This is a genomic window from Brevibacillus sp. RS1.1, assembly GCF_013284365.1.
Classification (GTDB): domain Bacteria; phylum Bacillota; class Bacilli; order Brevibacillales; family Brevibacillaceae; genus Brevibacillus; species Brevibacillus brevis_D.
Genome location: NZ_JABSVA010000005.1, coordinates 229,234 through 286,371, shown reverse-complemented (window position 1 = coordinate 286,371; position 57,138 = coordinate 229,234). Strand labels below are relative to the sequence as shown.

Annotated in this window: 59 protein-coding genes and 1 pseudogene (2 of these 60 cut by a window edge); 45 read left to right on the top strand and 15 right to left on the bottom strand. The window is 46.5% G+C overall.

Features of this window, described 5'->3' with window-relative positions; all coding sequences use genetic code 11:
- Positions 1-418 carry the 5' portion of an RDD family protein gene (locus tag HP570_RS18585; RefSeq protein ID WP_064201517.1) on the bottom strand. It extends 74 nt beyond the left edge of the window, so the window shows 418 of its 492 coding nt (coding positions 1-418); the start codon lies at positions 416-418; its stop codon lies off the left edge, out of view.
- A gap of 29 nt (positions 419-447) precedes the next feature.
- The gene (sppA, locus tag HP570_RS18580; protein WP_173626699.1) at positions 448-1,413 is read right to left on the bottom strand and encodes a signal peptide peptidase SppA; all 966 of its coding nucleotides are present in this window, start codon (positions 1,411-1,413) and stop codon (positions 448-450) included.
- 207 nt (positions 1,414-1,620) lie between these two features.
- Between sppA and HP570_RS18575 the strand changes: the two genes are divergently transcribed.
- Complete coding sequence (locus HP570_RS18575) at positions 1,621-2,349, top strand: amino acid ABC transporter ATP-binding protein (protein ID WP_217364714.1); 729 nt, start codon at positions 1,621-1,623, stop codon at positions 2,347-2,349.
- Between the two features lie 57 nt (positions 2,350-2,406).
- On the opposite strand, the gene HP570_RS18570 is transcribed toward HP570_RS18575, so the two are convergent.
- Positions 2,407-3,108, bottom strand: coding sequence for a polysaccharide deacetylase family protein (locus HP570_RS18570; protein ID WP_173626698.1), 702 nt, complete (start codon positions 3,106-3,108; stop codon positions 2,407-2,409).
- Positions 3,109-3,249: 141 nt separating this feature from the next.
- Between HP570_RS18570 and HP570_RS18565 the strand changes: the two genes are divergently transcribed.
- From HP570_RS18565 to gcvH, 7 genes are all read left to right on the top strand, one after another.
- Positions 3,250-4,062: a DUF2797 domain-containing protein gene (locus HP570_RS18565; RefSeq protein WP_173626697.1), complete on the top strand. Its 813-nt coding sequence runs from the start codon at positions 3,250-3,252 to the stop codon at positions 4,060-4,062.
- A 46-nt stretch (positions 4,063-4,108) separates the two neighbouring features.
- Positions 4,109-4,300 carry a hypothetical protein gene (locus tag HP570_RS18560; RefSeq protein WP_015893104.1) on the top strand — a complete coding sequence of 64 codons (192 nt, stop codon included), beginning with the start codon at positions 4,109-4,111 and terminating at the stop codon, positions 4,298-4,300.
- Positions 4,301-4,383: 83 nt separating this feature from the next.
- On the top strand, positions 4,384-5,232 hold the full coding sequence (locus HP570_RS18555; RefSeq protein WP_173626696.1) for a hypothetical protein: 849 nt from the start codon (positions 4,384-4,386) through the stop codon (positions 5,230-5,232).
- Positions 5,233-5,290: 58 nt separating this feature from the next.
- The gene (locus HP570_RS18550; protein WP_041749627.1) at positions 5,291-5,656 is read left to right on the top strand and encodes an arsenate reductase family protein; all 366 of its coding nucleotides are present in this window, start codon (positions 5,291-5,293) and stop codon (positions 5,654-5,656) included.
- Positions 5,653-6,843: an aminotransferase class I/II-fold pyridoxal phosphate-dependent enzyme gene (locus HP570_RS18545; protein WP_173626695.1), complete on the top strand. Its 1,191-nt coding sequence runs from the start codon at positions 5,653-5,655 to the stop codon at positions 6,841-6,843. The genes HP570_RS18550 and HP570_RS18545 overlap by 4 nt, the downstream gene beginning before the upstream one ends.
- 33 nt (positions 6,844-6,876) lie before the next feature.
- Entirely contained in the window at positions 6,877-7,329 is a 453-nt protein-coding gene (locus HP570_RS18540; protein ID WP_173626694.1) for a redoxin domain-containing protein, read from the top strand.
- Positions 7,330-7,388: 59 nt separating this feature from the next.
- Positions 7,389-7,769 carry a glycine cleavage system protein GcvH gene (gene gcvH, locus HP570_RS18535; RefSeq protein ID WP_007726364.1) on the top strand — a complete coding sequence of 127 codons (381 nt, stop codon included), beginning with the start codon at positions 7,389-7,391 and terminating at the stop codon, positions 7,767-7,769.
- Positions 7,770-7,823: 54 nt separating this feature from the next.
- Here the strand turns inward: gcvH and HP570_RS18530 are convergent, their stop codons facing one another.
- Positions 7,824-9,878 carry a methyl-accepting chemotaxis protein gene (locus HP570_RS18530; RefSeq protein ID WP_173626693.1) on the bottom strand — a complete coding sequence of 685 codons (2,055 nt, stop codon included), beginning with the start codon at positions 9,876-9,878 and terminating at the stop codon, positions 7,824-7,826.
- A 306-nt stretch (positions 9,879-10,184) separates the two neighbouring features.
- Between HP570_RS18530 and HP570_RS18525 the strand changes: the two genes are divergently transcribed.
- The 10 genes from HP570_RS18525 to sufB all read left to right on the top strand — a co-directional run bounded on the left by HP570_RS18525 (position 10,185) and on the right by sufB (position 20,629).
- Positions 10,185-10,625 carry a hypothetical protein gene (locus tag HP570_RS18525; RefSeq protein WP_007726368.1) on the top strand — a complete coding sequence of 147 codons (441 nt, stop codon included), beginning with the start codon at positions 10,185-10,187 and terminating at the stop codon, positions 10,623-10,625.
- A 22-nt stretch (positions 10,626-10,647) separates the two neighbouring features.
- Positions 10,648-11,040, top strand: coding sequence for a VOC family protein (locus HP570_RS18520; protein ID WP_007726371.1), 393 nt, complete (start codon positions 10,648-10,650; stop codon positions 11,038-11,040).
- 448 nt (positions 11,041-11,488) lie between these two features.
- A complete protein-coding gene (locus tag HP570_RS18515) occupies positions 11,489-11,830 on the top strand; it encodes an SCP2 sterol-binding domain-containing protein (RefSeq protein ID WP_173626811.1) in 342 nt (113 codons plus the stop codon).
- Positions 11,831-11,888: 58 nt separating this feature from the next.
- Positions 11,889-13,031: a M20 peptidase aminoacylase family protein gene (locus HP570_RS18510; protein ID WP_041749625.1), complete on the top strand. Its 1,143-nt coding sequence runs from the start codon at positions 11,889-11,891 to the stop codon at positions 13,029-13,031.
- Positions 13,032-13,322: 291 nt separating this feature from the next.
- The gene (pckA, locus tag HP570_RS18505) at positions 13,323-14,906 is read left to right on the top strand and encodes a phosphoenolpyruvate carboxykinase (ATP) (protein ID WP_015893096.1); all 1,584 of its coding nucleotides are present in this window, start codon (positions 13,323-13,325) and stop codon (positions 14,904-14,906) included.
- Positions 14,907-15,433: 527 nt separating this feature from the next.
- Positions 15,434-16,222: a Fe-S cluster assembly ATPase SufC gene (sufC, locus tag HP570_RS18500; protein WP_015893095.1), complete on the top strand. Its 789-nt coding sequence runs from the start codon at positions 15,434-15,436 to the stop codon at positions 16,220-16,222.
- Between the two features lie 21 nt (positions 16,223-16,243).
- Entirely contained in the window at positions 16,244-17,542 is a 1,299-nt protein-coding gene (gene sufD, locus HP570_RS18495; protein ID WP_173626692.1) for a Fe-S cluster assembly protein SufD, read from the top strand.
- Entirely contained in the window at positions 17,542-18,768 is a 1,227-nt protein-coding gene (locus HP570_RS18490; RefSeq protein ID WP_173626691.1) for a cysteine desulfurase, read from the top strand. The genes sufD and HP570_RS18490 overlap by 1 nt, the downstream gene beginning before the upstream one ends.
- Positions 18,755-19,192 (top strand): Fe-S cluster assembly sulfur transfer protein SufU, encoded by a 438-nt coding sequence (gene sufU, locus HP570_RS18485; protein ID WP_007726380.1) that lies wholly within the window; start codon positions 18,755-18,757, stop codon positions 19,190-19,192. Before HP570_RS18490 ends, sufU begins: the two co-directional genes overlap by 14 nt.
- Positions 19,193-19,231: 39 nt before the next feature.
- The gene (sufB, locus tag HP570_RS18480) at positions 19,232-20,629 is read left to right on the top strand and encodes a Fe-S cluster assembly protein SufB (protein WP_015893091.1); all 1,398 of its coding nucleotides are present in this window, start codon (positions 19,232-19,234) and stop codon (positions 20,627-20,629) included.
- A gap of 433 nt (positions 20,630-21,062) precedes the next feature.
- Here sufB and HP570_RS18475 read toward each other — a convergent pair whose 3' ends face one another.
- The 3 genes from HP570_RS18475 to HP570_RS18465 all read right to left on the bottom strand — a co-directional run bounded on the left by HP570_RS18475 (position 21,063) and on the right by HP570_RS18465 (position 23,162).
- A complete protein-coding gene (locus tag HP570_RS18475) occupies positions 21,063-21,665 on the bottom strand; it encodes a hypothetical protein (protein ID WP_173626690.1) in 603 nt (200 codons plus the stop codon).
- Between the two features lie 35 nt (positions 21,666-21,700).
- A complete protein-coding gene (locus HP570_RS18470; protein ID WP_173626689.1) occupies positions 21,701-22,297 on the bottom strand; it encodes a matrixin family metalloprotease in 597 nt (198 codons plus the stop codon).
- A 547-nt stretch (positions 22,298-22,844) separates the two neighbouring features.
- Positions 22,845-23,162, bottom strand: coding sequence for a hypothetical protein (locus tag HP570_RS18465; protein ID WP_173604861.1), 318 nt, complete (start codon positions 23,160-23,162; stop codon positions 22,845-22,847).
- A gap of 298 nt (positions 23,163-23,460) precedes the next feature.
- Between HP570_RS18465 and HP570_RS18460 the strand changes: the two genes are divergently transcribed.
- From HP570_RS18460 to HP570_RS18435, 6 genes are all read left to right on the top strand, one after another.
- Positions 23,461-24,147 carry a response regulator transcription factor gene (locus tag HP570_RS18460; protein WP_173626688.1) on the top strand — a complete coding sequence of 229 codons (687 nt, stop codon included), beginning with the start codon at positions 23,461-23,463 and terminating at the stop codon, positions 24,145-24,147.
- Positions 24,140-25,141, top strand: a complete 1,002-nt coding sequence (locus HP570_RS18455) for a sensor histidine kinase (protein WP_173626687.1) — start codon at positions 24,140-24,142, stop codon at positions 25,139-25,141. The genes HP570_RS18460 and HP570_RS18455 overlap by 8 nt, the downstream gene beginning before the upstream one ends.
- 85 nt (positions 25,142-25,226) lie before the next feature.
- Positions 25,227-25,910, top strand: a complete 684-nt coding sequence (locus HP570_RS18450) for an ABC transporter ATP-binding protein (protein ID WP_016739677.1) — start codon at positions 25,227-25,229, stop codon at positions 25,908-25,910.
- Entirely contained in the window at positions 25,907-28,504 is a 2,598-nt protein-coding gene (locus HP570_RS18445) for an ABC transporter permease (RefSeq protein ID WP_173626686.1), read from the top strand. Before HP570_RS18450 ends, HP570_RS18445 begins: the two co-directional genes overlap by 4 nt.
- Positions 28,505-29,261: 757 nt before the next feature.
- Positions 29,262-29,798: a suppressor of fused domain protein gene (locus HP570_RS18440; RefSeq protein ID WP_173626685.1), complete on the top strand. Its 537-nt coding sequence runs from the start codon at positions 29,262-29,264 to the stop codon at positions 29,796-29,798.
- 16 nt (positions 29,799-29,814) lie between these two features.
- Positions 29,815-30,279, top strand: a complete 465-nt coding sequence (locus HP570_RS18435) for an NUDIX domain-containing protein (RefSeq protein ID WP_026133939.1) — start codon at positions 29,815-29,817, stop codon at positions 30,277-30,279.
- A 52-nt stretch (positions 30,280-30,331) separates the two neighbouring features.
- On the opposite strand, the gene HP570_RS18430 is transcribed toward HP570_RS18435, so the two are convergent.
- Positions 30,332-31,273, bottom strand: coding sequence for a DMT family transporter (locus HP570_RS18430; RefSeq protein WP_173626684.1), 942 nt, complete (start codon positions 31,271-31,273; stop codon positions 30,332-30,334).
- 152 nt (positions 31,274-31,425) lie between these two features.
- Here HP570_RS18430 and HP570_RS18425 point away from each other — a divergent pair, with 152 nt between their 5' ends.
- From HP570_RS18425 to HP570_RS18415, 3 genes are all read left to right on the top strand, one after another.
- The gene (locus tag HP570_RS18425) at positions 31,426-32,862 is read left to right on the top strand and encodes an aminotransferase-like domain-containing protein (RefSeq protein ID WP_173626683.1); all 1,437 of its coding nucleotides are present in this window, start codon (positions 31,426-31,428) and stop codon (positions 32,860-32,862) included.
- Between the two features lie 88 nt (positions 32,863-32,950).
- A complete protein-coding gene (locus tag HP570_RS18420) occupies positions 32,951-33,490 on the top strand; it encodes an NfeD family membrane protein (protein WP_173626682.1) in 540 nt (179 codons plus the stop codon).
- A complete protein-coding gene (locus tag HP570_RS18415) occupies positions 33,490-35,031 on the top strand; it encodes a flotillin lipid rafts scaffold protein FloT (RefSeq protein WP_173626810.1) in 1,542 nt (513 codons plus the stop codon). Before HP570_RS18420 ends, HP570_RS18415 begins: the two co-directional genes overlap by 1 nt.
- 60 nt (positions 35,032-35,091) lie before the next feature.
- Here HP570_RS18415 and HP570_RS18410 read toward each other — a convergent pair whose 3' ends face one another.
- Positions 35,092-35,844 (bottom strand): polysaccharide deacetylase family protein, encoded by a 753-nt coding sequence (locus tag HP570_RS18410; RefSeq protein ID WP_142497053.1) that lies wholly within the window; start codon positions 35,842-35,844, stop codon positions 35,092-35,094.
- Positions 35,845-36,031: 187 nt separating this feature from the next.
- Here HP570_RS18410 and HP570_RS18405 point away from each other — a divergent pair, with 187 nt between their 5' ends.
- On the top strand, positions 36,032-37,435 hold the full coding sequence (locus HP570_RS18405; protein ID WP_173626681.1) for an aspartate kinase: 1,404 nt from the start codon (positions 36,032-36,034) through the stop codon (positions 37,433-37,435).
- Here the strand turns inward: HP570_RS18405 and HP570_RS18400 are convergent.
- On the bottom strand, positions 37,366-37,872 hold the full coding sequence (locus HP570_RS18400) for a M67 family metallopeptidase (protein ID WP_142497055.1): 507 nt from the start codon (positions 37,870-37,872) through the stop codon (positions 37,366-37,368). The two genes, HP570_RS18405 and HP570_RS18400, sit on opposite strands and share 70 nt — an antisense overlap.
- A 52-nt stretch (positions 37,873-37,924) precedes the next feature.
- Between HP570_RS18400 and HP570_RS18395 the strand changes: the two genes are divergently transcribed.
- The 5 genes from HP570_RS18395 to HP570_RS18375 all read left to right on the top strand — a co-directional run bounded on the left by HP570_RS18395 (position 37,925) and on the right by HP570_RS18375 (position 41,807).
- The gene (locus HP570_RS18395) at positions 37,925-38,782 is read left to right on the top strand and encodes a DUF72 domain-containing protein (RefSeq protein WP_173626680.1); all 858 of its coding nucleotides are present in this window, start codon (positions 37,925-37,927) and stop codon (positions 38,780-38,782) included.
- Positions 38,783-38,802: 20 nt separating this feature from the next.
- The gene (locus HP570_RS18390; RefSeq protein WP_173626679.1) at positions 38,803-39,627 is read left to right on the top strand and encodes a sulfite exporter TauE/SafE family protein; all 825 of its coding nucleotides are present in this window, start codon (positions 38,803-38,805) and stop codon (positions 39,625-39,627) included.
- Positions 39,628-39,662: 35 nt separating this feature from the next.
- A complete protein-coding gene (locus HP570_RS18385) occupies positions 39,663-41,117 on the top strand; it encodes a bifunctional metallophosphatase/5'-nucleotidase (protein ID WP_173626678.1) in 1,455 nt (484 codons plus the stop codon).
- A gap of 47 nt (positions 41,118-41,164) precedes the next feature.
- Entirely contained in the window at positions 41,165-41,404 is a 240-nt protein-coding gene (locus HP570_RS18380; RefSeq protein ID WP_015893072.1) for a DUF6154 family protein, read from the top strand.
- Between the two features lie 100 nt (positions 41,405-41,504).
- Complete coding sequence (locus tag HP570_RS18375; protein WP_007715663.1) at positions 41,505-41,807, top strand: YunC family protein; 303 nt, start codon at positions 41,505-41,507, stop codon at positions 41,805-41,807.
- Between the two features lie 72 nt (positions 41,808-41,879).
- Here HP570_RS18375 and HP570_RS18370 read toward each other — a convergent pair whose 3' ends face one another.
- On the bottom strand, positions 41,880-42,893 hold the full coding sequence (locus HP570_RS18370; protein ID WP_173626677.1) for a DUF2804 domain-containing protein: 1,014 nt from the start codon (positions 42,891-42,893) through the stop codon (positions 41,880-41,882).
- Positions 42,894-43,053: 160 nt separating this feature from the next.
- Here HP570_RS18370 and HP570_RS18365 point away from each other — a divergent pair, with 160 nt between their 5' ends.
- Positions 43,054-44,148: an HD-GYP domain-containing protein gene (locus HP570_RS18365; RefSeq protein ID WP_173626676.1), complete on the top strand. Its 1,095-nt coding sequence runs from the start codon at positions 43,054-43,056 to the stop codon at positions 44,146-44,148.
- Here the strand turns inward: HP570_RS18365 and corA are convergent, their stop codons facing one another.
- Entirely contained in the window at positions 44,149-45,084 is a 936-nt protein-coding gene (gene corA, locus HP570_RS18360) for a magnesium/cobalt transporter CorA (protein WP_173626675.1), read from the bottom strand.
- A gap of 391 nt (positions 45,085-45,475) precedes the next feature.
- Here corA and HP570_RS18355 point away from each other — a divergent pair, with 391 nt between their 5' ends.
- A complete protein-coding gene (locus tag HP570_RS18355; RefSeq protein WP_173626674.1) occupies positions 45,476-46,267 on the top strand; it encodes a hypothetical protein in 792 nt (263 codons plus the stop codon).
- A 124-nt stretch (positions 46,268-46,391) separates the two neighbouring features.
- Entirely contained in the window at positions 46,392-47,708 is a 1,317-nt protein-coding gene (locus HP570_RS18350) for a globin-coupled sensor protein (RefSeq protein WP_173626673.1), read from the top strand.
- Positions 47,709-47,725: 17 nt separating this feature from the next.
- Here the strand turns inward: HP570_RS18350 and HP570_RS18345 are convergent, their stop codons facing one another.
- Entirely contained in the window at positions 47,726-48,205 is a 480-nt protein-coding gene (locus tag HP570_RS18345) for a cysteine dioxygenase (protein ID WP_015893064.1), read from the bottom strand.
- A gap of 362 nt (positions 48,206-48,567) precedes the next feature.
- Between HP570_RS18345 and HP570_RS18340 the strand changes: the two genes are divergently transcribed.
- The 8 genes and pseudogenes from HP570_RS18340 to HP570_RS18305 all read left to right on the top strand — a co-directional run.
- Positions 48,568-49,602, top strand: coding sequence for a S1C family serine protease (locus HP570_RS18340; protein WP_173626672.1), 1,035 nt, complete (start codon positions 48,568-48,570; stop codon positions 49,600-49,602).
- Between the two features lie 36 nt (positions 49,603-49,638).
- Positions 49,639-51,546 carry a copper amine oxidase N-terminal domain-containing protein gene (locus HP570_RS18335; RefSeq protein WP_173626671.1) on the top strand — a complete coding sequence of 636 codons (1,908 nt, stop codon included), beginning with the start codon at positions 49,639-49,641 and terminating at the stop codon, positions 51,544-51,546.
- Positions 51,547-51,821: 275 nt separating this feature from the next.
- The gene (locus tag HP570_RS18330) at positions 51,822-52,973 is read left to right on the top strand and encodes an MFS transporter (RefSeq protein ID WP_173626670.1); all 1,152 of its coding nucleotides are present in this window, start codon (positions 51,822-51,824) and stop codon (positions 52,971-52,973) included.
- 67 nt (positions 52,974-53,040) lie between these two features.
- Entirely contained in the window at positions 53,041-53,766 is a 726-nt protein-coding gene (gene yunB, locus HP570_RS18325) for a sporulation protein YunB (RefSeq protein ID WP_064201352.1), read from the top strand.
- Between the two features lie 263 nt (positions 53,767-54,029).
- Positions 54,030-54,695 (top strand): hypothetical protein, encoded by a 666-nt coding sequence (locus HP570_RS18320; RefSeq protein ID WP_173626669.1) that lies wholly within the window; start codon positions 54,030-54,032, stop codon positions 54,693-54,695.
- Positions 54,696-54,763: 68 nt separating this feature from the next.
- Complete coding sequence (locus tag HP570_RS18315; RefSeq protein WP_173626668.1) at positions 54,764-54,934, top strand: hypothetical protein; 171 nt, start codon at positions 54,764-54,766, stop codon at positions 54,932-54,934.
- The gene (locus HP570_RS18310; protein ID WP_173626667.1) at positions 54,934-55,578 is read left to right on the top strand and encodes a hypothetical protein; all 645 of its coding nucleotides are present in this window, start codon (positions 54,934-54,936) and stop codon (positions 55,576-55,578) included. Before HP570_RS18315 ends, HP570_RS18310 begins: the two co-directional genes overlap by 1 nt.
- A 207-nt stretch (positions 55,579-55,785) precedes the next feature.
- Positions 55,786-55,938: pseudogene (locus HP570_RS18305) on the top strand (LysR family transcriptional regulator); the annotation flags it as partial.
- A gap of 282 nt (positions 55,939-56,220) precedes the next feature.
- On the opposite strand, the gene HP570_RS18300 reads toward HP570_RS18305, so the two are convergent.
- The gene (locus HP570_RS18300; RefSeq protein WP_173626666.1) at positions 56,221-56,421 is read right to left on the bottom strand and encodes a hypothetical protein; all 201 of its coding nucleotides are present in this window, start codon (positions 56,419-56,421) and stop codon (positions 56,221-56,223) included.
- 119 nt (positions 56,422-56,540) lie between these two features.
- On the bottom strand, positions 56,541-56,681 hold the full coding sequence (locus HP570_RS18295; protein WP_173626665.1) for a hypothetical protein: 141 nt from the start codon (positions 56,679-56,681) through the stop codon (positions 56,541-56,543).
- A 150-nt stretch (positions 56,682-56,831) separates the two neighbouring features.
- On the opposite strand from HP570_RS18295, the gene HP570_RS18290 reads away from it, so the two are divergent.
- On the top strand, positions 56,832-57,138 hold the 5' end (the start) of the coding sequence (locus tag HP570_RS18290; protein WP_173626664.1) for an ABC transporter substrate-binding protein. It continues 689 nt past the right edge of the window; only the first 307 of its 996 coding nucleotides appear in the window; it begins with the start codon at positions 56,832-56,834; the stop codon falls past the right edge of the window.

Below are 57,138 nucleotides of genomic sequence, written 5' to 3'. Positions count from 1 at the left end.
CAACCCATAGATAGCCCAGTCCGAACACAAGTGAAGCAACGAATTTGCCGATGACTTCTCGTAAAAATACTTGTCCGCCTGTCAGATTGCCTCGCACCTGCTTGGCACTGATGACACGGATGCCTGTGATCAGCTTTCCCAAGGTTTGTCCGGTCCACCAAGTCAACAAGATCATATAGAGGAGATCAAACAAAACCTCTACCAAATCGATGAAGTGAAAAGAGGCGTAAGGAACAGAAAAAACACGCCGTAACGGATTGAAAACGAGGTAGCTAATCCCGATCAAGAACATCGAATCAAGGAGCGAGGCTACGACACGAATCCAGAAGCCTGCATACGAATGCTGTGGATGGGCTTCATGATAGGACTCATGGGATGCAGGATCATGTGCTTTTTCATCGTCGGGAAGCTGGTTCATGAGAAGCCACTCCTTTCCTTTTTAACAGGCTAAGGCATGAACTGATACAGGAGGCGAGGTGAGCTTTGGCGGTCCCATATTCGATTGAGACCAAGCGGATCAGGATTCGACCAGTACTGCTTCATGCTGAATAATAGCTTGCTGATGGAGAGCTGGTCTGCATAGCGGATGACCATAACTTCTTTTTCTCCAGACAAAGAGAGCGCGTAGCGTGTCGCTTCCTCCAAATCGCCGAATTCATCGATGAGTCCCAGGCGTTTTGCTTGCTCACCGGAATAGACACGGCCGTCAGCGATTTCCAGTACGCGTTGACGGGAGAGGTTGCGGCCCTTGACGATGACATCGACGAAATTGTTATAGCTTTCGTTGACGAGTGTTTGGAAAATGTGCCGTTCTGGGTCCGTCAGTGGCCGGGATGGACTGCCGATGTCTTTGAAGCGTCCGCTTTTGATCGCGTATTGATGCACACCCAGCTTGTTCGCAGCCTCACTATAGTTAAACAGATTGAAAATCACGCCCAGACTGCCAGTTAGTGTGTTGGGATTGGCAAAAATCGCATCGCCTGTCGTGGCCAAGTAATAGCCGCCAGAGGCTGCTGTGGAACCCATGCTGACAACGATGGGAAGATTACGAACCTGCTTGAGCCGTAGCAAGCGTCTGTGTAGTTCATCGGTAGCGACCACCTCTCCACCTGGACTATCAATGCGAAGGACCACGGCTTTCACCAGCTCATCCTCTTCAATTCGGCGTAGCTGTTCAGTCAATAGCTCCGTCATCGAAGGCACCCCAGCACTATTCTGTTGCCCCGAAATAGTGCCGTTCACAAACAGCTGCACAATTTTGCTGTTGCCATAACCGGATACCACATTTTCTTCCCAAGCGAACCCAGGATGGTCGACGAGATCTGTATAAGTCCCGTAAATACCTTCCACCAAAAGCCCTAATAGAAAAACGGCCAGTACGATTACAAGAGCGACCCATTTTTTTCGATGCATGAAAACCACCTCACACTTAGCATGAGCCGCCGGGAGCATAGTTACGCATGCGACAAGCACTGGAAAAAATGGGATGGAGTCGATCGTCTATGAGGCTTGCATTCACCCACCGAATAGTAAATTCATGCAATTTTTAGACTATTGCAGTAAAATGAAAGGGGATGAACCACAATCAAACTTGTTTTATCGCAATAGGGGGACAGACAAATGATTATACAGGTGTCGAATTTGACGAAGAACTACGGCGATCTGAAAGTGTTGAAGGGCATTACGACTCAGGTAGCAGAAAAGGAAGTAGTCTGTGTCATTGGTCCGTCAGGCTCAGGCAAAAGCACGTTTTTACGTTGCTTGAATCAGCTGGAGGAAATGAGCAGCGGAAAGATTGTCATCAACGGACATGATTTGTCAGACCCCAAGACCGATATAAATAAAGTAAGAGAAGAGGTTGGGATGGTCTTTCAGCGCTTTAATCTCTTTCCGCATAAAACGGTGCTGGAAAACGTCATGCTGGCCCCTGTAAAAGTAAAGAAGATGTCTCAGGAAGAAGCCCGCAAGCAAGGCTTGGCTCTCTTGCAGAAGGTAGGGCTTCAGGACAAGGCCGATGTGTATCCCGAGCGGCTTTCTGGGGGGCAGATGCAACGAGTAGCAATCGCAAGGGCGCTCGCGATGAATCCAAAGGTTATGCTGTTTGACGAGCCGACATCCGCCTTAGACCCAGAGCTGGTAGGAGAGGTCCTTGCCGTCATCAAAAATTTAGCCAAAGAAGGCATGACAATGGTGATCGTGACGCACGAAATGAATTTTGCCAAGGAAGTGGGCGACCGAATCATTTTTATGGATCAAGGTATCATTATGGCAGAAGGTCAACCCAGTGAGGTTTTTGGCAATAACATCAACGACCGCTTGCGTTCATTCTTGGGCAAGGTATTGGCGTGAAAAAGAAAGGCACCAGCGCTTCGTTTCTTATCATGAAAACGAGGCACTGGTGCCGTATTATTTTGCTGCATCCAACAATTGGCTGACCGTAACAAATCGATAACCTTGGGAACGCAAATCCGTGATAAGCTCCCGGAGAGCGGCGACTGTTTGCCGCTGGTTTAAGCCCCCGTCATGAAACAGGATGATATCCCCGGAGGAGACATTGCTCTTGACGCTTTTGGCAATGACATTAGCCGTACGTGCCAAAGACCAATCACGAGGATCAATCGACCAGTGAATGATGTCGTAGCCACTGGATTGAACCGCACTCATGACGTCATGTGTCAGGATGCCGTAGGGTGGACGGTAGTATTGCGCCAAAATGCCGGTCGTCTTCAAAATAGAGCGCTCTGCATGCTTGATTTCTTCGTACACTTCATGCTCGGTCAGCTTGTTTAGATCAAAATGGTGGTAGCCGTGGTTTCCGATTTCGTGCCCAGCCTTGTAAATCCACTGCATGACCTTTGGATGCTTGTCCACTTGGGAGCCAAGGACAAAAAACGTAGCCCGAACGTTGTACTGATGCAACACCTCAAGAATTTTGGGCGTATAGATAGCATCCGGCCCATCATCAAAAGTGAGAGCGACGACCTTTTTCTCTGTGTCGATTCTGTGGATTGGCTCATACGAAGGCAGTGTTTGCTGGGCAAAAGCAGGTAGGGTGCCGTAGCCAAGAAGGCAGACGAGTAGCAAGGCGTACCGTATGTAGTTGCGCATGAACAATCGCCTCCTTCTTTTGGGATGTGATTAGGTTCACCTCCTACCAGGGAAAACATGCTACCAAAAGAAAACAGCGGTCAGAGTAGGTGGCGGTTATGTTAAAATGGAAGAACCGTACATAGGAGAGGAGAGAGTTTGGTGGAACTCCGCGGTATTTTGCAAGGACTAACACACGAGTACCATGGAGGGGACAAGCCGGTAGACTACTATTTGAATATCGGTGAAGATCGCCTTCCGCTTAATGAATGGCTGGGCAGTGAATTGACGATTTCGTTTTTAGGCGAAAAAAATTGCATTGCTTGTGGCCGCAAAACAAACAAGACGTTTAACAGCGGGTATTGCTATCCCTGTTTTACCAAGCTGCCGGAAAATGACTTATGCATCGTCAAGCCACATGAATGTCATTTTGACTTGGGGACTTGCCGGGACGAGAGCTTCGGCGAAAGATATTGCATGATTCCGCATTTTGTCTATCTGGCAGTGTCGAGTGATATAAAGGTAGGATTGACTCGCAAGCATAATGAATTAAGACGCTGGGTGGATCAAGGCGCAATTCGCGCGATTCCGATTGCAGAGCTTCCTACTCGTCGGATGGCTGGGGAGCTTGAATTCCACTTGAGTCAGTTTTTGCCGGACAAGACCAACTGGCGCAAAATGCTCAAGGGAGATGTGAAGGAAATCGACTTGCTCGCCATGCGTGACGAAGTGTACGGTCATTTTCCTGAACAGTTTAAAGCGTTCCAATATCGCGAGGACGAATGGGTCGATATTGCTTATCCGATCTTGGAGTCACTGGATAAAATTAATTCCAAAACGCTTGATAAAGAAGAACAACTCGGCGGACGATTGATTGGTGTGAAAGCACAGTATTTGATTTTTGAAACGGGTGTATTCCAGGTAAGAAAGCACGCTGGCTACCAAGTCGAGATCAAAGCAAAAACGTCTGCATAATGACCTGCAAACTCCTCACACTAGGACATGTGAAGGAGGATGGCAGATGGATGAGCACATCGAGTACACCATGCCTTTAACCGGGACACTGGCTGAGGCCGTGGAAGACCAGGATGTCAAGCAACTAGGGGTGCCCTTCTCGCCGCTTTCGCAAATGTGGCAGGTAAATCCTGATGTTCAGACCAATGAAGAAGAGACTGCGGATCGCAGGAGCAATGAAAGCAACTTGCCGCAATAGCAGCTTACTTATGAACGACAGCCAGAAGAACGTGATGGCTGTCGTTTTTGTTTAGCACGGTGAATACGTGAGGAGGCAGACGTATGCGAGTCTGGTTGCATTCTTTTTTGGTAGCGATGGTGCTAATCGGTTGCATGTGGGGGATGTACGGAATCGGGGCAAAGCAGATCGGAAATATGAATACGAAAAAAGCAGCACTTGAAACGCCGGTTATTTCTACACAAGCGAGTCAGAAGTTGGTGGACCGTGACGCCGTTGTTGAAGCGTTTGATTGGACAGACGACAAGGGTGTAGGCCTCGAGTATAACGAAGCCGAACTGTTACAAATGCAAAAAGATCCGGACAACCATAACTACAAAAAAGTTCTCCGTCGTTTTGTACAGAGTGAGTTGAAAACGGAAATCGAGAGCTTTCAAACGATAGGCAGTCAATTAAATCCCAGGAGAATCCTTGTAGCGACGACAGACGGCATGCTGTACGAGGTGACGATGAAAAAAAGGAGTAAGCATCATCAAATGTGGACGGTAGAAGGGTACAACATGACAGCTGGGTATAGGACGGATGTGGAGCAAGAGCAAGACCTGCTGCCGAAAAATATGTATCCAACCTATCGTGTGATGGAGCTAGCCGAAGCTGATTTGCAAATCCAAGCGTGGGCGAAGCCGCTTATTCAAAACAGTCAGGGCCATACATTTAACACCGCTCTAAACGGCAAAACCTATCTCTTGATCAAAACATCCCAGAGCGAAACAGATTCGGTGGAGATTGAGGGAATTAGAATCTGGATGGAGGAAATGCTCGTCCATTATCAAACGTATGAATTTGGAGAAGGGGCAGATCGTTCCATACTTAATCATTACTTGCTGATTGAAGTGCCGGAAACTGCAGAATCTGGCGTGACGTTTTACAATACGGTAAACGTTGTCCGCTAGGTGTACTTCTTTTACAATGAAAGAAACGACGACATAAACCAAAAGCGAGGAAATGAGTATGACGATGAAAGCCTATCTATACAACAAATGTGATACATGCCGCAAAGCGAAAAAATGGCTCACGGATCAAAATATTGGCTTCGAAGAAATTCCGATTGTGGATGCACCGCCGTCCAAAGAAGAGCTACGCCAAATTTGGCAGACTAGCGGCCTCGATTTGCGCAAGTTTTTCAATGTGAGTGGTGTCCAATACCGCGAGCTGGGCTTGAAGGACAAGCTTCCTACGATGTCAGAGGATGAAATGCTCGAGCTGTTAGCTTCCAATGGCAAGCTGATCAAACGGCCGCTTATCGCAAGTGATCGCACTGTAACGCTTGGTTTCAAAGAAGAAGAACTAGAGAAGGCTTGGGGAGGGAAGGCATGATGCGCCAACCTTCCAAAAGACTGAACCATCTTTCCGCCGATATTTTTTCAGAAATGGATGCTCGCAAAAGGGAAGTTGCCAAAACAAGAACGGTATACGACTTGAGCATTGGTAGTCCTGATCAGCAGCCTGACGAGAAGCTTCTGCAAACGCTAATCCATGCTATCTGGCAACCAAACTCTTTTCGCTATCCGCTGAGCGAGGGGACTGCGGCCTTCCGAGAAGAGGTCGCCCGCTGGTATCAATATCGTTTTGGGGTGGAGCTGGCGCCGGATGGGGAGGTTCATTCCTTGATGGGTTCACAGGATGGTTTGGCTCACTTTGCTTTGGCATGGACCGATCCTGGTGATATCGTTCTTGTACCTGATCCTGGGTATCCGATCTACGAAGGCAGTGTTCATTTGGCGGGAGCGGTACCTTACCGGATGCCTCTGCGGGCAGAAAATGAATTTTTGCCAAAGCTGACAGACATTCCAGAGGAGATTGCGGCTCGTGCAACGTTTATGATTCTGAACTATCCGAATAATCCGGTTTCCGCGGTCGCTACCCTTGCCTTTTTTGAAGAGGTCGTGGCTTTTGCCAAGCGTTTTGACATTATCGTGGTTCATGATTTGGCCTATTCGGAGATGGTGTTTGACGGCTACCAAGCGCCGAGCTTTCTGCAAGTACCGGGAGCGAAGGAAGTGGGAATTGAATTTAATTCGTTTTCCAAGAGCTTCAACATGGCAGGCTGCCGGATTGCTTACGTTGTAGGAAATGCAGACATCATCAAGCCGCTTGCAATCGTTAAATCGAATATCGATTACGGCGTCTTTTTGCCTGTACAGCAAATGGCCATTGAGGCTTTGCGAAAGGATCGGGAATCGGGTGGGGAAAACACAGTCGCGCCCGTTTACCAGGAACGGCGTGATGTGCTGCTGGGGGCATTGGCAAAGGCAGGATGGAGTATTCCATCTCCCAAGGCGACCATGTTCGTCTGGGCAGCTGTACCGAACGGCTGGACGTCACGAGAGTTTGCCTTCGCTTTACTGGAGCAAGCCGGAGTCGTGGTCGTTCCGGGAAGTGCCTTCGGTGAAGAAGGAGAAGGGTATGTACGAATTGCCCTCGTCCAACCTCCTGAGGTCCTGTTAGAGGCGGTGGCAGCCATTGATCAATCCGGGATTCTTCGCATGAAAACAAGTGTGTAACGGTTGAAGTCAAAAAAGAGGGGATGAGCTTTCATGCGTTTGCGCGAAGAAATGCCTGACTTTCCTGGGATTACGGAGTGGATCAACGGGCAAGCAACCAAAGCTGATTTGGCTGGAAATCCTGTTTTGGTGCACATCTGGTCCGTCAGTTGTTACATGTGCAAGGAATCGATGCCAAGCATAAATGAATGGCGAGACCAATACGCTGCTAACGGTTTGAATGTCATTGGAATTCATACGCCTCATTCGGAAAAAGATACAGATATCGAGATGATCAAGAAGGCGATTGCAGAACAACATTTGACACACCCTATTGCAATCGATAATGATAGAAAGATAGCCGATGCATTCCAGAATGAATACGTCCCCGCTTTTTATTTGTTTGACCAGACTCTTCAGTTACGTCATTTTCAGGCAGGAGAGAAGGGTCTTCAACTGGTAAAAAAACGCTTGTTTAGAATTTTGGGGATCAAAGAGGAATCCTAGAATGTTCGTCTAATTATGTATGTGTAATGGATTGTACCCGATAGGAGGATATGTAAACGATGGAATTCCCGAAAAATCTACGTTACAGTGAAGAGCATGAGTGGGTGCGAGTAGAAGGAAACAAGGCGTACATCGGAATCACTTCTTTTGCTCAAGCAGAGCTGGGTGACATCGTGTTTGTCGAGTTGCCTGAGGTAGGCGCGACAATCCAACAGGATGAGCCGTTTGGCAGCGTGGAATCGGTAAAAACCGTTTCTGAACTGTACGCTCCTGTAACTGGTAAAGTAGTAGAAGTAAATGGCGAACTGGAAGACGCACCTGAACTGGTTAACTCTTCGCCATACGAGCAAGCATGGATGATCGTCGTCGAATTGTCTGATACAGCTGAGTTGGACAAGCTGATGGATGCAGACAAATACGAAGCGATGGTAAAAGAATAGGAAACAAAAAAGCCGGGGCTTTTGTGCTCCGGCTTTTCTTTGTGTATGGACGAACTACTCCAACTTGAATGTTCGTACTGCATCATTAAGCTCTTCTGCCATTTTCGCGAGCATCGTTGCAGCCGAAGAGATTTCCTCCATGGAAGCGGTTTGCTCTTCCGCTGCTGCTGCAACGGTTTGAGAGTTACCGGCTGATTGCTCTGCGATTTGTGTAATGTGTGTAATGGCGGATACAATCGACTGCATTTGCTGACTGATCTTGCTCATTTCCGTTGTCACTTCATTCATGCGGACAAGCAACTCCGACGTGGAGCCCGTAATTTGCTCAAATGCATTTCCTGTTGAGCGAACGAGAGTCATGCCTTCTCCCAAAATAGAAGCGCCATGATTCATTGCCGCAATTGCTGAGCCTGTATCCTGCTGAATCACCGTGACGATGTGACTGACCTGCTCGGCGGCTGAGCTCGACTGTTCCGCCAGCTTGCGCACCTCGTCGGCTACAACCGCAAAGCCTCGTCCTTGTTCTCCGGCGCGCGCTGCTTCGATAGCGGCGTTCAGAGCGAGGAGGTTGGTTTGATTGGCGATCGTCGTGATGAGTGAGATCATTTCTCCAATCTCTTGGGAGCGTTGGCCTAGCGAATTGACAATGGTGGAGGTCTTGGCCATCTGGCTATGGATTACATCCATGTGCTCGACCGTTTTGGTTGCCATCTGATTGCCATCTGTGGCTTGACGGTTCGCTTCTTGTGTAGAGAGATTTACATCCTCAATGCCTTTTTCCATCGTTTCGATGTGGACGGCAATCTCGTTGATAACCTCATAGCCTTGAACGGTCGCGTCCACTTGCTGCTCCGTACCGTAGGCAATTTCTTGAACGGATTGAGCGATCTGCTCTGTTGCTTTGCTCGTCTGTTCCGCACTTGCCATCAATTGTTCAGACGTAGCAGCAACCTGTTGAGCGTTGAAGCTGACTTGACCTAGCGTTTCGCGCAGGGTTGCCGTCATGGAGTTGAAGCGGTTTGCCATAACCCCCATCTCATCGGCTGTCTGAATATCCATGGAAGCGGTAAAATCGCCATTGGAGAGGCCATGCGCCAGCTGGTTGGCGCGATCGATTTGTTTGGTCAAGTATTTGCTGAAGTAATAAATGACAGCAATCATAATCAACAGACCGATCAGGCTCACCGTACAAAGCTCAAAGAACAAATCATAGAGTGGATCGGCAATTTCTTTTTCTGGCATCACAAGAGCAATTGTCCAGTTTGTATCTCCGAGCTCTTGAAAATAAACACGATTGGTGCCGTTTTCATCGGTAAACGTCTTCATTCCTGACTTCTCTTCTAGAAGAGAAGGACCAATTGCTGCCAAGGAGGCATTCTCGTCAGATTGAACGGAATGATTCATTAGCTTGTCTGCTTGAGGATGGGCGAGGTATCTCCCTTTTTGATCCACCAAAAAGGCCCAGCCTGTTTCGCCCACTTTTGTACTGGAGACGAGCTTTTCCACGTCACTGAGCGTAATATCGTCTGTGGCCACACCCAGAAGCTTTTTATCCGGCGTGTAAAAAGGAGCGACTACCGTCACCATGGAGACCTTGGAAACCTCGTCAAAGTACGGCTCGGAATAATCGGTTTCCTTCTTGGTTGAAATACCAACCTTGTACCAGTCTTGATTTGGATAGTTATAGGAATCACTACTGTACTCACCTGTAATGTTAACCTTGCCGTCTGTCTTAGCCCCGTAAGTAGCAACGAGTTTCTTGTTCGGGTCAAAAGCGTAAGGTTCCATGAAAATTCCCATTCCAACCGTCGTATCATTAATGAGAACAGTCTTGGCCAGCAGGGAATTTAACTGCTCCAGCGAATTTGTAATAGGACCCATTTCAATAAAGCGAGCCATACTCAACGTTACCTTGCTATGGGCTTCCAATTGCTTTTCTACATTACTGCCGACCATATCTAGTTGATTATTGAGTTTGTCTTCAATTTCCCGATTCAGTTGGTCGACAGAGAACCAGAAACCGATGCCCACGACAAGCAAAAGTGTCAAGATAATGACAGGCAGGGTAATGGTCAGGGTTCGAGCACGAAGACTTTTGAAACGAAGCATGAAACCGCTCTCCTTTTGAATTTTACTAAAATGATTATTATTCCTTATTATCGGATAGATTAAGACTAGCTTTTATGATGGATTTAGGCAAATGAGGGAAAATATTCATACTAATCAGAAAATGTTGCATGAATCTAAGCAAATCGAGTAAAATGGATAAACCAAATCTTACTTCGATTTATTTATTGGTAGCATTTGCGGGTGGAGTGTTAGTGGGCATATAAGCTACAATGCGGATACAGACAAAAGTTTCGACCAAAAAACGGACATGGACGTGTTCATTTGGTGAATAGGGAGGGAGACTATATGAGTTTTTGTTGTGGTGCTGGAATGGTAGGTTCCGTAGGCTCAGTCCGTCATTATAAAACGCTTGTACACAATGTCCCGATCATGTTTTGTCCTGTATGTGACAGAATTGAGGTTCATCCTGGTATTGAGGGAGAATACGAAATTTTAGTAGAATATGCTCAGGGAGATCAGGCTCCAGAAGTGGATTTTGCTGATTTTGTGAGTGTTGACAATACATCCGAGTTGTTTGAGAATTGTACCATGACGGATGAAGCAGCCAGCTTCGCCGAAGTGTTAAAGCAGCAGATCGATATTTCGCTGGATCTGCTCGGGATCGCCAAGGAGTTGCAGGATGACGATTGGCGGGAAGCATTGATGATTCGTTTGAGACGGTTAAGCGAGCGATTGAAGCAGTACAATAAAAGAAAAGCTAATGTCGCACAAGAGCGCATGACCTGAGTTGACGTGGGAGGCAGTGTGAATGTTTCATTTGAAAGCCGTTCACCACATCGCATTGAATTGTAGTGATGTTGTGAAGGTAGCTCGTTTTTTTAAGGACATTTTGGAAGTCCCTATCCCGGAAGAGAATATGACGGAAGGAGCACCTGTCTACTTTCAAATTGGCACATACACACGGATCGGTCTTCATCCTCATGGCGGGGAAGCTGGGAAAGGCGGCGTAGGGCAAGTCGATCATCTCGCCTTCTCTGTGCAAAGCCGTGCTGAGCTGGACTATCTGGTTGATAAGCTGGAAGCAGAGAATATTTGCTATCGTGGCCCCATTACACAGCCTACCAGCTATAATTTGTATTTTGAGACACCCGATGGTCACCACCTTGAGGTGCGACTCGATAAAGACGAGTTTGATGAGTAGTATTTGCGAAAAGCATCTGCGTAAAGCAGATGCTTTTTTACGTTTTAGAGGTACCAATGAACAGCAAAGCTGGTGAGAAGAAAAAGCACAGAGCTCGCAGACCTTGACAAAGCCTCCCCAGTCGGAACTTAAAAAAGGGGACCCGGTTGTCGAACACTTCTTCCCTGAGAAACTTCCGCCCGTAGGGAGGCTTTGGATCGACGGTCCCCTTTTTTAAGTGGAGACGGCCAGTGAATCCCCTTGCGGGCGTGTCAGAGTCGAAGAGAACTGTGCTTTTTCTTCTCCTCCACAATGTTGACTCAAAAGTTAATTCTCTAAAAAGTCTTTCTAACAATGTCGAGAAAAAGATGGCTCCCCTGACAACAGCCGACAGTGACTCTCACGCCTCGCCAAAGGATTCGACCAAACAGGCCACGAACCCAATTGAGAAGAGAGGGGTGGCGTGCAGATGATCGGAATGGGCAGACTGCTTTTTGAACTGGGTGAAAGACTGCAAGGAAAAGCACACCTGCAATTCATTACAGCAGGATGGGAGCGCAGGATCAGAATTGTAGTGGATGATTCACCATCACAGTGGCAATTGACGATAGCAAAAGGCGTTGCATCCTGGGATGTATGGACAGAAGAGCAGCCTGCCGATCTGATTATCAGGGGAGCGGAGAAACAAATGCGGATGCTGTTTGGCGGTGATGAGCTCGTCTATGTTCTAGCCAAAGAAAAGGTGCAAATCGCAGGGCCATTGCGCGACCAATTGAAGCTCGATGCCATTTTGCGACTGACCTGTCGGTGAACTGTCCAATGGGCATTGTGATATAATAGGAAGAAACGGTTTTCGAGGAGGCGCTTTGATGTCTACTGTTATGTCGTTACAACAGACGGTTGCCGCACGTAAAGATGCTATTGCCGAAACATTCCGTCATCTGCATGAGAATCCGGAGATTAGCTGGAAGGAAGTAGAAACGACTCGTTATTTGGCGGAGCGCATGCGCGCCTTGGGACTGCGTGTTACGACTTTTGACGATTGTACAGGTTTAGTGGCTGAATGGGGCGAAGGGAAGCCAGTTGTTGGCTTGCGCACAGATATCGATGCTCTGTGGCAGGAAGTGAACGGTGAGTGGCGTGCGAATCATTCCTGCGGCCATGATGCTCATATGACGTTGATCGTGGAAACGGTAGAAGCATTAGTTGCCGCTGGATATCAACCGCCGGGAACGTTAAAAATTTTGTTCCAACCAGCAGAAGAAAAAGGAACGGGAGCATTGAAGCTGGTGGAGAAGGGTGTCGTCGATGACATCGATTATTTGTACGGTGTTCACTTAAGACCGATTCAGGAGATGGCAAATGGAACCGCAGGACCCGCTATCTACAACGGTGCAGCCATGTTTCTCTACGGGGAAATCACAGGAGTCGCTGCGCACGGAGCGAGACCACATCTCGGGATCAATGCGATTGAAGTAGCGGGAGCGATTATTTCAGGGCTCGGTCAAGTACATATCAATCCGATGGTGCCTACCACCGTCAAAATGACGATGCTGCAAGCCGGGGGAGAGAGCTACAACATTATTCCGGACAAAGCACGTTTTGCCCTCGATCTGCGAGCGCAGACGAATCAAGCGATGGATGACCTGGTGAATCGAGTTCGTCAAATGATCGACGGAGTCGCGATGTCTTTTCAGGCACGCATAGAGGTAGAGGCCGGGTCGCGCATGGTAGCGGCAGAGGTCGATGAGCAAGCGAAGGCATTTATGGAGCAGGCGATTATAGATGTGCTCGGTCAAGAAAATTTGCGAGCGGCGCCTGTCAGTCCGGGAGCGGAGGATTTCCACTACTATACGGTGGAGCGTCCTCATATCAAGGCGACGATGCTGGCTCTCGGATGTGATTTGGTACCAGGGCTGCATCATCCGCTGATGCATTTTGACCGCTCGGCATTGGAAAAGGGTGTGGCGATTTTGTGTCAGACAGTTGTGAAAACGTTTGAAAATACGTAAATCTTTATGCCTTGTGAGAGCAACGCTAAGAGAGTAAACTCTTGGTGTTGCTCTTTTTGTGGGCAAATGTCTCTACGTACCTCACGAATAGTCGATAGACTGGTTGGTTTGTGGACAAAATACTGCTGTTGGGGAATAATACGCATGAGGAGGGTTATTCACACATTCTCCATGAGAGATTATAAAATTATGTAGCTTATTTAGCTAAATGTGATATACTAATTACAAATCGAGCGACAATTAGAAAGTCACAATAAATGATACACATTTTGGGAAGGAGATCGTTCACACATGGAAACCAATACGGTTCAAAAGCTTACTGACATTCTTGGAGCTACGAAAGTGTATCATAACTTGCCTGTAGCTAATCTTGTTGAGATGGCAGTAAAGCGTGGCGAAGGGATTTTGACCGACAAGGGGGCGCTCAATGCGCTAACAGGGAAGTTTACCGGCCGTTCGCCAAAGGACAAATTTGTGGTGGACGAAGCTTCCGTACACGATAAAATCAACTGGGGTCCGGTTAACCAACCGATCAGTACTGAAAAATTCCAAGCACTTCAACAAGACGTGCTCCAATACTTACAATCCAAAGATGAACTGTTTGTCTTCGATGGCTTTGCGGGGGCAGATACAACCTATCGCCTACCAATCCGCGTAGTGAACGAATTCGCATGGCATAACCTGTTTGCACGTCAGCTGTTCATCCGTCCGTCCGAAGAAGAACTGGCTGCGCACGAATCAGAATTCACGGTTATCTATGCACCTAATTTCAAGGCAAATCCTGCGGTACACGGAACGAACTCCGAGACTTTCATCGTATTGAGCTTTGAGCAAAAGACAGTGTTGATCGGTGGCACCGAGTATGCTGGCGAAATGAAAAAGTCGATCTTCAGCGTAATGAACATGCTGCTTCCAGAGCGCAACGTACTCCCGATGCACTGCTCTGCAAACGTAGGCAAAGACGGAGACGTTGCCCTGTTCTTCGGATTGTCCGGTACTGGAAAAACAACGCTGTCTGCTGACCCGGACCGTTTCTTGATCGGTGATGATGAGCATGGCTGGTCTGACAATGGTGTGTTCAATATCGAAGGCGGATGCTATGCAAAATGCGTCAAGCTGTCTGAAGAAGGCGAACCGCAAATCTGGAAAGCAATCCAGTTCGGTACCGTACTTGAAAATGTAGACGTAAACGAAGCGACTCGTGTAGCAGACTACGATAGCACCAAATATACAGAGAATACACGCGCTGCGTACCCAGTGGAAGCAATTCCGGGTGCTGTGATTCCAGGCGTGGGCGGGCAACCAAATGTTATCGTCTTTTTGACAGCCGATTCGTTCGGTGTATTGCCTCCAATCTCCAAGCTGAATAAAGAGCAAGCTATGTACCACTTCCTGTCTGGCTACACTAGCAAAATGGCAGGTACAGAGCGTGGCGTAACTGCTCCGCAAACAGAGTTTTCTACTTGCTTCGGTTCTCCATTCTTGCCACTGCATCCTGTCGTATATGCAGAAATGCTCGGTAAGAAGATTGACGAGCGCAAGGTTCAAGTATACCTGGTGAACACTGGTTGGACTGGTGGCCCGGTAGGTGTTGGACAACGTATGAAGCTGTCCTACACGCGTGCGATGGTAACAGCAGCATTGAACGGTGAGCTGGAAAAGGTAGACTATGTAGCAGATGAGATTTTCGGGGTGCAAGTGCCGACATCTTGCCCGAACGTTCCTGCTGAAGTTCTGCAACCACGCAATACATGGGCAAACAAGGAAGATTACGACAAGCAAGCAGCTGATCTGGCTGCACGCTTCATTGAGAACTTCGAGAAGAAATTCCCGAATGCAGCAGATATTGCAAATGCAGGTCCTAAAGTAAAGTAATCGAACAGGAAAGAAACGGGTAGACGATAAGGTCTATCCGTTTTTTCTTCGTGAAAACAGCAAAAACCGTCAGCGTATGACCGACGGTTTTGAGCTTATCCGTTACTTGTTGCCATCGAATACTTTCGAAGTATGGATTGGTACAACTTTTCCATTTGACTGACGGAAAAGAGTCAGGTAAGCTTCCGAAGGGACCCCTTCCATAGAGTGATAGCGATACATAAGTTTCTTGTTACTCTTTTTCAAAATGATCCTTCCATTTCGAGTTATCCATTGGTTTTTTTTACAAAAAGTACCTGCAGTTTAGACGGAAATGTATGTCCAAAAGTAACAAAGGGAAAAATGCTGCGGAGGCAAGAATATTTAGGAAGGATTTATGCGCAAAAACAGACTTTCTAAATATAATGATATAAAAAATACAGATATGTTTCATTCCTTGATTTATAATTATTCTTATTATAAGATAGTTATTGAGAATGGATTGAGAATTTACCAACTCACTTTTGACGTGTATGGAGGGAATTCAGATGACAGCAGTACCGCATTTGCAAATAAAAAACCTTCGCGCCAAGATCGAGGACAAAGAGATCCTCAAAGGCCTGAATTTGGAGATCAAGGGCGGCGAAGTGCACGCGATCATGGGACCAAATGGTACCGGTAAATCGACATTGGCATCCACGCTGATGGGTCACCCAAAATATGAGGTAACCGATGGCGAAGTGCTGATCAATGACGAAGACTTGTTGGAAATGGCAGTAGACGAGCGCGCACGTGCAGGTCTGTTCCTGGCGATGCAATACCCGTCCGAAATCAGCGGTGTAACCAACTCTGACTTCCTGCGTTCCGCAATCAACGCGCGCCGTGGTGAAGGAAACGAAATCTCCCTGATGAAATTCATCCGTGAGATGGACAAAAAGATGAACACGCTGGAAATGGATGAGTCTTTCTCCCACCGTTACCTGAACGAAGGTTTCTCTGGTGGTGAGAAAAAGCGTAACGAGATTCTGCAAATGATGCTCTTGGAGCCAGCTATCTGTATTTTGGATGAGATCGACTCCGGTTTGGACATCGACGCATTGAAAATCGTAGCGAACGGTGTAAACGAAATGCGCTCCGCAGACCGCGGATTCTTGATTATTACGCACTACCAGCGTTTGCTGAACTATGTAAAGCCTGACTTCGTACACGTCATGATGCAAGGTCGTATCGTGAAGTCCGGTGGTCCTGAGCTGGCTGAACGCCTGGAGGCAGAAGGCTACGATTGGATCAAGGAAGAGCTCGGCATCGAGGACGAAACCGTAAACGCCAACGTGTAGGATGAAGGAGGCAGCAGTGAAATGAGTGTGGATGTACAGCTACGCTTCGATTCCGAGGCGATCACCCAGTACTCCAAAGCTAATCAGGAGCCTGCCTGGTTCCTGGAAAAGCGCCTCGCTGGATTGAAGGCGGCGGGAGAGCTGGCGCTCCCTGCCTTGGAGAAAACGAAGATTGATAAATGGAATACCGTTGATTTCGATCCGTTCCAAACCACTACAAAGGTGGCAGCGGCGAATGAACTCAGCGATTTGGTAAAAGCACAAATCGATGTCGACAGCGTGAAAAACCTGTTGGTACAAAAAAATGCTTCTACCGTTTTTCAAGCAGTATCCGATGAGTTGAAGGCGCAAGGCGTGATCTTCACGACCTTTGCTGATGCTCTGCAAACACATGGCGATCTCGTGCAAAAGTATTTGCTGAACGTGATCGCACTTGATGAGCACAAGCTGACTGCGCTTCATACGGCAGTAGTGAATGGTGGCGTTTTCCTCTACGTTCCGAAAAACGTGGAAGTAGATGTTCCCCTGCAAGCTGTGTATGAAATCGCAGGCGACAACGCTCTGTTGGCTCCACATGTTTTGATCGTGGCAGAAGCGAACAGCAAAGTAACCTACGTGGATACTTATGTATCTGGCGAAGGCAAAAGCATGGTTGCGAACAGCCTAGTTGAAGTATATGTAGGCGCGGGCGCATCTGTGCAAGTAGCTTCTGTACGTTCACTTTCTGTAGACGTTCACGACTACAGCTTCCGTCGTGCAACTGTTGAGCGCGATGGAAAAATGGAATGGGTTTTGGGTGAGATGAACGATGGCAACACCGTTGCTAACAACACCACTATCCTCAAGGGAACTGCTTCGATTGCAGAGACCAAATCCATTTCAGTAGGTACTGGTTCCCAACGCCAAAACCTCACTTCCCAAGTTCAGCATATCGGCACGCACACAGAGTCTGACATGGTGAGCAAGGCTGTTATGACGGATGAAGCAGTGAGTATCCTAAACGGTATCACGAAAATCGAAAAAGGCGCTGAAAAGGCAAACGGCGTACAGGCGGAAAACATCCTGATGCTGAGCGATAAATCTCGCGGTGATGCCAACCCGATCCTGTTGATCGATGAGGATGACGTTAAAGCGGGTCACGCAGCTTCGGTAGGACGTTTTAGTGAAGAGTCTATCTTCTACTTGATGTCTCGTGGTATTTCCCGTCAAGGCGCAGAACGTCTGATCATTCTCGGCTTCCTGGAGCCAGTTGTTGCTGAGATTCCAGTAGAAGAAGTGAAAAACAGACTCCGTCAGGCGCTTGAAAGGAAGTTAGGCTAATGAACGCCAAGGAGCTTCGGAAATATTTTCCCATCCTACACCAAGAAGTAAACGGACATCCGCTCGTTTATTTGGATAATGGTGCAACCTCTCAAAAACCGATTCAGGTTATCGAGGCGATGGATAAATACTACAGGGAGTATAACTCCAATGTGCACCGTGGCGTGCACACCTTGGGTAACATAGCGACAGACGGGTACGAAGGCGCGCGTGAAAAAGTACGCGCCTTCATCAACGCCCGTGAAGCCGCAGAAATCGTCTTTACGCGTGGTACGACCTCTGCTTGTAATACGGTAGCGTACGGCTATGCTCGCATGTTCCTCAAGCCGGGAGATGAAATCGTGACCACATTGGTGGAGCATCACGCCAATTTCATTCCTTGGCAGCAGGCAGCCAAGGCGACCGGAGCGACCTTTAAGTTCATTCCGCTGGCAGAGGACGGAACCGTTACTCTGGAAGCGGTCAAGGAAACGGTTACGGACAATACCAAGATCGTTGCCATTCACCATGTTTCCAACGTATTGGGGGATACTACCCCAATCAAGGAAATTGCTCAAATCGCCCATCAGCATGGCGCACTTTTGTTTGTTGACGGCGCGCAGGGTGCTCCACACAAGAAAATCGACGTCCAGGATTTGGATTGCGATTTTTATACGTTTTCGGCGCACAAGATGGCTGGCCCGACAGGTGTAGGTGTCCTGTACGGCAAGCGTGAGGTGCTAGAGCGTGTGGAGCCGATGGAGTTCGGCGGAGAAATGATCGACTACGTGGATATGTACGATTCCACGTGGAAGGAGCTTCCTTGGAAATTTGAAGGAGGAACTCCGATCATCGCAGGAGCTATCGGATTGGGAGCAGCGATCGACTTTTTGGAAGAGATCGGTATGGACAATATCGAGCGTCATGAAAAACATCTCGTCAAGTACGCGATGGAACAAATGCGCGAGATAGAAGGTTTGAAGATTTACGGCCCACAGCAGGACCGCAGCTGTTTAATTACATTCAACCTGGATACAGTACATCCGCATGACCTGGCGACGGTGCTGGACAGTTACGGAATCGCAGTTCGTGCCGGTCATCACTGCGCACAACCGCTGATGCGTTGGCTGAATGTGACGGCTACCGCTCGGGCAAGCTTCTACCTGTACAACACAGAAGAAGAAGTAGATGTGCTGATCGCGGGCTTGAAGAAGACGAAGGAGTATTTCGGCAATGTCTTCTCTTGATGATTTATACCGCCGCGTCATTATGGATCACTACCAGAAACCGCGCAACCGCGGCAAGCTGGAAGAATCCGACGGACTCATTGTGAATTTGAATAACCCGACCTGTGGCGACAGCATCTCGCTCTCCTTGAAAGTGGAGGATGGCAAAGTGGTGGACGCGAAGTTTCTTGGTGAAGGCTGCTCAATCAGTATGTCATCTGCATCCATGATGACGGATGCTGTCAAAGGCAAGCCAGTAGCAGAAGCACTGGAGCTGTCGCAAAAATTCTCCGATATGATGCAAGGCAAAGAAATCGATGACTCGATTGATCTTGGTGATATCGAAGCTTTGTCTGGCGTAGCCAAGTTCCCAGCGCGAATCAAGTGTGCGACATTGGCTTGGAAAGCATTGGAGCAAGGTGTCAAACAGGCGGAGCAGGAATAGGGATAGGTAAGGGACATGAACACGAAGGAGTGAGCAACGATGGCTGTTAAGGGCCCAGAAATACAGGAGTATCAGTACGGCTTTCACGATAAGGACGTTTCTGTATTCCGTACCAAAAAGGGTTTGACTCGCGAGATCGTCGAAGAAATTTCGAAGATCAAGGATGAGCCAGCATGGATGCTGGAATTCCGTCTAAAAGCATTGGACATCTTCAACAGCATGCCGATGCCAAAATGGGGCGGCGATCTGGACGACCTCGATTTTGACAGCATCACCTACTACGTAAAGCCTTCTGAAAAGCAAGGCCGTAGCTGGGATGAGGTGCCAGAAGAAATCAAGGCAACCTTTGACAAGCTGGGTATTCCAGAAGCAGAGCAAAAGTTCCTCGCAGGTGTATCTGCCCAGTATGAATCTGAGGTAGTTTACCACAACATGCAGGAAGACCTGGAAAAACTGGGCGTTCTCTTCTGCGACATGGATTCTGCGGTGAAGCTTCACCCAGAAATCGTGAAAGAATACTTCGCGACAGTGATTCCTCCAGCAGACAACAAGTTTTCTGCACTGAACTCGGCAGTATGGTCCGGTGGTTCCTTCATTTACGTACCAAAAGGCGTAAAAGTAGAAACTCCACTGCAAGCATACTTCCGCATCAACTCCGAGAACATGGGTCAATTCGAGCGTACGCTGATCATCGCTGATGAAGATTCCTTTGTTCACTATGTAGAGGGCTGTACAGCTCCAATCTACAGCACGGATTCCTTGCACTCCGCTGTTGTAGAAATCATTGTAAAAGAACGCGCTCGCTGCCGTTACACCACGATCCAAAACTGGTCCAACAACGTATACAACCTCGTTACGAAACGTGCGGTTGCATACGCGGATGCGAACATGGAATGGATCGATGGTAACATCGGTTCCAAGCTGACGATGAAATACCCAGCTGTTATCATGAAAGGACCTCGCGCGAAAGGTACCGTTCTTTCCATTGCAGTAGCAGGAAAAGGACAGCACCAAGACGCGGGTGCGAAAATGATTCACCTGGCGCCAGATTGCACATCGACGATCATTTCCAAGTCGATTTCCCGTGATGGCGGAAAAGTAACCTACCGTGGTCTGTCGCAGTTTGGACGCAAGTCGGAAGGCTCCAAGTCCAACATCAAGTGCGATACGCTGATTCTGGATAAACTGTCCACGTCTGACACGATCCCGTACAACGAGATCATGAACGACAGCATCACGCTTGAGCACGAGGCGACTGTATCCAAGGTATCCGAGGATCAACTCTTCTACCTGATGAGCCGCGGTTTGTCAGAAGCAGAGGCAACTGAGATGATCGTAATGGGCTTCATCGAGCCATTCACAAAAGAATTGCCGATGGAGTACGCGGTAGAGATGAATCGTCTCATAAAATTCGAGATGGAAGGCTCCATCGGATAATTGTTTCGATAACGTGTAAAAACGTGTCTGATTCGTTCAGACACGTTTTTTTGTGCCCTTGCTTTATGAGGGAAAAGGCATAAGCCCTCTGACGGTATGGTCAAGACCTCGTAGACAGTTAGAAAGACCCCGGCCGCCTGTCAGTTTTAGTATTAGTTGAAGACGCCGCTCATTGTAAAAATGTATACAATCTTCAAATAGAGCTTCGGTAATCAAATGAGAAAAGAAGATCTCCATCGAGGCATTGTCTAAACAATTGCCCCGGCGTGACATGGTGATTTTGGCGCCAATATTTAATTTCATCGTGGATAGGGAGGAAGACTACATAAGTAGTTCAAAAAGAAAAAAGAATGACCTGTCGATAGTAACTTTTGTAAAAAGAGTAACTCTCTAGTTAGTTTTTCTCGACTAAAGAGTTACTCCTATTTAAAAGTTATAATTGTTGCAGTGGGTTTACGTCGTCTTTATGCGTTTCAATTATGTCGACCATCTTATTTAATTGGATTTTTTCCCTCTTATTGTCAACCTTATCATTCTTAACTTTAAATTTACCTTGGTAGGAACCCACTACTGCATAGTGATCGGTAGAGTTTGTTTTGTTAGCTGGTGAATCATCAACATTTAGAAATAGGAGGACTTTCTCGTTTTCAGTGAATTCTGGTGCGTTTTCCATATCCATAATTACTTTTTCCGTTTCTCCACCGTAAACGCGAACTACGACTTGGTCTAATTCTTCACCTTTATGCGTTTTGTTTACTTTTATTGTGATATCTCGATAAATTGCATCCGCATCCTCAATCACTTCTGGCTCATTTCCATCCTCTGTATTCCATTGTGGCTGTGAAATGTCATTAATATTACCCTCAATGATTAAGGAACTTGCTGCAGCCATTTCCTCAGGTGATAATTCGATTAACGTACCTTCAATACGAATTGTTGACTTGGTTGCATTATATGTGTCGTAAACCACATAACCAAGCCCAAAAGCTAAAATCATAGAAGAAGCGATTATTCCGCTTTTCATGTTCATTTTCATTATTTTTACCTCCTTGTTATTTTTAATCCTAGATGCTATTTAGAGTGGTTAATCACATATGCGTCTTTATCATATTTTGAGAGAGGAATTTTTACTTGATCCTTATTTAATGTTGCATACATAACAGCCGGCTTATCTGCTAAATGACCAATCCCAAGTGCATGTCCCATTTCGTGAGTCATGATGGTTCGTAGGTGGTATGTATTTGAATCAGGTTTAGATCCGGTTGAATAGGCAAAAGATTCGTTGACTACTATATCTGCTTCGATAACATAGTCAAAACCATTGATATAAGCTCTTGTTTCGGCAAGTATACCACCAGTAGTGCCAAGAGAGGCTGTATAAATTATGTTTATCTCATCATTTTTAGAAGAAGCAATATCTGTTCTTGCAGGGCTTTCCTTTAGATAATATACGGGATCATCAACATTGTTCCATTGGTTATCAGCTGTTATAATCGCAGTTCTCTCACTTTTAGTGATAGATTTATCCAATGTGTATTCATAATCCTTATTAGGGTCCCACTTTGCAAATGCAACATCAGCATTACTTGCTTTTGCAAAACCATAACCCAATGCAAAAAAAGCTCCTAAACACGATGTTAACAAGATTGATTTCTTAAACAATTTCATGGTAACTCTCCTTTTTAATATAATAGAGACAGCGCGATCTAAAATATACCAATATTACCAAATTATGTAAATGTTTGTTTATCGACTTTATCATACAATTTTTTACATATGCATTTGAAGGTTAACCTAATTGAAACAAAAGCTGATAAAGACAAGTGGCGCAATGAAGTAGTCGACAAGTTTTTCACCAAGGACGAACTCGCAAAATACATTGAAAAATTTGTGAAGGTGGAGTAAAAAAGAAAAGCCCTAGAACATAATTTCTAGACTCTCTAACGTACAGATTTTGTGCCGACTCCGGATGAAAAGTAATAAATTGTGTTGACGAGTCAACATCTCTGAGATAGCGCAAATCAATGTTTCCTTATTCGATAAGACGCTATAAAATTAATCAGTATTCAAAGTCGAGATGGAAGGTTCTATCGGATAATCGTTTCGATAACGTGTAAATACGTGTATGATTCGTTCAGACACGTATTTTTTTTGCCCTTGCTTTATGAGGAGAAATGGGTAAGTCCTCTGACGGTAATCCGCCAGAGGGCTATTTTTACGAGGACAAACCGAATTTCCATAATAAGATCATAAATAACCCCATCGGAATGACCCAAAGTAAAGGAATGGCATTGAGTGCGTAACTCGTTTTGAATTTCAACTTGTGATAGTAGTACCAGCTGCCCAACGCTGAGGCAAGTAGTACAAGCGGATACGATAGGATCGTATAGAACACCCCTGGCGCTCCCGTATCATATTCATCTTCAGGTAAAAGCACAATGGTAAAAAAAACGGAAATTGCCCAAGCCAATAAGAAAATGGCATAGATGCTTTGGCTAATAGAAAGGACGAGACAAGCTGTCTTGTTTTTCATAAGTGCCTGGTTCCTCCTAAAAAGTGGAATTACTAATAAACAAGACGAGAGGAGATAGAAAAAGTAACAATAACAATTGTTAGATATCAAGGTCACCCGTCCTCCCATTGAAAGGCGGGTTTTTTTGCTTGTTATCATTTTTTATGTTATTCCGTTCGTCCACCTTGCAAAGTACCTTACCAATTAAGTAAATTAAGCTAATACCAATCATGTTCGTAATAAACACCGATAATAATGACCGAGGAAATACGAGTGTTGCTGATCGCAATAGTTATAGCTGATAGAGGGAGGATGAACCATGAAGGTTTTAGTAGTAGAAGATGACAAGACCATTGCAGAGGGCTTGCACTATTCGCTTTCCAGTGAGGGCTATGAAGTAGTTCTTTGCGAAGGAAAACAAACTGCACTCGCAGCAATTAAACAGCAACGTTTTGATTTATATTTACTCGATCTGACTTTGCCGGATGGTAATGGCTATGAGATTTGCGAATATGTAAAAGAAAATCAGGATGCCCCTGTCATCTTCTTGACGGCGTGTGATGATGAAATCAATGTGGTTCGGGGGTTAGATATGGGAGCAGACGACTATATCACAAAGCCGTTTCGTATCCGGGAGCTAATTAGCCGAATGAAATCATCCCTTCGACATTACCAAAAAGAGCCCAACCTGTCTGACAAAGTGAGGATTGGAAATGTAGTCGTAAATACAAAGCTGGCTAAAGTGTACAAAGGAACCGAGGAAGTGATGCTGACTGCTTTAGAATACCGGTTACTGTTGGCATTCATAAATAATAGAGGGCAAGTTCTGTCCAGAAATCAGTTGTTAGAGGGTATTTGGGATCTAGATGGTAACTTTATCAATGACAATACTCTTTCGGTTTACATTAAGCGGCTTCGAGAAAAGTTGGAGGATGATAGCCAGAATCCCAAAGTGATAGAAACCGTTCGCGGTCTTGGCTATCGAATGAGTGGAAGTCATGCTTAAAAATAAAGAAATACAGAAGCTATGTATGTATAGCATGGTTATTTCCATCATGGGGATCGCAATTCTTTGGATGATCGACTGGAAAGCGGGGATTGTGGGAGTTGCTATGGTATTTCTGCTCCTTTTCACTTTTTTCGTGTTTACCCGCAAACGTTATCAGGACATCAGTAAGCTCGCTTATTATTTGGCTTCTGTCTATTCAGGCCAACCTACGATGGATATTAGGGATAACGTTGAGGGTGAATTGAGCATTTTGAAAAATGATATTTATAAAGTCACATTAACATTGTCCGAGCAGTCTACTCATCTGAAAAAGGAAAAACAGTACTTGGCAGATACTCTTTCGAACATCTCCCATCAACTAAAAACGCCACTTACCTCGATGTTTGTCATGGCTGATTTGTTAAACAACCCGAGTCTGCCAAAAGATAAGAGGGAGGAGTTCTTGGGCAAGATTATCAATCAGTTGAAGCGTATTGAATGGCTCGTGACTTCATTGCTCAAGCTTTCTAAAATCGAAGTGCAGAGCGTTATTTTCAAGAAGGAACTCGTATCTGTCAAAAAAATGATAAACAAGGCATTAGAACCGCTCCTTGTCCCGATGGAATTAAAAAATCAGGAGCTCTCTTTTTCCTGTAAAGAAGACCTTTTCGTGTATGGAGATGAAAACTGGACGGTAGAAGCCATTTTGAACGTAATGAAAAACGGGATTGAGCATACGCCAGTTGGGGGACGTATTGCCATTTCGTGTGAGGAAACACCCTTGTATACACAAATTGTCATTTCCGACAGTGGCGAGGGGATTAGCCCTGACGATGCTCCACACATTTTTGAACGATTTTATAAAGGGAAGAATGCGGGAGCGGATAGTATTGGAATAGGGCTAGCCATGTCTAAAACAATCCTGCAAAGTCAAAACGCCGATGTGTTTATGGAAAGCCAGATGGGTGTAGGCACAACATTCAAAATCAAATTTTACAAGCAAATCATTTAGATGACAAAATTGTAAGAATGAATGTCACCGACGAGACATGTTTGGCAGCTATTCTAAACGTAATAACTTATCTGGGAGGATCATGATGGAGATTTTGCGAGTAGAGAACCTGTCAAAAACGTACGGTGATGGCGAAACAGCTGTTACTGCACTGAACGATATCTCATTTTCCGTACAAAAGGGGGAGTTTGTGGCGATTATTGGGCCCTCTGGTTCAGGTAAGTCTACCCTTTTGCATATTTTGGGGGGCGTTGATACGCCCACATCCGGTAAAGTGATCGTTGACCAAACTGATATGTACGCGATGGATGAAACGGCATTGGCCATCTTCAGACGCAGACAGATTGGGCTTATCTATCAATTCTACAATTTGATCCCTGTCCTTACTGTGGAAGAAAATATTACCCTGCCATTGCTGTTGGACGGTAGAGAAGTAAATCAAGATATCTTTTCCGGTATCGTAGAGACTCTAGGCCTTCAACAGCGATTAAAGCATCTGCCAAACCAGCTTTCTGGGGGACAGCAGCAGCGTGCGTCTATTGGCCGTGCCTTGATTAGTAGTCCCGCCATTGTATTGGCTGACGAGCCTACGGGGAATCTGGACAGCAAAAACAGTGCTGAGATTGTGAAGCTCTTGAAAAAATTACACAAAGAACGGCATCAAACTCTGATTGTTATTACACATGACGAAAACATTGCCTTGCAAGCGGACCGTATCATTGGCATTTCGGATGGCAGGATTTCTAGAGATGAGGTGATCCGGCGATGAATATCGTAAATCAGCTCACCTTACGTTATATGAAGAAGAATAAGAGCCGTACCCTTGTGACAATCATTGGGGTTGTCATTTCTGTCGCAATGCTTACAGCAGTATTTTCGATTAGTAGTTCTTTCATGGATATGTTGCAAAGAAACGCGATTACCTACTCTGGTAAATGGCAGGCAGCTTTTCTCAATGTTACAGGAGAAGATGTTGCGGTTATTACAAATACGGAAGCCATTGAAAGATACGATATTGACCAGAAGCTCGGATTTGCACGACTTTCTAACTCTCCAAACAGCGTGAAGCCCTATTTGTATATTACGGGACACAGTAATCACGATGTCGTAGGGGTGAGCCTAATTGATGGGCGGTTGCCTCAGAATGAAAATGAACTGGCACTTTCATCGGAGTATCTTCGAATCGCAGGTGTAAGCTTGAAGGTTGGAGATGTAGTCACTTTAAATTTTGGTGATCGTAGCTTGAATGTAGATGGGCAGAGCGAGATGTTGGGCAAAAATGATGTCTACCAATCAAAGGAAGTCTTTACGCCTACAAAGACGAAAACATACACGATTACCGGGATTGTTCAAGCACCAGATAAAGAGCAGGAAGTAATGGCTGCATATCGTGCATTTAGCGGTCTTTCCGAAGGTGATTTAGAGGAGGGTTCTCCCTACACGGTAAGCGTTGAATATAAGGATTTTAAAGGTTTAGGGAATGACATTTACGAAACGAGTGACGCGATTGCTAGTAAGGTAAGCGGAGTAAATGATCAAGTTAAATCGAATGGAGTAAAAATCAAGTACAATCGGGACCTGTTGCTTTATTCCGGGATTTCGAACGATTCCCACTTTCTTAACACGATGTACCTGGCAGTTCTTTCCGTTGGAATTATCATTCTGATTGGATCTGTCTCACTCATCTACAACGCGTTTGCGATCTCGCTTTCAGAGCGTAGTCGCACTTTAGGGATGTTATCTAGCGTAGGGGCAACCAAACAACAAAAAAGGGCTTCCGTATTTTTTGAAGCTGCTGTGATCGGGGTCATAGCGATTCCAGCTGGGTTGTTTTTTGGGTCCATTGGCATTGGGGTTACTCTCCATTTGCTCAGTCCATTCATTCAAAAAATGCTTTTTGTTAGTGAACCGATACGATTGGTGATAGAGCCGTACAGTATGATTGCGGTCGTTTTGTTTTCCATTTTGACATTGCTCATTTCTGCATGGTTACCAGCAGTGAGGGCATCGAAAATTACACCGATAACTGCGATCCGCCAGACCAAGGATATCGAGATAAAAGGAAAAGATGTTCGTACATCCAATATGACCCGGAAGTTGTTTGGATTTGAAGCGGAACTAGGATTAAAAAATCTGAAAAGGAATAAACATCACTATCGCTCAACTGTCTTTTCTCTTGCGATCAGTGTAATCCTGTATCTAGCAGCTTCTTCTTTTTCGTTGTATATGGATAAGTCCTATAATATGGCACAAGCACCGCTACCATATGATTTGTCAGTAAACGCAAGGGGAGCCGATCTGGAAAGAGTAAGGTCATTAACAAATGAATTGATGTCCGTCAAGAACGCAACAACAAAAGTGAAGACCCAACTTATCGGTGCTGATCTAATCCTCAACGAAAACGAGGTTACCACAGACATCTCCAGTCGCCATACTCTTAATCCTGATGGGAAATACTTCATGTCTGCTGACATTGTTTCTCTTGATGAGGCCTCTTTTGCAGCGTACCTGCAATCCGCGGGGATTGATGCAAAGAAATTGGAAGGTGACGAGATTTCTGCCATACTTGTCAATCGGTTCACCTTGAAAGAAGAACATAATTTTACAGATATCTCTCAACTAACAGTCCAAGAGGGATCAGAACTACCTCTCACTTTGAATGAAGGAGCTAAAGTCCGAATTGCTTCTATCACGGATAAACATCCACCTTTTATGCTACGATACCAGGAATATGCTTTTACGGTTACATTTGTTGTTTCTGAACGAGACTTTGACAAGTTCCGAGAACGAGGTAACGCTATGCTGTCTGAGCAAGTTACCAGCGAAGTTCAATTTACAACAGAGCAGTCTGCGGCATTGGAAAATGAAATAAACCCGATTATTAACAAATATCCAGATGTACATGTCTATACGAACAATCTGATTGAGGAGCGTAAGGATGCAATGAATCGCGCCACAGTCACATCCGTATTCCTTTATGGGTTTGTGGTTCTCATCGGACTCATTTGTATGGCAAATATTATCAACACGATCTCGACAGGGATGGCCTTGAGAAAACGTGAATTTGCGATGTTGGCTTCTATTGGTATGACGCCAAAGGGCATGAAGAAAATGCTACGCTTCGAAGGATTCTTTTATGGAATGAAGTCGCTTATTTACGGTTTACCGATTAGTTTATGCGTAATGTTTTTCATCTACAAAAGCCTTAGCCGTAATTTTGAATTCGCTTTTACGGTGCCTTGGGCGGATCTTATCATTGCAGGAATAGGTGTGTTTTTTATTGTGGGGACGACGATCTTTTATGCAAATAGAAAATACAAAGAATACAGTATCGTTAACTCGTTGAAGAACGAAAACATTTGATCGAAGCATGCAAGTTCGAGATAGAAGGTTCCATCAGATAGTCATTTTGTAACGTGTAAATACGTGTCTGATTCGTTCAGATACGTATTTTTTATTACATAGTGGATCAAGCACAGCGAGGAAAAAATGAAAACCCGACCATGAGATCGGGCAAAAGAAATCCTTTTATGAAGCTATCCAATCGATGACAAACGCAATGGACATAACTGCGATGTAAGTGTATTCCTGAAACTTTTTATGACGCTATTACTATGGGAAAATCGCACCGTAGTTCATAGATTACTCATAGTGAGGGGATGGAGGGTCAAAGTAATAATCTAATCCGACAATCCCCCAAAAAATGATGAATGTGAACAGTACATACAGCCATCTTTTACGAAGTGACTGGGAATTTACGATAAAACCCCAACTAATCAGGGGGAGTGTTATCAATAGGATTGATACGAAGTCGGTCATGCGGAATTCACTCCTTCACGTTTTATTACGTAAATGGGGAATGTTGGTTACTCAATAAAAGGGGTGCACTCCAGGGATAACCGGGGGCTTTTTTGTGCGTGTTCAAACATGTACATTCACCCCGCACAATGATAAAATGTTCGTATATACAAGATAACGCTGCCTACCATCAACGAAGTATGCCTACGTATCCAGGCATGCTTTTTTCGGGCGAGCACAAACCTTTTACAAATGCGCTGTTGCTCTTCTATGAATAGGTAGTTGTAAAGGTTTTCATACTTACTGGAGCGGGGTTGCACATATGATAGTGGTAAAGCAATTAATGGATCATTGCCACCGCTTTTTTGGGAGTCAAGGCGATCTGTATCAATCCGAGGATGCGGATATCCTGGTTGCCGTCTATCCGGCTACGCGCAAGCGAGGATGGTGGACGTACGCCACACTTGAGCTGCACGAGATGGGGGCTACAGAGTACCTCGCCTATTCCTATCAGTTTGAGCAGAGAATGATCACACATTTGGCAAGAATAGCAGCCCAGGTAATTCGTCAGTGGGAGAGTCAATCTACTCGCTTGGAGTCTGGAAGCGTCTTTTCGCTTGGGGATACAATCGTGGAAAAATCGGTTTTGAATCATATGGTACTGACCCCTGCCTATTATGAAGAGGCTGGACTTGAATATTATACAAACGGCAAGGACGTAATCAGGTTCATGATGCTTCATGCCATCGCGGATTCTGAAGCAAAGTTTTTGGAACAATATGGACTTATAGCATTACAGGAATGGTTAGCGCACTCCGGTGTCGATTCCCTGAATGTTACGCGTACGCCTGCCATCTGAGAAGGGAGCGAGCGAAATGTCAGCGATTCGCTTGAGAGTCACCGTAGTAGTTGAACACGAAGGGAAAGTCCTCCTCATCCGTGAGCAGACACAACGAGGCATCTTTTACAACCTGCCAGGGGGAATCGTAGAATATTTAGAGGCGATTCCAGACGCGGCGAAAAGAGAAGTGATGGAAGAGACCGGACTCCTCGTGGAGATGGAGCGATTGATCTGGATAGACGATCGGATCGATCAGGAAGGGAACGGAAAGCATACAGTCGGAGTAGGAGTTCTGGCGAAGCTCGTCGGTGAAGAGACAAACCCAACGCCAGGTGGTATTGTCGATGAAGAGATCGAATGGGCTGGCTGGGTCACGCTAGACGAGTGGAAACAACTGCCGAACGACCACAAAACACGCCCGGATCAAGTCAAGCAAGTCTTGTCTGATCCCACTTATCAACCGATGTACTTGGGAAATATGCTGAGCCGAGCAGAATAAAAACAAGAGACACCGCCCTTTTCCTAGTGAAGAGGAGCGGTGTTTCTTTTTCTTACGCTTTTTGCTGTACGGAAGCTTTTCTTCCTTTTGCGACAGCCAACACGACAATGACAGCGGAGAGAACAGCGCCGGGTGTCAATGGCTCTGACAGGAGGAGCCAGGCTGCGATGATTGATAAAAAGGGTTGAAGGTATTGAATTTGACTGACCTTGGAGACGCCGCCGATTGCCAGGCCGTGATACCAGGCGAAAAAACCGAGGAACATACTAATAACGCTAATATAGCCAAAACCGAGCCAGACAGGCCAAGTCGCTTGTTTTAATTCAGTGAGCAGAGGACCTGTGAGCGGAACGACGAGAAACGGAAAGGCAAAGATCAACGACCAACTGATGACCTGCCAGCCACCCATTGTCTTGGAGAGCTCACCGCCGACAGCGTATCCGATAGCCGCACTGATGACCGCCCCGAGCAAGGCGAGATCCGCCCATTGGAGGGCACCAAAGCCAGAGCTGATCGCGTAGGCGATAATCGTCACACAGGCGATCACACTAGAAGTCCAATACTTCCGGGTGGGGCGTTCTCCTGAAAAAAATATTGCTGCGCCAGCTGTGGCCAATGGCAATAGTGCGATGATGACTGCGCCATGCGTAGCGGGTACTCTCTCCATCGCCCACGACGAGAAAAACGGGAAGCCTGCTACTACTCCGGCGGATACGAGAAACAGTTTCTTGGTCTCTTGCCAGGTAGGAAACGGAACTCGTTTTAGTAGGAGCACCAAAGCAGCCAGTACAGCCGCGAACAACGCTCGTCCCAGCCCTGCCGAGAGGGGAGAGAGTACGGTAACAACCAACTTCGTTACAGGCAAGGTCAAGCTGAAGCTAAGCACCCCGATGAAGCCATATAGCAAGCCCATTTTCTCTGTATGCAGCTGGTCAGGAGTGATTGGCTGCTCTTTTGGTAGGACTTGCTTCTCGATAGGAAGCTGTGTGCTCATCCGAATTCCATCCTTTGTCGATTAAAAGTTTGTGTTGTTTCATCTTAGAGGCGACCGAGTATAAAAGGTAGAGCCAATTGGCAGCAGGAGCAGTAAGCCAATTTGTCGAAAGGGAGGAAAATGAAAACAGGAAGTGTGGAGGACGGATCAGGATGGAATGGAAGCCGGACAAAGATGCGGGAGTTCCGATCTATATACAAATCGCCAAAGAGCTGGAACGACAGATTGTGCTAGGAGTGCTGTCCCCAGGTACATCTCTGCCGCCGGAAAGAGTGTTGGCACGACGCTTTGGCGTCAATCGTGGGACGGTATCGGCAGCGTACGAAGAATTGCGGGCAAAAGGTATTTTACAATCGTGGCAAGGGAGCGGGACTTGGGTCAGTCGTGATCTGTGGGGCGTCAAACAAATGCCAAACTGGTACACCTACACGAATGGCGGGGCATTCTTGCCAGCCTATCCACTCGCGAAACGCATTCAGGATGCATGCTTCGATACCTCGATCATCAATCTGGCAAAGGCAGAATTGGCAACGACGATGATCCCGTCTTTGATACCAACGACGCCGGGGGAAGAAAACGAGATCAGGCTTGAGCTGGGCTACGCGCATCCAAAGGGGGAGCCACGTCTGCGTGAGGCACTGGCTGTGCATCTGCAAGAAAACTACGGCATTCACGCTTCCCCCGACGAAATTTTGGTGACGTCAGGGGCGCAGCAGGCATTGCATCTCATTACACTATGTCTCTTGAATCCTGGAGATGCAATCGCAATGGAGGGACCCTCTTATTCGTATTCCTTGCCCTTATTCAGTTCAGCTGGCCTGCGTTTATTTCGCTTGCCGATGGATGAGAACGGAATTGTACCCGAGGCTGTCTACGAATTGCATCGGGAGCATCGCATTCGCATGGTTTTCGTGAACCCGACCTATCATAATCCAACCGGGACGATTTTAAGCAAGGCACGGCGATCCGAGCTGCTCAATATTTGTCAGGAGCTGCGCCTGCCACTCGTAGAGGACGACGCTTACGGGGCGCTTACACTGGCTGGAAGCCCTAAACCGCCCAAGCCGATTAAAGCCATCGATAAGACGGGGGCTGTTCTGTACGTCGGGAGTCTTTCGAAAACGATTGCGCCAGGCTTGCGAATTGGCTGGCTGGTGGGACCAAGATCTGTCGTAGAAAGACTAGCCGATGCCAAGCAGCAAATGGATTTTGGCACGAGCGGCGTCTCCCAGCAATTCGCCCGGCGATTTGTTGAGCGAAAGAGCTGGAACAATCAGCAGGAGCGGATGTCTCGTTACTTGTTGGAGCAACAACAAACGATGGTACGCGCTATGCACAAGCATCTCTCCGATTACGCGGTATGGAATGAGCCGGGTGGCAGCTATCATATTTGGTGTCGGTTGCTTGCTCCCAGGGACGAAAAAGAATTGCTGGATGATGCGATCAGAGAGGGCGTTGTTTTTACACCCGGCAGCGTCTATGGAGCGGAAGCGGGGTGGCTGCGCCTGACCTATTCGTGGGAGTGCCCGGCGAACATCGAGGAAGGAGTTCGACGCATCCAAAGAGTTCTTCAGCAGAAAAAGCGATAAGAAAAGGGATTAATTCCTTATTTATGAAACTATTTTCCACCTCACTCGTATGCACTATAGAGGCAATTTTAGAAAGGGGGGGACAGTCGTGGGCGTACTTGAAACCGTCTACATAGTCTGCCTTGTACTTGGCCTACTCTACACGCTCATCTCACTGTTGTTTGGCGATGCGCTCTCGGATTGGCTGGGACATCTGCATCTGCCTTTTGCACAGCCTATTTTGTTGGTCAGCGGCATGACTGCCTTTGGCGGAGCGGGGTATCTGTTATCTCGGTACACTTCTCTCGGTACGTTTGTCGTGTTGATGCTGGCAGCTGTCATTGGTATCGCTTTAGCTCTTGTTTCTTACTTCCTGTGGGTAAAGCCGATGAGCCATGCGGAAAATTCCACGAGCTATTCCATGAGTCAACTAGGAGGGAAGCTGGGCGAAGTCGGGACGACGATCCCGGCAGAAGGACTGGGAGAGGTACTGCTGCCGATGATTAGTGGAACCACGTACCATATGGCAGCGAGTCTTGAGGGCCAGGTTATCCCGCAAGGAGCCCGTGTCGTCGTAGTCGAGGTCCGTGACCATGTCTTGTATGTGATCCCCTTTTACACTGAATCTGGCGAAGGAGATGGGAAATGATGTTAGATCCTGGCGTTTTGACCATAGTAGGTGTTGTCGTCGCAGTCTTTCTCGTGTTGGGTATTGCTTTTTGGGCCCGTTACAAAACAGTGGGTGCAGATGAAGCCATGATCGTGACGGGTAGCTATCTCGGCTCGAAAAACGTACTCAGTGACGAATCCGGGCGCAAAATGAAGATCGTCCGCGGAGGCGGCGCATTTATCCTCCCTATTTTTCAACAAGCAAACTTTCTGAGTCTTCTGTCTCATAAGCTGGACGTATCGACTCCTGAGGTGTACACCGAGCAGGGCGTTCCTGTCATGGCAGATGGCGTTGCAATCATCAAGGTAGGCGGCTCGATTGAAGATATCGCGACCGCATCCGAGCAATTTATGGGCAAGAGTGACGAGGCGCTGCGCGGAGAAGCACAGGAGGTCCTCGAAGGCTATTTGCGGGCAATCCTCGGCAGTATGACGGTGGAGGAAATTTACAAAAACCGTGAGCGATTTGCACAAGAGGTGCAAGCTGTAGCAACAAAGGATTTGAAAAAAATGGGGCTGTCCGTTGTCAGCTTCACCATCAAGGATGTCCGGGACAAAAACGGCTACTTAGCTGCGCTTGGAATACCGCAAATCGCTGCAGTGAAGCGCGATGCGACCATCTCACAGGCAGATGCGGACAAAGAAGCGCGGATCAAGCAGGCACAGGCAGAGGAAGAGGCACGCAAGGCAGAGCTGCTGAAGGAAACGAACATTGCGGAAGCTGAAAAGGAAAAAGAGCTGAAGGTAGCGGCGTTTAAGCAAGAGCAGGACAAAGCGAAGGCGAGTGCGGACCAAGCCTACAAGCTGCAAGAAGCTGTCGCCAAGCAGCAGGTGACAGAAGAAGAGATGAAGGTCGATCTCGTCCGCAAGCAGAAGGAAATTGAGCTGGAGGAAAAAGAAATTCTTCGCCGCGAAAAGCAATATGATGCGGAAGTGAAGAAAAAGGCGGACGCTGACCGCTACTCAGTGGAACAGGCCGCAGAAGCGGAAAAAGCGAAGAAGCTGAGAGAAGCAGACGCGATCAAGTACCGCATTGAAGCTGAGGCAAAAGCAAATGCCGAGCAGAAGCGCCTGGAAGGCTTGGCGATTGCCGAGGCTGAAAGAGCCCGTGGTAGCGCTGAGGCAGAAGTCACGCGACTCAAGCTCGAAGCCGAAGCAGAAGGGAAAGAGAAGCTGGCTGAAGCATTTGAAAAATTCGGTCATGCGGCTGTTCTCGATATTATTGCGAAAATGCTCCCTGAGCTGGCTGAGAAAATTGCCGAGCCGATGAAGGCGATCGACAAAGTAACGATCGTGGATGCGGGAGGCGGTCAGGGAGATGGCGTCAATCGTCTGAGTGGGAATGTTACGAAGCTGATGGCCCAACTTCCTGAGATGCTGAAAGACGTATCCGGATTGGATATGAACAAAATGATCGCAGATTTTATGAAAAAGGATGATACCGTGCCTGCGAAGCAACAGCCTGTACCCGTAAAAGTTCAGGTAGAGACGGATTCTATTATGGAGAACGAAACGAAATAATCAAATCGATTAGAGAAGAAGTGCCCCTTAGTGCTAGGGGCACTTTTTCATTGGAAAAAATTAAGGATAGTCTACCTGCTTCGCACGTCCATATCCTCTCAACAATTCACTGACCGTGACGAATTTATACCCTCTATTTTTCAGTTCAGGCAATATTTGCTCGAGGGCTTGTACGGTCTGTCTTCGATTGCCTCCGTAATCATGAAATAGCACGATGTCTCCATTCCGAGCGTTGTTCAAAACCTTGTTGACGATTTTTTTTACACCGGGATCGCTCCAATCACGTGTATCTTGATGCCAGGACCACATGATCACGAGAAAACCGGCTTGCTTGGCTGTATCGACGACGGTCTCGTCATAATATCCCCCCGGAGGACGAAAGAGGGTGGGACGAACCCCTGTTGCCGAATAAATCGTCTCCTGCGTTTTTTGCACCTCTTCTAACAGTCGCTTCGCGGACAGCTTTCGAATATCTGGATGACTGTAAGTGTGATTGGCAATCTCATGTTGATCATTCGCGAGAGATTTGACAATTTCCGGGTACTCGCTCACACGATTGCCTACGACAAAAAAGGTGGATTTCGCTTGATACTGCTTCAAAAGCGCTGCGATCTGAGGAGTGTATACCTCATCCGGGCCATCGTCAAAGGTAAGGGCAATCACCTTGCTCTCTGTCGGCACTTCCCAAACGATATCTCCTCTTGTTTCGTAATACTCGCGATTTTTTCCCCGAATGGCATTGGCTGTCTCGTTGAAGGAAGGAGCCAGAATGACAGCTAGCAAAAGGGGGAAAAAGAGGATATGCTTTTTCATTCGTTCACCTCGTTGCAGAGACTTTCGTGCTAGGTGGCTGTACGTGATGAGGTACTCATCGTTACTATGCGACAAATCTTGATGAATATTCCTGTGTGTCTTTGTGGAAAAGACACTTGTTCTTTTTGTGTGGATAAATTAAGCTAGTAAGAACATAAGACGTGAGAGTTGGGTGGAGGAATCAATCATGAAGGTGGCAAAATTCGGGGGAACTTCTCTGGCGAATGCTGAGCAAATAAAAAAAGTATGCCAAATTGTTATGGCGGATCGGGATAGACGATTGATTGTTGTATCGGCACCTGGGAAACGGAACAAGGAAGACACGAAGGTTACTGATTTGTTAATTGCCTATGCGGAGCGATCTTTGGCTGGGGAACCGACAGAGGAAGCGAAACAAGCCATTTTCTTGCGCTATCGGGAGATCGTAGCAGATCTCGGGCTTTCTGCCGAGATCGGTCAAGCGATCGAAGCGGAGCTCGAGGAGGTTCTCGCAAACAAGGCGGGCTTGTCCGCGGAAAGATTCATGGATGCAGTCAAAGCTGCCGGAGAGGATACATGCGCCAAGGTTGTTGCTCGTTATTTGCAGAGCTTGGGTGAGGTGGCGACCTACATCAATCCAAAGGATGCAGGAATGCTGGTTACGGATGAAGCGAGCAATGCGCATATTCTCCCTGAAGCGTATGCCAAATTGGCGACATTGCGAGAGCGGGAGGGAATCGTCATTTTCCCTGGTTTCTTCGGTTATTCGCGCGCAGGTGATCTGGTTACTTTTTCAAGAGGTGGCTCGGATATTACGGGCTCGATTTTGGCTGCGGCAGTTGAGGCAGAAGTCTACGAGAATTTTACCGATGTGGACTCTGTTTATGTGGTCAATCCAAACCTCATTGCCAATCCGAAAAAAGTGACAGAGATTACGTACCGAGAGATGAGGGAGCTGTCCTATTCCGGTTTTAGTGTATTCCACGAGGAAGCGTTGATTCCCGCGTATCAAGCAGATATACCCGTATGCATCAAGAATACGAACAATCCGTCTGCACCTGGTACGATGATTGTGGCCGAGCGAGGAGCTGCTACAAACGGAGTGTCGGGGATTGCAAGTGACGGCGGCTTTTGCAGCATTTACGTCAGTAAGTATTTGATGAACCGCGAAATTGGCTTTGGTCGCAAGCTGCTGCAAATTTTGGAGGAGGAAGAGCTTTCGTATGAGCATACCCCATCTGGGATTGATAACATTTCCGTCATTCTGCGCGAGCGCGATCTCACGGAAGAGAAGGAACAGCGGATTGTAGAGCGCATCCGCCGGGAGCTGTTCGCTGATGATGTCGCTGTTCAGCATAGTCTTGCGCTCGTCATGATTGTCGGGGAGGGCATGCGTCAATCTGTGGGGACAACGGCGAGAGCCACAACGGCGTTGGCTTCTGCGAAAATCAATTTGGAAATGATCAATCAGGGGTCATCGGAAGTAAGCATGATGTTTGGGGTGAAGGCCGAAGAGGCAGACCGTGCTGTGATTGCTTTGTATCAAGAGTTTTTTGGGGGAGAAGAACCAGTGGTTTCCTCATCGTCACAAGCCGCTTCTATCAGTGTGTAGTCACGTGCTTCAAATGACCCGCTATTTCCATCCTGTACCCATTGATAAACACGCCATGCTGGCTGGGCGGATGCGAGTCCCACGATCCAATAGCTAAGCGTAGGATAATGCCAGCCAGCTATGTCGCGTGCAGAAGGGATTGGCGGTGTATGGGGGTGTGTATGCAAGACACCTAACCATTGAAGATTGTTCTTGCGGATGTGCTGCAAGGCTTGAAGAAACGTTGTCCCATCCCAAGCGAACACATGCTTGTCAGGTGAGCTTGGCATCGGTACATAGGCAGTAATCGTTGCTCCATGACCTGCGAGCAAAGCAGAATACTCATAAGGAAACGCCTCTTGTGCTTCGGCCAGGAGGCGTTTCGCTACTTTTTTCGTCAGGAATATTTTGTTATTCTTAATCGCAAAGGGGTCACCCAACCAAGCGGGATTTTTCATTCGGCTTTCGTCCTTCTTCTCTATTCGGCTATGATTTGGAGGTTAGCATTCGATGACTACGATACAAGTGGGAGTTTGCGGCTGGGGAGATCAGCACGAATTGTACGTACAAGGTGTGCGCAATAGAGACAAGCTGTCTGTATATGCCAGCCACTTTCCAATTGTAGAGGTGGATAGTTCTTTTTACGCTATTTTACCACAGCGAAATTACGAATCGTGGGTGAAGGATACACCTGAACGATTTGGCTTTATTGTCAAGCCTCATCAAGGGATGACGGGACATCAACGAGGGGACGCTTCGGGAAGCAGACGGGAATTGTTTCGTCAGTTTGAGGAGAGCATTCAGCCCGTTGTAGAGGCTGGCAAGCTCAAAGCATTGTTGTTTCAGTTTCCGCCGTGGTTTGATTGTACCCGGGAGCATGTCCAGTATGTGGCTGCTTGCCGCCAAGCCATGCAGGCGTATCCGTTTGCGGTGGAGTTTCGCCATCAAAGCTGGTTTGAATCACGTTATTCGGAGCGAACGCTTGATTTCTTGCGCAAGATCGAAGCGACACATGTCGTATGTGATGAACCGCAAGTCGGAAAAGGCTCAGTTCCGATTGTTCCTGCCGTGACGAAGCCATCCTTGGCGTTGGTTCGCTTTCATGGGCGCAACAGAGCGGGCTGGCGAGATCCCGGAGAGGGACAAAATTGGCGAGATGTCCGTTATTTATATCGATACAGTGAGACAGAGCTTGCAGAGTGGGTTGAACACATCAGACTGCTCGAACAGGAGGCGGATGAAGTCTGCATTTTGTTCAACAATAACTCTGGAGGAGATGCAGCGGCGAATGCGAAGCAGTTTTCGGAGATGCTTGGCCTTGCACCTTCTGGTCTGAATCCTCGTCAGATGGACCTGTTCTCCACGTAGCTAGAAAGAAGGGGAGTTTCATGCTTGCAGTAATTGCCATCTTGTTTGTCATCATTGGAGTCGTGGCTGGTGTCATTGGCAGTATCGCGGGTCTGGGTGGTGGGATTTTTTTCGTACCTGCTCTGCTTTATTTTGCGAACTGGTACATGCCCGGATCGATGAACCCGCAAGTAGCAGCGGCGACTTCGCTAATCGTGATTGCGGTAACCGCCCTTTCTTCTTCTCTTTCTTATCTCAAGCAAAAAAAAGTAGATAAGCAGAGTGCTCTGCTCTTCTTTATTGGGAGTGCCCCAGGTGCTATTGTGGGCGTGTATCTTAATACATTACTAGCAGTGGAGGGCTTTTCGCTGCTGTTTGGCTTGTTTCAGCTCTGCATGTTTGTCGTATTGATGGTCAAAGACAAAATCAAGCCACGCAGCATTAAGTGGGAAGTCCAACGCCACTTCGTTGACAACGAAGGAAATGAATACGTGTACGGGTATAGCAAATGGTCCGTGATTACGATTGCCTTCTTTGTCGGGATTACCTCTTCGCTATTTGGCGTGGGTGGCGGCATCCTGATGGTTCCAGCCATGATGATTTTGTTTCGCTTCCCGCCACACATTGCTACGGCTACGTCTATGCTGGTCATCTTTTTATCAGCGGTGGTTGGATCAATCACGAATATCTTCCACGACAACGTAAACTGGCTGTATGCAGCGATGCTCGCACCAGGAGCATGGGCGGGCGGAAAGCTCGGAGCGATTATTGCCAGTAAAATGAAGGGTCGTACCATCGTGCTGTTTTTGCGTGTTCTGATATTGGGAATTGCCATACAAATGATCGGAGAAGCGATTTTTGGATGATTTTTGGATAATGAGACGAGAGGGAGGGGAAAGCCGTGGCTGACACCTGTACCTTACATATTTTGCACACGAATGACTTGCACAGCCATTTTGATACGATGCCGCGAATAGCAACCTGCCTGAGCATACACCGAGAAGAGTGGGAGGGCAGGGGGGAGCATGTGCTGACGGTCGATATTGGAGACCATATGGATCGAATGGATATCCGATCGGAAGCGAGCTTTGGGAAAACAAACGTCCAGATCATGAACCGAAGCGAGATTCAATACGCGACGATCGGAAACAACGAAGGCATCACACTCCCAAAAGACAAGCTGAATGAACTGTACACAGATGCACGCTTCACGATCATTACAGGCAATCTGTTTGAACCGACAACCAATTCTGTCCCGTCTTGGGCTGTACCATACGCTATTCATACCGTAGGCGAGCTGCGGCTGGCGATCTTGGGAATGACGATTCCCTTTGGACCCTCTTATCAAAGTATGGGCTGGGAGATCAAGGAACCGATCCCGATTTTGCGTGAGCAGATTGCGGCGCTGCGCTCGGCAGTGGATGTTGTTATTTTGCTTTCGCATCTCGGCTATCAAACAGATTGTGTGCTAGCTAGTGAAGTCGATGGACTGGATATCATTTTGGGTGGACACTCTCACCGGGCGCTGCCTCATGGAGAACGCATAGGAGGCACCTTGATCACACAAGCTGGGCGATTTGGCGAGTATGTCGGTCATGTAGAGCTCGTCTGGGACAGGACACAAAATGGCATCAAAGACGTGCGCGCCGAGCTTTTTCACACAGAACAGTATCAGGTAGACGAATCATTGAGCCAGTTCATTGAGAGTGAAAAAGTATGGGCAGAAAATCGTTTGTTTCAGCCGATTGCGCAACTGGAGCAAGACCTGCATATAGGCTGGACGGAGGAGACCCCCTACGGTTCCTTCATCGCAGCGAGCATTCGCAAATGGACGGGCGCTGAGATCGGCATGGCAAATGGCGGGCTGTTGCTTGCAGATTTGGCTCGGGGCAGCTTGTCTTTTGCCGATTTGCTGCACAGTATGCCACACCCGATTAATCCCTGTGCGGTCACGATTACAGGCGCACAGCTCACAACTGTTCTGGAGCAAGCCATTCAACCGGAAATGATTCAGCGGGAGCTGCGCGGGTACGGTTTTCGCGGCAAAATAGAAGGCTGGATGTGCGTGGACGGATTGCACATCCGCTACAGTGAGGATGACCAGCCGCAAATTATCCAGATTGAAGTCAACGGGCAACCGCTTGATCGCGAGCGTCTGTATCGAGTCGGGACGATCGATATGTTTATGTACAATCGCATGTTTCCCGAGTTGCTGCTCGGCAGAGAGCTTACGTTTTTCTTGCCCGAGATGCTACGTGAAGTGCTCGCCACCACGATAAAAGACCAGCAGATGCTGCAAAATGCGTTTCTTCCTCGTTGGGAAAAGATATCGTCCGCGTCAAAAAACCAATCGTAGAGACCGTTTTTTCGGGAATGCTATCGAAAAACGGGAGGAGACGAGCGATGCGCTTCATTGATGAGGTATACGAGCTGTACAGAGGACATTTTAATGGCGATGAAGAGGACATTACAGCGGTTGTCGTCGGCATTCTCGCTGAGCAGTCTCGGGATGATTTGTTGGACTTGGTCGAGGAAATGGACGAAGAAGAGCTATTTCACATGCTCGCAACATATATGATTGAAGTCATGAAACGGAAAGTCGCGATGGAGGATGAGCACTTTCCGACAAGCATCATGCATTAAAATTCGATCAGGGAGCTCCCTCATCGAAACCTCACCTTTCTCTGCTAAATGTCATAGGATGGTAACGCTAACAGACAGGAGAGAAAAGGGAGGAATCTTGATGGTCGAGGTAGTGCCAATCCACTTTCCAGAGGGGACGGCTATTGCTGTCACCGTTCGTTTGCCTAAGACGACGCTATTGGCTGTAACGACCGATCATGGCTACATCATGTGTGGGGCGCTGGATGTAGGGCTATTAAACGAAAGGCTAGCAGCGAGAGAAATTCTTGCTGGTCGTGCGGTGGGGGTCAAGACCATACAGGAATTGCTGGATGCACCGCTGGAGTCCGTGACGACGACGGCGGAGGAGAAGGGGATTACTGCTGGGATGATTGGGCGGGATGCTGTCGTGAAAATGTTGTAAAACAACAAATGGTTTGCCTATAGAAAAACCTTTGTCTGATGACAAAGGTTTTTTAGTTTTCTCGCTCCTATTTTACCAACGGGCATTTTGTTCTTCACAGATCCCGATCTTGTTTTGCACCACAACCGTTTTTCCATCAGGTGTTGAGAGTGTCCCGTCATATCGGCCGATTACTTGATGCAGAGTGGTCCGCACCAACGCAAAATTTTTGTGCTCGGTTCGAGCAAAGAGTGGTGTAAAGGTAAGGCGTACGGCAGACGATTCTTCGCTCGTAAGCGTCCAAGGGAGCATCCGGTTGTCAGGATCGTAGGAAAAACGCATTTGTTCACTCAGCTTGTAGAGGACACCGTCCATCATCAAGCCATTTTCCGTCATACCTGTTCCGTCCGTCCAGCCTTTGCCAAAGTTAAAGCCTGCGACACCTTCCGCGTGACAAAAAGAGCAGGTCGTCCAGTTCCAGCGAGTGTGATACGGCCAAACGCCACGTCCAAAATCCAAACTGGCAAAAGCATTCTGTCGATCGAGCAAATAGGTTTTCCCGTTATAGGCAATGGTGCCGTGCACAGGCCGGGCCGTTTGCTTCGATGTGAACTGAAAGCGCTCCGCACTCCACGGAATCACGACATTTAAGGACTCGCCTGGCGGATCAATCACGATGTCGAGCGAGAGAGGCTTATCACCGGGACAAATGGCAGTCGCTTGTACGCTCGTTCCGCTGGCTTCTGTGTGAAAGGAGACGGAGAGCTTGCGACTCGCAAAATGGCAAGGATCATCTACAGTGGCACCAAGCCGAATCCCTACACCAAAAGGAACCGTAACGGCACTGTCCGCGGTCTCCCCTGTCGTTAGATCAATAAAATGGACAAAGACAATGCCAGCGTAATCCAGATTGACCATCGCAATCGACATCGCACATTCAGGCGCGGTGATAAACCAAAAATTCCATTTTTTCCGGCGAAGCCAATGCCCGCTAAATTGGCAGTCATGCAACGGATAACGGGACCAGCCAACCGCTTCGGGAAGCAAGCGGCCATCCTGGTCACATAATGAAAGAGGCTGCGTTAATTCTTTTTCGATAAGCGGCATATGATCATCTCCCTTGACAAACAAGGATTCTTTCAGACAAACTCGTCCCAAGCGTCTTTCCTCGATAGACATGAAATGGAAATCTAGAAAAAATTTCATGTAGAATCAAGTCGAATCACGCTATAATAGGGATACCCTGAGGAAAGGCGAAGGAAAGGAAATGCGACTGAAATCCATTCAAAAATGCCAGCCGGGTGATAAACTGGCTCGTTCCATCTATACAGAGAATGGAACGATTCTCGTTGGGGCCGGAGTAGAACTAACCCAACGAATGATAGATCGACTCAAAACCAAAAACGTGAACAGTCTCTACATCCAAGACAAGCGCACCGATGATATCATCGTGGAGACAGTCATTTCCGAAAATACTCGCAGACAAGCAATGTCCATGATTCACGATACATTCCGAACTGTTCATCAAGTCCCGGACAAATGGCAGCAGCTTTTTTCGGACAAGGGTTTGGGACGTAAGCTGCGTGATGTCATGCAAATCGTTGCGGATGAATTGAACAACAGTGATTCAGCCATAAATTTATTGGCAGATGCTTGCGCCTTCGACAATTACATATTCACGCACTCATTTAACGTTGCCTTGTATAGCACAGCTCTTGCCATCAATACCGGCTGTTCGGAAAAAGATGTGTTGGAGATTAGTATTGGCGGTATGCTCCACGACATCGGAAAAGTGCATATCCCAGACAACATTTTGAAAAAGCCGGGCCGCCTGACGCAAGAAGAATTTGAAATTATGAAAAGACACACGGAGATCGGCTTTGAAATGCTACGTCGTCAAGACGACATCCCGTTGCTTGCAGCCCATTGTGCTTTTCAGCATCACGAGCGCTGGGATGGCACAGGTTATCCACGGCACCTGAAAAAAGAAGAGATTCATCCGTTTGGTCGCTTGATGGCTGTGGCTGATGTATTCGATGCCCTGACATCGCATCGGGTATACCGTCGCGGAATGCTTCCTCACGAAGCGATGGAGGTGCTCTACTCCGGTTCAGGCAAATTGTTTGACCAATTCTATGTAGAGGCTTTGCGAAATACGATTGCACTCTACCCTGTTGGTCTGACCGTCACCCTGAACAATGGTCTGTCTGGTGTCGTTGTCGATTCGAACAAAGGAATGCCGAGCCGTCCGATCGTCAGAGTTCTGGTGGATGAGGACGGTCGGGATATCGAGCATCCCTATGAGTGTGACTTGTCCAAAATGCTGACGGTCATGATCATCGCCTGTGGCGATTTGGTATAATCAGAGCCAGTCTTTCTTTTTAAAAATGATAAACATCGTCGTGCCGATTACCGCCATACATCCCAGTACGATGTAGTAGCCGTAGGGTGAACGCAGCTCAGGCATCACATCAAAGTTCATCCCGTATATACCGGTCACAATCGTCAACGGCATAAAAATCGTTGTCAAGGCGGTAAAAACACGCATAATATCGTTGGCTCTGCCAGCAAGCGCCGCTTGATACGCTTCGCGCAAGTTCCCGATGAGCTCGCGAAAGGCTTCAAAGCTCTCTACAATTTTGCTGGCATCGTCTACAATATCGCCAAAGTACTTCCGCAGATAAGGTTGAATGAGCGGGAGTTCTTTTTTATGTAGGGCGTCAATCAAATCCCGCTGGGGAACGAGCATTTTACGGGCGTACAGGATTTCACTGCGCAGCCCGATGATTTGATCCAGATGGGATTTTTTCGTGTGCATCAAAATTTGTTCTTCCAGATCTTCAAGCAGGTCTTCAATTTTCTCGGTCACATCAAAATAAAGATCGACAATTTGATCGACCAGGTAGTAGAGAAATGCATCGGGGCAATTGACTTCCTTTTCCCGGATGATCGAAAGCATGGTAGTGAATTCAGGGGCCTCCTGCTTCGTTACGGTGATGATGGTGCTGCTACCCAGAAAAATATTGATTTCACGCAAGAAGATATCATGATTGTGGAAGGTAATGCCATTGATGACCATAAAGTAATGATCCTCGTAGTTTTGCAGCTTGGGCCGCTGTTCTTCCTCGTCGATACAGTCCTCCACAGCCAGATGATGCAGTCCGAACAGCGGCTGTAAAATATCCAAATCGAATGGCGTGGCATGAATCCAGTAAAACCCGTTCACAGGTGGAGTAGCAGCCTCTTCGATGTCTTCTATCTCAGTGATGATTCCGTTTTGTACGAGTCTGATCTTCATGTTCGATTCTCCTGCAAGTGGATTCGGTTGCGGCGGGTAGACGGGGCCAGATTTGTGTGAGAATCAGTTCATAAGCAGAGCGAAGTGCCCGGCGGCTGGGCGGAGCCTTTGATATGCGCTCTTGCTTGGGAGTCGTCATGCAAGTTCGCCTCCTCGATGAAAGCCTTCATCCTATATGTATGAACGTCAACTCGTCCGCTTTCCCGCTGCGGCTAGTGCTGGTAATTCCTTTTGATTCGTACTCATGCGAACCTCCGCACGTTTTATTGCCATAGTGTTCCTCACTTTCTACATTCCCTCTCTCTTATTTTACCGTGTAGGACGGTATGACCAAAGCCATTTTTTGCATACTACAAATAAGCTGAGCAGATGAAAAGGTGGATGTATCGACATGTGGACAAGCAAGAAGGCAGGTATGATTGGTTGTATCGTATGGATGTTAACAGGAGCTGGGTGGTCACAAGCTGCTCTTGCCTTGGAGGCGAGAGACGTACAGCCTCCTCCGACTGTGTTTGAGGAAATCCAGATTAAACGGCAGGATGTGACAGGCGATGGTAAGCCAGATCTGATAACGCTGCTAGGAAAGAGATTTGCAGCAGACAGTCCTTACTTCGAACACTTAAAAATCATGGTTCAAGACCCCGTTGCGAAAAAAACAACCTTTTTTACAACACCGTATGGCGCCTATCAGCCGGAGATGTTCTTTTGTGATTTTACTGGAGGGGGTGTGCAACAAATTTTGCTTCAGGCGCCGACTGGGGGCAGTGCAGGGACGTCTGAGTTTTATTTGTTCGCAGACAAGAACAATAAGCCGGTGATTCTGCCTGTTCCGCAACCCTTGACGATTTCGGGCTCCTATCAGGATCATTACAAAGTGAAGTTGACGATCAAGGAGACGGGGGAGACTGTCGTTCTCGATTTGTCTGACCGCAAAAAAATCTATGAAGAAAATGGTGTCTACAAGAACGGGAAGCTGGTTTCTCCAGTAGAGGTATTGCCTAACACCTTCAGCGTACTCAAGCCCATCGATGAGAACCGCGATGGCATCTGTGAATTACAAGGGGAGCAGAGAGTCAGCGGTGTTGCCAACGCCGATACGATCGCATATGTGGAGTCGTACTGGAAATGGGACAAGACAAGCTGGAAGCTGCAACGAGCATTCGTGAGGAAAGCAGAAATGTAGGCGTTAGCAATGCGCATTCAACCGTCCATTGTCAAGGTGGGCGGTTTACACCCGTTTGTAAAGAGGTATATAATTGAAAGGATATTCCAGAGATATATGTACTCAGATAAAAGGAGTTCAGGCTATGAGCACATGTCCGTTTTCCACCTTTTTTGGATTAAAAGGGAAAGGAAAAAGTGAATCTTTTTTTCAGGGGGTGAAGGAAAAGGGGGAAGTGCAGATTGTAGGGAAAAATACACTCGCGAAGCAACTAGCAATGATCAACCTGACCGAAGAAGAACTGAGCATTGTGAAAGCACTTCAACCACTTATCATTCAAAATATTGAGGCTATTATTGATTACTTTTATGCCAGTATTGAAAATGAACCGCTTTTAATGAAAATTGTAGACCAAAACAGCACGATTGAACGGTTGAAACTAACGTTGAAGCGCCATATCTGCGAAATGTTTAGCGGACGCATCGACAGCGCCTACATTGAACAGCGCAGTAGAATCGCGGTTATTCATATGCGAATTGGCTTGGAACCAAAATGGTACTTGAGTGCATTCCAAAACATGCTAGTCTCCTTGATTGATCTCTTGCAAAAAAACATCGCGGACAAGGACGAGTTCGTACAAGCCATCACGGCCGTCACGAAGATTCTCAGCATCGAACAGCAAATTGTGCTGGAGGAATATGAAAACGAGCATGAAAAGGCACGGCGAGCGGATCAAGACAAAAAGGACGAGCTGCGAATCCTCCTGACCAATTCCGCACATGAGCTGGCAGCGGTATCAGAAGAAAACAGCGCGTCTGTGGTGCAACTGACAGAACAGTCGAGAGAAGTGCTTCGTTTTGCTGAAAATGGCACGGGCTTTTCCACGAAAGCACAAGATCTGTCCCGTGAAGGCAAAGAAAAGCTGGAAAAACAACAGGAACAAATGTGCTTGATTCAGAGCAGCGTCAAGCAAATCTCGGAAGAAATGAACGCGATGGAGAAAAACGCCGAAAAAATCCAAGGGATTGTCGAGGTCGTGACGGCGATTGCTGAGCAGACGAATCTCTTGGCTTTAAATGCTGCCATTGAAGCAGCACGGGCTGGCGAACAGGGACGCGGATTTGCTGTCGTAGCCGATGAGGTACGCAAGTTGGCAGAACAGACGAAAAAGTCAGTATTTGGTGTGCGTGAGCTGATCGAAAAGACGAACCAACAGACAGTGGTTCTCTCGTCTGTCGTGGTAGAAATTCAAGCGCTGGTCCAATCGAGCACTGCGGTAGCAAACGAGACGAATGCCTTTTTTGAAGGAATCATGAGCGCTGTCTCAGACAGTAAAGAACAGAGCTCACGAATTCAGCGGGAGCTGGAAAACTTCTTCAAAGTCATGGAAGATATGAACCAAGCAGTGGCACAGGTTGCCAGCTCTGCGGATGAGCTATCGGAAATAACAGAAAACCTGTAGAAAAACAAAGATCAGGATTACGTTGTCGGTTCAAAGGGGCAATATTGGCGACAATTACGCAATGGAGGACTGTAAACGTTTATGGAAACAACCGGACTTTGTCCGTTGTTGCGAATGGCATGAATCTCCCCAGGCTCAACAAAATAGTATTCACCCGTGCTGACATGAGTTGTTTGTGCTCGTAGAACTTCATTTTCATTATTCGTTTGGACATAAATCATATTCGTTAACGTACCTGAGACTACCAATTCCCATCCAAAAGAATCACCGTGATTATGCGGAATGGATTCTTGTTCTGTTGGCAGATGGATCAAGACCACTTCTACATGTGGCGTGGAGAATAATACTTTGCGCCCATAAGGGAGGTTTAGCGGCTCCGGGATGTATGGACCGAGTTGTTCCATGCAAGGAGACAGGGATACGAGAGCGTGTCTAAGCTGGGCAGGAGTAGGCGAAACGAGGGAGCCAAATGCTTGTTCCAGACGTTCCAGATTCATAAATAACCTCCCAAACGAAAGTCATACTACCTACACCATATGATTAAAATTCAAGAGTAGTGATAGGCTGAGCTTGTTCAAAAGGAATTTCTTTACCAATATTATTGCATTGTAAATCAACAGGACTACTTGAGTTTAAGGCGCTTTTAGAGAAAAAGCGTCTTTTTTGTGCTATTGACAATTAGCTGACTCACAACCTATGTCGATGTTTGTCGAAAAGGTTGGCTTGTTTCGACACAGGGAATTATTTATTATTATCACATTGTAAATGAAGAGTCGTTTGTTTGATCAGGGGACGCTTTAGAATAAAGAGCGCCTCTTTTCTTTTTGTATGGACTTGGATTTCATTGGGGGATTTGTAAATGGAGAGGAAGAAAGGGCTACTAGCTAAAGGCATGCTCATGATCATGTTCACAGTTGGAGCATCACAAGGGGCAAATGCTCAAGGAAACGTCCCAGTTGTATCAAAGACTTCGTACGCATCCATCGTGGAAGCGGATATTCCGGGGGTAGTAGCGCGTGTTTCTGCGAGCGTAGTAGCGATAGTTGGGAAACCGGAGGGGAATGAGAGCGGTAGAGATAACCGTTTTAATCTCGCTCATGGGACGGGTGTCATTGTAAAAGCGGACGGCTGGATATTGACGAACGCCCATGTCGTAAAGGATATGCGCAATCTCACAGTCATTACGGTAGACGGCAAGCAATACGGTGGAACCGTTACGAATATGGATGAAGAGAGCGACTTGGCTCTGGTGAAGATTCAGGCAACGGGCTTGCAGCCGGCAAAATTCGCATCCAATTACGCGATCCGTGTAGGAGAGCCAGTGATCGCGATTGGGACACCGATCTCTGTTTCGTTACGCAATTCAGCCACGCTGGGTATTATCAGCGGGGCAAATCGGTCGGTCAGCTCGACATATCGCTTGATTCAGACAGATGCTTCCATCAATCCGGGCAATAGTGGGGGACCACTCGTCAACGTAAAGGGCGAGGTCGTCGGGATTAATTCGATGAAATTCGCTTCAGTAGGAATCGATAATCTCAGCTTTGCGATCCCCGCAGATACAGCGCAATACGTCATGAACCACTTTTTTACATATGGCAAAGTAAATCGTCCTTACTGGGGTGCAGAATTGGAGGAGAGCTGGGCAGCTGTGGTCGGACTTCCGACGAAAGAGCCGTTGCGCATTACACGTATTGAGCCGGGCTCACCGGCGGCAAAGGCAGGCTTTCAAGTCGGGGACGTCATTTATTCCATCAACCAAGCTCCGTTCAGTACATTGGTTGAATTCAATGAGCTGCTAAAAAAATACTTGCCAGGACAAACCGTAGAGCTCATGGTGCAGTCTGGTGGCGATATGGTTAAACGTAAAGTGCAATTTACCAAGCAACCATAGAGAAATGTGGAAAAATGAAGAAATGGGGAGTAGGCAATGGTCAAGAAAGACTGGAAAATGATATGTGCAATAACAGCGTTGACTGTCTCGTTGGCAGGGACTCAGGTAGCATGGGCCAACACACCACCTGAGCAAAACGTAGTGGTCAAACTTAAAGTAAACACGAGCAGTGCGAAGGTGAATGGTGTGGATACCCCAGTAGAGGAGCCATACTTCTCACAAGGAACGACGATGGTCCCACTCAGTTTGTTGACCTCTGCATTTGGAGTTACGCTGCAATATGACAATGAGACGCAGTTGATTGAGCTCATTTACAAAACAAAGAGTGTGAAGCTTAAGGCCGGCAGGAAGGAAGTGTGGATCAATGGCAAGGCAGTGACCTTGACTGCATCACCTGAGACGAAAAACGGCAAAACGATGGTGCCGCTTACGCTCATTACGCAAGGATTGGGTCTCACGATTACCATCGATGCCAAAACGAACGACGTAAGCATCCTGGGTACGAAGCAGGAAGATACACCCCAGAAAGACAGCTCGCTTGACAGTGATGTGGGCAAAACCATGATTGGAGACAGCTACTACCGCTGGTCAATGAAATATCCTACGGGGATGATTCAGGAAAATCAAAGCTTCCAGGGAAATTACGTCCTGTTCAAGGATGCCAAGGAAGCGTCCTATTTGCTCGATATTTACATCGCGACGAACCAACCGGAGAATCTGTCTGGTAATGGACTCCTTGCTCGTTTGACTGACATGACGGAAAATTCCATCCTGTCCAAAGAGTATATTGTGAATGACAAACAGCCGTATGCGCGTCTGACTACGAAGTCTTCTGATGGCAGTATGAATGAAGAGCGAGCCTATCAAAAAGGGAGCAATATTTATTACGTGACGCTGTCTAGCATGAAAGAAGCCGATTTCCGCAATCCAGTGAAGTATGGCACGTACAAAAGCTTGCTGGACAGCTTCACCTTGAACTTCCCGACTGATGAAAAGTCAGTGAAGGATTTGTCTACGGTGGAAGGAAACTACCGCTGGTACACCAACGATGATTTTGCATTGAAAGTAAAAGTCCCTGCTGAGTGGACGCCGGATTACAGCAATGACATGTATTTCGAAAGCGATGAAGGCAGGGAATGGATGCAGATCAAGATTACCTCAAAGGAAAAAGACCTTACACTCGATGCTTGGGTCAAAGACCATGAGAAGCGGAACAGGGAAGAAGTAAATGAAAATTATATAAAGGTCAACCCAGAGGTGGGTTCTTCCACAATTGCTGGTGAGGCAGCAAAGGAACAGGAAAACAGCTACTTGGATGGAAAGACCTGGTTTACACAACAAAACCTGTTTTTTGTGAAAGGCAATTATAAATATTGGATTTCCATTGTGTATATGAAGGACCAGCCATCAGAGGAAGTAGCTGACCTCATGCGGACGATCAAGCAGTCCCTTTCGATTGATACAGCGAAAATGAATCCGTCCCTCGGTGAAATTATGGATGATGATCGAATCGACAAGAATAAGACGGTAATCATCAAAGACAAGGATGCCACGTTTTCCTTGGAACTTCCGGAGTATTGGCAGGAAACACGGGAATTGGATGGAGGACGGTCTTATCAATTTAATGGTGGAGATTTTAATTTCCAGGTTGGACAAGGCAATCTGAATGAAGTGAAGGATATCTTTATCAAGGCCATTGAGAATAACAAGACACTTAAATATACGTTCAAAGAAAACAAAGAGACGACGCTGGCAGGGAACCCCGCACACAAGTTGCTTATTCAGGGAACGGATGGGGTTACACGCTTTGAAAAGACTCTTTACTTCGTTCAAAAAGGAAATAAGACGTTTACTATGTATTGGTCGCTGTCGGAGTTCGCCAGAACCAAAACGATGGAAGAGCGTATTCAAAAAGTAGTGGATTCTTTGAAGTTCACGAAATGACTAATGGAACAAGTAGAAACGGCTGTCACGAAGGCAGCCGTTTTTTCGTGTCGACAGAAAACTACAGACCAACTATCATGAAAGTGCGGTAGTACATATCGTACAGGACGATTTGGGGAAGCGCCCCCGTCAGAATGTTTCGCAAAAAAGAGACTGTCTTTTATTTTCTTTCAAGAGGAGGCATGCGCATGTCAACTGCCATAATCAGTGTACGCACCCACTAGAGGGGGGCGTTGATTCAAACCACCTGTCATGATCGGGAGGTTTGGATGCAGATGAATCACAAATGGTATTTGTATGTCAATGCGTTGTCGTCCTTGGGATCACGGATGAATTTGATCGCGTGTAGCGCGTTGGTTTTTACATTTGAACATAGTGCTTATTGGATGACTGCTTTTTTTGTGGCAAGACAACTAGGGGGGATGCTGTTTAGTCCCTTGGCAGGCATATTGGCCGATCGAATGGACAGAAGGCGTACCATGATCGCAAGCGACATGGGGGCAGGTCTTGCTATTGTGGCCATCGCTTTTTATCCGACGCCGTATGTATTAATCGCAGCGGCTTTTCTCAATGGCATGCTGTATACGCTGTTTCATATTAGCTTTCAGGCATCCATGCCGCAAATTTTTGGGAGTGAGCAACTGGTTCAGGTCAATGGCTTGAAGGTCAGGCTGGAGTCATTGGTAGGCATCATAGGCTTCATGCTGGGAGGATGGCTGACAGATCATTATGGCTATGCGATTGTGATCGTTTTGGATGCCGCCAGCTTTCTTTTCTCTGCATGGATTCTGGCGAAACTTCGTTGGGAGGAGAAGGGGGACAATGCGCGAGCTGCGTCAAAAGCATCGAGCGACTTTCGTGTCACCCTTCGCTACTTGCGGGAAACACCCGTGCTTCTGACAATTAGTCTGTTAGCTTTTCTCGTATCGCTCAGTACGTCTGCGTATAATTACGGGTTGCCTTTTTTGGCGGATCAATTGCGTAGTAGCGATGCTACTCTGCACGGATTAATGTGGACGGCGATGAGTGTCGGAGGATTGATTGGCTCCTATGTGGCAGCTCGTTTGCGGGTAAAGCTGGTGAATGGGATGCTCGTCGCTTATGCTGTTTGTTCCGTGGGGATTGTAGGGGCATTCGCGGCAAACCATGCTGTGTTTGTGCTTCTGCTCTTGGTTTTCGCGGGTCTTTTTTCCGGGGCAGCACAGGTTTATGAGAGCACACTTTTGCAGCAAGCCCAAAACGAGCTGCGCGGCAAGGTGATGGGGGTGCAGGGGCTCTTGAGTCGAAGCGGGTTCTTCGCTGGTTTTCTCATGGCTCCATTCTTGGCGGGTTCCTTCACTTTATTTGGGATGCTGGTCTTTGCCCAATTGATGTTTGTCGCAGGGATGATCGGATTTGGCTTGTATCTTAATTTTTCCAAAAAATAGAAAATCGGACTCTTTGTACACGTAGTCTTTTTTCGACCTTCTAACCATAGGATGTACCAGTTGGGAGGTGTCGGGATTGGCCGTATTTCGACCCCGTCGGCGTTGGAGAAACCCGCTTTCACGTACGAGAGCGTTTTTGATCGCGTTGGTTATCTTTTTTGTTTTGACGATACAGACCCTTGTGTTTTTGCAAAATCGATTGGAGCCCACTCTCATAATCCTGGCGACGCAAAAAGCCGAGCAATTGGCTAAAGAAGCGATCACAGATGCTGTAACCAAGCGGATTTCGCAGCAAGGCGTCGACTTCAATCAGATTGTCAAAATCGAGAAGAACAACAAGGGGCAGATTCAGGCGTATCAGTTCAACTTCAAGGAATATGCAAGAATCGTGGGCGAAACAACAGCAAGAGTCCAGAACAAGCTCCAAGAGTTCGAGCAAGAAAAAGTAGACCGCACGATCCCGCTTGGTTTGGCTACAGGAAACTCCTTTTTGGCATCGATGGGGCCGAATTTGCCAGTGACTTTCGTGCCCATTGGCTCGGTCAAGACCAAGCTGGAGACAGAGCTGAAGGAAGCAGGCATCAACATGGTGCTGGCGACGGTTTATATTTTCGTGGAGGTCGATTTGCGCATCGTCATCCCTTTTGCGACTGAGGAGCAGACGGTCACGACGAAAATCCCGATCACCCATTCCTTGATCATTGGCGATGTGCCGACGTATTTGTATAACAACTCGGAAGGCAAGCCGGATGTACCGCGGATCCCTGGTGATACACCGAACAGCACTCCGTAATCGCTGAATAGGAAAAAGCGGCAGCTCATGGCTGTCGCTTTTTTGTGCACTCAGTATGGATTGTCAACACTAATCTAGAATAATTTTTATGTTTTGAAGAATCAGAATATATAAACTTTTTCTATTACGCATAAAATGACAAATTATAACAAATAAAACACGTTACCTTTATTTGGAAAATTATTAAATGTACCTGGCATATAGAATCGAACAAGTTAATGCAGCTTACACCCTTTTGCCGGAGTACTAAAAGGAGAAATTTTATGCAAAAGAAAAAGCATATCTTAGTAGCATCCTCTTTAACTACTGCTTTACTATTCAATGTATTGACACCAACTATGGCGATGCATGATGTAAGTAACTCAGCAAAAAGAAATGATGTGATAGAATCTTTATATAAATTAGATAAAAGTATGGAAGCTGCAGAAGGACTATCTGAGGAAGAGCTTGCTAAAAAAGTGTTTAATAGTCTTACTCCTGAAGCTCAACAAAAATTTGTGAATTTTATGGTAAAACAAAGTGAGACTGGTGATTCCAGTTTATTAGATTATCATGAGGAAGTGATAGGAAAGGTTGAGAAAGTCAATAATGAAATGGGGAAAATGGCTAATAAAACAGCGCTAAAAGCAGATCCGTTGGATATTCTATCTACTAAACTTGATAGATTAAAATTACCTAGACCAGTCTACTATTCGTTTATGGCAGTTGGTGGGGGTATAGCAGCAGCCGCAGCTGATGGGCCATTACCTATTGGAGATATTATTGGAGTACTAATTGCTGTTGGTGCTGGAGCAGTTGTCGGATACTATTGGGATGAAATAGAGCCAAAGTTTGACGAAATAATAGAAGCATTTCAAGATTCATTTACTGCGATGGCTGATGAAATTGTAGAAGCTTTTAACTATAAAAGGAATAATATACTACTATGATATTCCTAAAAGGCTTTTAAATGATAAAGGTGATGGTGTTGATTTAGGTCAGTTTGATAAGAGAATAGATGGAAAAACCAGAGAAAATGAAAAAACCGGTTGGAGTATTCAAAAAGATCGGGGCAATAAGCCTCATGGTGGAAGTGCATGGAAACTTAGAGATAGTAAAGGTAATCGAAAGGCTACATTGGATGATACAGGTAAAATCCTTCGAGAATAAGCTTGAGGAGGAAATTTGATGAATATCACTAAGATAGTTGAGGGCATATGGGGAAAGAAATGGTCTCCATCAGAGGATAAGGAAAAAGATATAGAGTGTGATACGGCTCTCTTAGATCATAGCCATCTTGTGGCGGAACGGTTCCCACAAAAAAGTTTTACTCTGGATAGATTCCCCTTGCAAATAAAAAATCAAACTGTTTTTGAACAGGTAAATATCTTTTTTGATATGACGCATGATAATCCTACCTTAATTCATTCCTATCTAAGAGAAGAAGAGAAATTTAAACAGGTATTCCGTAAACTTTGGGCGTACAATTCTGTTTGGATTGAAACAACATTACCTAATGTAAACGTGGAAATAGCAGCAGTTGCTCTAGATAGTGAGAATAAAAAAATAAGGGTTAAAGAGATTCATTCGGAATTGAAAGCATCTGATAGTTTGAGTATGAAAATAAATAATCTGCATGATTTTGAATTATTCCTTGAATTAGGGCTTCGTGAGAAAGTCCCTACCGTTTTTATTTTTGAAGATATGAAGATTTGTATATGGTCAAATTTTGATTTTTCGTTACCTTTATATTCGGGTGATGATAAATACACTGAGCTACTCCAAAGGATTTGTTCTACGGAGGGAATATATTTGCGCTCAATTACTGATTGATCATCGCTTGAAATGGGCATCGAACGCTAAGAGCCGCCGACAAGCTCACCATAATGACTGAATAGAAAAAGCGACAGTGCACTGCTGTCGCTTTTTGTCGTGAAGGAACATGAAAAAGAGAGGGTTTGACACGAATACGATTAGCGAGTAAAAATGGTTGGATCTATGAATTGACGAGATCACTTATTAGAAAGGAAAATCGCGTCTATGGACTTGAAAAAACTACGCTACTTTATTGCAGTAGCAGAAGAACTGCATTTCAATCGCGCTGCGAGTAAATGGAATATGACGCAACCTCCTTTGACTCAACAAATTCAAAGTCTTGAGGAAGAACTTGGTGTGAAACTGTTGGAGCGGAGTACAGCTACAAAAAAGAAACTTTCAAACTAAAAAAGTTTTCTTATCTACTTAGTGAAAGTTCAAGATTTGAATGGAGTGTTTAATAAAATATGAATGATTTATTGGTTGTATTACTAGGTGAAGCTACCTTGATCTTATTCGATATAATTGGAGCCTATATATTTATATTCTTATATTTCCGACTTTATCAAAAAATTAAGCTATCTTTGAAACAACAACTTTTAGTAGTTGCTATTTGGATTATCGGTCACGCAATTATAAGATTAATCTTTTAAGAAACAACTAAGAGACGAGCATTGCTCGTCTCTTAGTTGTTAGTTCTATATGGTATTGTTTTCCAAACAATACATTTCCAATAGAATTTTTGGCAACTGAGGTTACAGCTCCACCTGTATCTCTTAAGTTGCTTTTAACATAATCAACTACCTTATTTTTCGTGCTTTTTCCTGGTGCATATCCTGCATGAATACTCGTCTTTTTCATAGAGCGTCCTTGACAGGGAAAAACAGAGATGGCATGGTCTGGTAAGGGGGAGGATACTCTTTCTGTTGCCCCAGAGACACTTCCTGAGATAGTCAGAAATGGGGCGATTTTGCATTTTCTCAGGTAGTCCCAATTGTTGACCATTCTAACAATGTGATAGATACGATGTCGGCTTTCTCTTCGTTAACGAACTGTATATAGACGTTATATGGATGCTGTGCCACTTGACCTAGCATGACTTTTTTAACTTTCAAACTCATTTTCTTTCATTCCTCTCTTTCACTGGGATGTAACCATTACATATAAAAAATATATGATTCGGAGCACTCCGTATTCTAGACCAAGGTTTGTTAATTATTCACATTTTCTGCAATCATTTGCCGCTATGATGAGAGATGGATGTGATACCTATGAAAAAACAAAGGAAAATCCTCTTTCTCCTCATATTAGTGGCAGGAACTCTGCTCGATTGGTCCAGTAGTCAGCAAAAACAGGACGTCGATCTGTACACGATAGGAATAGTGATTGCCAATGAGGATCGAAAAGATAAAGTAGCGGGATTAAAGGCGGGATTACAATCGTTAGGTCTCGGTGAAGGAGTACGTGTTCAGTATGTGCCTGTTTATTTGAATACGGCTCGAACTCTTGAAGAGGAGCGCTCTCTTGTCCAGGACCTGATTTCCAAAAAGCCTAATGTCGTCGTCACGACAGGGGCGC

Coding starts and splice junctions, on each gene's coding strand:
- sppA (WP_173626699.1), bottom strand. CDS start 1,413: ATGCATCGAAAAAAATGGGTCGCTCTTGTAATCGTACTGGCCGTTTTT.
- HP570_RS18575 (WP_217364714.1), top strand. CDS start 1,621: ATGATTATACAGGTGTCGAATTTGACGAAGAACTACGGCGATCTGAAA.
- HP570_RS18570 (WP_173626698.1), bottom strand. CDS start 3,108: ATGCGCAACTACATACGGTACGCCTTGCTACTCGTCTGCCTTCTTGGC.
- HP570_RS18560 (WP_015893104.1), top strand. CDS start 4,109: ATGGATGAGCACATCGAGTACACCATGCCTTTAACCGGGACACTGGCT.
- HP570_RS18555 (WP_173626696.1), top strand. CDS start 4,384: ATGCGAGTCTGGTTGCATTCTTTTTTGGTAGCGATGGTGCTAATCGGT.
- HP570_RS18550 (WP_041749627.1), top strand. CDS start 5,291: ATGACGATGAAAGCCTATCTATACAACAAATGTGATACATGCCGCAAA.
- HP570_RS18545 (WP_173626695.1), top strand. CDS start 5,653: ATGATGCGCCAACCTTCCAAAAGACTGAACCATCTTTCCGCCGATATT.
- HP570_RS18540 (WP_173626694.1), top strand. CDS start 6,877: ATGCGTTTGCGCGAAGAAATGCCTGACTTTCCTGGGATTACGGAGTGG.
- gcvH (WP_007726364.1), top strand. CDS start 7,389: ATGGAATTCCCGAAAAATCTACGTTACAGTGAAGAGCATGAGTGGGTG.
- HP570_RS18530 (WP_173626693.1), bottom strand. CDS start 9,878: ATGCTTCGTTTCAAAAGTCTTCGTGCTCGAACCCTGACCATTACCCTG.
- HP570_RS18525 (WP_007726368.1), top strand. CDS start 10,185: ATGAGTTTTTGTTGTGGTGCTGGAATGGTAGGTTCCGTAGGCTCAGTC.
- HP570_RS18520 (WP_007726371.1), top strand. CDS start 10,648: ATGTTTCATTTGAAAGCCGTTCACCACATCGCATTGAATTGTAGTGAT.
- HP570_RS18515 (WP_173626811.1), top strand. CDS start 11,489: ATGATCGGAATGGGCAGACTGCTTTTTGAACTGGGTGAAAGACTGCAA.
- HP570_RS18510 (WP_041749625.1), top strand. CDS start 11,889: ATGTCTACTGTTATGTCGTTACAACAGACGGTTGCCGCACGTAAAGAT.
- pckA (WP_015893096.1), top strand. CDS start 13,323: ATGGAAACCAATACGGTTCAAAAGCTTACTGACATTCTTGGAGCTACG.
- sufC (WP_015893095.1), top strand. CDS start 15,434: ATGACAGCAGTACCGCATTTGCAAATAAAAAACCTTCGCGCCAAGATC.
- sufD (WP_173626692.1), top strand. CDS start 16,244: ATGAGTGTGGATGTACAGCTACGCTTCGATTCCGAGGCGATCACCCAG.
- HP570_RS18490 (WP_173626691.1), top strand. CDS start 17,542: ATGAACGCCAAGGAGCTTCGGAAATATTTTCCCATCCTACACCAAGAA.
- sufU (WP_007726380.1), top strand. CDS start 18,755: ATGTCTTCTCTTGATGATTTATACCGCCGCGTCATTATGGATCACTAC.
- sufB (WP_015893091.1), top strand. CDS start 19,232: ATGGCTGTTAAGGGCCCAGAAATACAGGAGTATCAGTACGGCTTTCAC.
- HP570_RS18475 (WP_173626690.1), bottom strand. CDS start 21,665: ATGAAAATGAACATGAAAAGCGGAATAATCGCTTCTTCTATGATTTTA.
- HP570_RS18470 (WP_173626689.1), bottom strand. CDS start 22,297: ATGAAATTGTTTAAGAAATCAATCTTGTTAACATCGTGTTTAGGAGCT.
- HP570_RS18465 (WP_173604861.1), bottom strand. CDS start 23,162: ATGAAAAACAAGACAGCTTGTCTCGTCCTTTCTATTAGCCAAAGCATC.
- HP570_RS18460 (WP_173626688.1), top strand. CDS start 23,461: ATGAAGGTTTTAGTAGTAGAAGATGACAAGACCATTGCAGAGGGCTTG.
- HP570_RS18455 (WP_173626687.1), top strand. CDS start 24,140: ATGCTTAAAAATAAAGAAATACAGAAGCTATGTATGTATAGCATGGTT.
- HP570_RS18450 (WP_016739677.1), top strand. CDS start 25,227: ATGGAGATTTTGCGAGTAGAGAACCTGTCAAAAACGTACGGTGATGGC.
- HP570_RS18445 (WP_173626686.1), top strand. CDS start 25,907: ATGAATATCGTAAATCAGCTCACCTTACGTTATATGAAGAAGAATAAG.
- HP570_RS18440 (WP_173626685.1), top strand. CDS start 29,262: ATGATAGTGGTAAAGCAATTAATGGATCATTGCCACCGCTTTTTTGGG.
- HP570_RS18435 (WP_026133939.1), top strand. CDS start 29,815: ATGTCAGCGATTCGCTTGAGAGTCACCGTAGTAGTTGAACACGAAGGG.
- HP570_RS18430 (WP_173626684.1), bottom strand. CDS start 31,273: ATGAGCACACAGCTTCCTATCGAGAAGCAAGTCCTACCAAAAGAGCAG.
- HP570_RS18425 (WP_173626683.1), top strand. CDS start 31,426: ATGGAATGGAAGCCGGACAAAGATGCGGGAGTTCCGATCTATATACAA.
- HP570_RS18415 (WP_173626810.1), top strand. CDS start 33,490: ATGTTAGATCCTGGCGTTTTGACCATAGTAGGTGTTGTCGTCGCAGTC.
- HP570_RS18410 (WP_142497053.1), bottom strand. CDS start 35,844: ATGAAAAAGCATATCCTCTTTTTCCCCCTTTTGCTAGCTGTCATTCTG.
- HP570_RS18405 (WP_173626681.1), top strand. CDS start 36,032: ATGAAGGTGGCAAAATTCGGGGGAACTTCTCTGGCGAATGCTGAGCAA.
- HP570_RS18400 (WP_142497055.1), bottom strand. CDS start 37,872: ATGAAAAATCCCGCTTGGTTGGGTGACCCCTTTGCGATTAAGAATAAC.
- HP570_RS18395 (WP_173626680.1), top strand. CDS start 37,925: ATGACTACGATACAAGTGGGAGTTTGCGGCTGGGGAGATCAGCACGAA.
- HP570_RS18390 (WP_173626679.1), top strand. CDS start 38,803: ATGCTTGCAGTAATTGCCATCTTGTTTGTCATCATTGGAGTCGTGGCT.
- HP570_RS18380 (WP_015893072.1), top strand. CDS start 41,165: ATGCGCTTCATTGATGAGGTATACGAGCTGTACAGAGGACATTTTAAT.
- HP570_RS18375 (WP_007715663.1), top strand. CDS start 41,505: ATGGTCGAGGTAGTGCCAATCCACTTTCCAGAGGGGACGGCTATTGCT.
- HP570_RS18370 (WP_173626677.1), bottom strand. CDS start 42,893: ATGCCGCTTATCGAAAAAGAATTAACGCAGCCTCTTTCATTATGTGAC.
- HP570_RS18365 (WP_173626676.1), top strand. CDS start 43,054: ATGCGACTGAAATCCATTCAAAAATGCCAGCCGGGTGATAAACTGGCT.
- corA (WP_173626675.1), bottom strand. CDS start 45,084: ATGAAGATCAGACTCGTACAAAACGGAATCATCACTGAGATAGAAGAC.
- HP570_RS18355 (WP_173626674.1), top strand. CDS start 45,476: ATGTGGACAAGCAAGAAGGCAGGTATGATTGGTTGTATCGTATGGATG.
- HP570_RS18350 (WP_173626673.1), top strand. CDS start 46,392: ATGAGCACATGTCCGTTTTCCACCTTTTTTGGATTAAAAGGGAAAGGA.
- HP570_RS18345 (WP_015893064.1), bottom strand. CDS start 48,205: ATGAATCTGGAACGTCTGGAACAAGCATTTGGCTCCCTCGTTTCGCCT.
- HP570_RS18340 (WP_173626672.1), top strand. CDS start 48,568: ATGGAGAGGAAGAAAGGGCTACTAGCTAAAGGCATGCTCATGATCATG.
- HP570_RS18335 (WP_173626671.1), top strand. CDS start 49,639: ATGGTCAAGAAAGACTGGAAAATGATATGTGCAATAACAGCGTTGACT.
- HP570_RS18330 (WP_173626670.1), top strand. CDS start 51,822: ATGAATCACAAATGGTATTTGTATGTCAATGCGTTGTCGTCCTTGGGA.
- HP570_RS18320 (WP_173626669.1), top strand. CDS start 54,030: ATGCAAAAGAAAAAGCATATCTTAGTAGCATCCTCTTTAACTACTGCT.
- HP570_RS18315 (WP_173626668.1), top strand. CDS start 54,764: ATGGAAAAACCAGAGAAAATGAAAAAACCGGTTGGAGTATTCAAAAAG.
- HP570_RS18310 (WP_173626667.1), top strand. CDS start 54,934: ATGAATATCACTAAGATAGTTGAGGGCATATGGGGAAAGAAATGGTCT.
- HP570_RS18300 (WP_173626666.1), bottom strand. CDS start 56,421: ATGAAAAAGACGAGTATTCATGCAGGATATGCACCAGGAAAAAGCACG.
- HP570_RS18295 (WP_173626665.1), bottom strand. CDS start 56,681: ATGAGTTTGAAAGTTAAAAAAGTCATGCTAGGTCAAGTGGCACAGCAT.